The following is a 57,671-nucleotide window of genomic DNA, read 5'->3' on the forward strand; positions in this document are numbered from 1 at the left end:
CTGAACAGGCTGGCCGAGCAGCTCTCCGTCCTCCCGCCGGGCGAACTGCCCGAGCGGATCTTCGAATTGCGCAAGCGGGCGTTCCACCATGAGGGTCCGGAACCGCACTGGGCGGCGGAGCTGTCCTTCGTCTGGGACGATCCGCGCTGGTTCCCGGATGTCGCCCGGCTGAGCCGGTCGCCGGTGAGCTGAGCCGAGCCGCCAACCCTAACAGGGCCCTTGACACCCGCCGCCGCCCGCGAACGCAGACCTGGAGAATCCGAATGTCCCTGTGGCCGGTCTACACCGGAGCCGAGGAACCCCACGACGGTGTGGCCGAGTTGCCCGAGCCGCCGCCCTGGCGCGCGTTCAACGGCGGGCCCGTCGTCGAGCCGCCCCAGGACGACACCGCGCCCTCGCCGGACCGGGTGCACCGGGCGCGGGCGTACCGCGCGACGGACGAGAGCGTGCAACTCGTCAACGCCGCCCTGTACTTGCGTCGGCCTCTGCTCGTGACCGGTCCGCCGGGCAGCGGGAAGTCGAGCCTGGCGTATGCCGTGGCAAGGGAGTTGCGGCTCGGGCCCGTGCTGCGCTGGAACATCACCAGCCGGAGTGCCCTGGGCGACGGCCTCTACCAGTACGATCCGCTCTCCCGCCTCTACGCCGCCGGGCAGGGGCCCGACGGCGGCGGTACTGGCAGCAGCGGCAGCAATAGCGGCAGTGGCAGCGGTACCGGCGGCGGCAGTACCGGCAGCGGCGGTATCGAGGATCATCTGCGGCTGGGCCCGCTGGGCACGGCGCTGCTGCCGTACGAACGGCCGCGGGCGCTGCTGATCGACGAGATCGACAAGAGCGATCTGGACCTCCCCAACGATCTGCTGAATGTCCTGGAGGAGGGGCAGTACGAGATCCCCGAACTGGTCCGTGCCGCACGGACACGCCCGCTCGCCGAGGTACTGACGGCGGACTCCGACCGGCTGGTGCCGCTGGAGCGCGGACGGGTGCGCTGCCGTGCCTTCCCGTTTGTGGTGCTGACCAGCAACGGCGAGCGGGAGTTCCCGCCGGCCTTCCTCCGGCGGTGTGTGACGCTGGAGCTGAAGCAGCCGGTGGCGGAGCATCTGGAGTCCATCGTCCGGGCGCACCTCGGTGAACTGGACGAGCAGGCACATGCGTTGGTACGCCAGTTCCTGGACCGTGGCAGAGCGGGCGAGCTGGCCACGGACCAGTTGCTCAACGCGATTTATCTGACCAGGACTTCGGGGCTGGACGCGGCGTCGCGCGACGAGCTGGCGGACCGGCTGATGCGCCATCTCAGCCGGGCGCCGGAAGCCGATGACTTCTGAGGCCCCGCGTCCTGCTCGGGATCAGCCCTCCGCTGAACTGGCCGCGCTCCGGGAGGTGTTGACGGCGGCCGGTGGTGAGCCGCCGACCGGGCGGGAGCTGGCGGAGGCGCTGTGGCTTGCGGCACGGATGCGGCCAGGACCGGGGCCAGGGATAGGGCTGGAGCCCGAGGTCGTGGCACCAGTTGAGGCGCCGTCAGAGGCCGTGCCGCACAAGCCGCCTCCTTCGGAGTCCAACCGGCCGGAGCCCCCGACCGCTCGGGTCCCCGCCACCGCACCACCACCACCGCCGGACCGGGTGGAACTGCGCAGACCAACCCGGTTCCCGCCGCCCTGGGCGCCGCCACCCGCGCCCCTCGGCGGCGAGTCGACCGTACTCGCCCCCGCTCCCCCGATGATCTCCCGGCCGCTGGCGCTCCAGCGCGCGCTGCGCCCCCTGCGCAGGACCGTGCCCTCGCCGCGCGAGCGGGAGCTGGACGAGGCGGCCACCGCCCACCGCATCGCCGCGCTCGGTGTCCCGCGCGGCCGGTGGCTGCCGGTGCTCAGGCCCGCGCCCGAGCGCTGGCTCCATCTGCGGCTGGTGCTGGACGACGGCCCGACCATGGCGATGTGGCGCCCTCTGGCGCGCGATCTGTTCACGGCGTTCGGGCAGACGGGCGCCTTCCGTACGGTCGAGTGGGTACGGCTCGGCGCGGACGGCACCGTACCGCCCGGGCAGTGGTCGGCGGGGCGCACGGCCGTGCTGGTCATCAGTGACGCGATGGGGCCGCAGTGGCGCGAGGGGCCCGCGGGACGCAGGTGGTATCGGACGCTGCGGAACTGGGCGCGCAGGCTGCCCGTCGCCCTGGTCCAGCCGCTGCCGGAACGGATGTGGCAGCACACCGCCCCGGCGCCGGTGCCGGGTCTGTTCAGTACGCCGGGTCCCGGGGCACCCAACAGCGCGCTGCGCTTCCGGCCGTACGACGGGGAGGCGCGGGGCGTGCCCGTACCGGTGCTCGAACCGGCGCCCGAGTGGCTCGCGCACTGGGCCGGGCTGGTGGCCTCGCCGGGCGGCGGCGAATTCCCGGGAGCGGCGGCCCTGTTGCCGTCTGGCCCCCGGCCCGAGCCGCCCGGCGGCGGGGAGGGTCTGGTGCCCGGGGACGCACCGGCCGAGGAACTGGTGCTGCGCTTCCGCTCGGTCGCCTCGCCGCAGGCGGTACGGCTGGCGTCGCATCTCGCCGTGGGCACACCGCACTTGCCGGTGATGCGGCTCGTACAGGCGGCCGTCGAGGCGCGTCCGCAGCCGCAGCATCTCGCGGAGGTGGTGCTGAGCGGGATGCTGACGGCGGTGCCGGGCCCGGCCGGTTCGTACGCCTTCCGCCCCGGCGTCCGCGACCTGCTGCTGAGCGCGCTGCCCCGTACCGGACTGGCTCGTACGGTGGGGCTGCTGGAGCGGGTCGGTGCGGAGATCGAGGTACGCGCGGGCACGGCGCCGGGCGAGTTCCGCGCACTGCTGGGCGGCGGCAGCGGGAACGGTACGGGGGACGCTTTCGCGCTGGTGAGCCGGGAGAGCGTACGGCTGCTGCGGGGGCCGGAGCCGGAGAACGCACGGGAGCCCGAGAGCGAGTCCGCCCACGACGACTCGCTGATCGCCGGGCGGTACCGGCTGCTGGAGATCCTGGGCCGCGGCGAGCAGAGCGTGGTGTGGCGGGCGTACGACCAGCGGGACAACCGCCCGGTCGCGGTAAAGCTCCTGCACCCGGGCGGACCACAGGTCAAGGCGGTGTCGACCCGAGCACAGACCCTCCACCTCCGCGAGATCCGGGCCGCCGCCGCACTGCGTCACCCCGGCATCACCGCCATCGATGACTTCGGGGTCGCCGACGACACCACGCTCTACCTGGTGATGGAACTACTGAACGGCAGCAGCCTCGACGAGCTGATGGCAGAGTCGGGGCACCGCCCGCTGCCCGTGCCCGACATCGCCGATATCGGGCACCAGGTGCTCAACGCCCTCTCCCACGCCCATCGCCAGGGCATCTGGCACCGCTATCTGACCCCGGCGAACATCGTCCGGCTCGCGGACGGCACGGTGAAGATCCGCGGCTTCGGCATCGCCCGCACCGGCCTCGACAGCACCCGTACCTCGCAGGTGTCCCGCATGACCGCGGCCAGAGGCGCGCCGAAGTACATGTCGCCCGAGCAGATCGGCGGCGACGGCGTCGACCAGCGCAGCGATCTCTACTCGCTCGGCTGTGTCCTGTACGAACTCGCCACCGGGGCACCGCCCTTCGACCACGACGACACCTGGCGCACGCTCGTCGCCCACCGCGATTCGGCGCCCGTACCGCTTCGGCAGTTGAGACCCGGGCTGCCGGCCGCGCTGGAGACGGCGATTCTGGCGCTGCTGGCGAAGAATCCCGAGGACCGGCGGCGCGGCGCGGAAGCGCTGCTGGCGGGGATTCCGACGGACACGTGGGAGTACGGGGTGTTGGGCCCGCTCAAGGCCCTGCACGGTGGGCAGGACCGGCTCCCCGCGACACCCGAGGCACGGATTGCCCTCAGCAGACTGCTGCTGGACGGCGCACGGGGGAAAAGTGTGGCCGCGCTGAGCGAGGCACTGGGGGGTGCGTCGATATCACAGGTGATCGAGGCGGTCGACAGCCTGATCGCGGACGGGCATGCCGTCGAAGAGGTCGAAGGGCGCTACTGGCTGCGGCTCGAAAGCGAATTGGATCTCGACGCCACCGATCGGCTGGCCTACAAGGCCGAGTACGCGGTGAGAGCGGGCAATCCTTCCCGGGCCGCCGAATTGTACGAAGAAGCCCTGAACCACTGGTACGGCCATCCGTTGGCCGACGTCGAGGGTGTCTGGGCGCGCCAGCAGCGCGAATATCTGCGGGCGTGGCGGCGGTCGCTGAAGGCTGCCCGCGACAGAGTGCGGAACACGGCAAAAGCCCAGCGCCCCGTCCCGAGCACCGCCGTCCGCCTCGTCATCCGCAGCGGCCTGGCCCGGGACCAGGAGCAGGCCCAGCAGGGTGTCCTCGCCGCGCTGCGCGACGCCTGTCTGGAGACCCTCGGTGCGACCGACGGCTTCGACCGGGACCTGGCCCTCCGGATCGGGGCCCGGCCCGGAGACACCGTCCCCGATGTCCTACGCCGGCTTGAGGGCCCGTTCATCGAGGTCCTGATGGACGGGCTGTCCTCGCTCTCCTTCTCGCAGGCGGTCCCGATGTCCGTCCTGCTGCACACCGGCCCCGCCGACGCGGGCACCGTCGCGCTGGGGGCCGCGCTGCCCCTCACCCGCTCCGCCGGCAGCGGTGAGTTCACCCTGCTGATCGGCCTGCCCGACGCCCTCGGCCAAGGGTCCGGCTATGAGCCCTACGAGGCGGACGGCGCCGACGGCACGACGTACCTCGGCCGGTACCGGGTCATTCGCCGCCCGTACGCCGGACCGGCGCCGCGCCCCTCCTGGCTGCGCCGGTTCCTGGACGGCCTCCGGACCGGCGACGGCTGAGGGCTGCCCGTACCACCCCGTCCGCCAACCCCCCACCCCTCACAGCGTCTTGTCGCGATCCCGGTCCCGATCTCGATCCCGGTCCCTGTTCTCCCGTACCCCCTGCAACCGCGCCTTCACCCGCGCCTTCACGTCGTCCGGCGGCAGGAACCTCGACCATCTCTCCGGGAACTCGGACGGCATCCCCGGATCCGACCCGTCGTCGTCCTCGGCCGTGCCCCGGGCATCCGCCGCCGCCGCGAGGGCCACCAGTTCCGCCGCCTGGGCCGCGCGCAGCCGTTCGTTGGACGCGCGGGCCGCCGCCGTGGCGACCGACGGCCAGACCCGGTCGATCGCCGAGTTGACCGCCGCGCCCACCAGGACCGCGAACGCGGAGACGCCGATCCAGAGCAGCACGGCGATCGGCGCGGCCAGCGAACCGTAGATGGTCGGGCCCTCGACCGTGCTGGTCAGATAGATCCGGAGCAGGAAGCTGCCCAGCACCCACATCGCCAGCGCCACCAGCGCGCCCGGCACATCCTCTATCCACCGGCGGGACCTGGCCGGGACCGAGACATGGTAGAGCGTGGTCAGAAAGACGACGGAGAGCGATATCACCACCGGCCAGTAGAGAACGCTCACGACCTCCGTGCCCCACGGGACGATCTCGACGACCCGGTCGGGGCCGACCACCGCCAGCGGCAGCACCACCGCGCCGATCAGCAGCGCCACCAGGAAGAGCAGAAAGGCGAGCAGCCGGGTCGCGACGATGCCGCGCCGGCCGTCGAGTCCGTACATCACCGTGATGGTGTCGACAAAGACATTGACCGCCCGGGAGCCCGACCAGAGGGCGATGGCGAAGCCGAGGGAGATCACATCGGGCCGGCCGCCGTGGGTGATGTCCTTCAGCAGCGGCTTGGCGATCTGGTTGACCCCCCGGTCCGACAGCACCGTGCTGGCCGCCCCGAGGATGTTCTTCTCGATCGAGGCGACGGTGGCGGTGCTGGTCCAGTCGTCCACGTAACCGAGCAGCCCGATCAGACCCAGCAGCAGGGGCGGCAGCGAGAGCAGCGTGAAGAACGCCGCCTCGGCCGCCAGACCCAGGACCCGGTATTCGATGCACGAGTTGACCGTGTCCTTCAGCAGCAGCCAGGCCATGCGACGCTTCGAGACATTGCGGTAGAGGACGCGGGCCCGGTGGAGCCGACCCGCTGGCCGCTCGGGTGTTTCTTTTGCTGCCTGCACCTCCTTACCGTATCGGCATGGCAGCGAGCACCCACACAGTGACCAACCAGGTTCCGCCCCTGGTGGGGTACGACGTCTTCAGTGCCGACCGGGCCCTTGCGGAGGGGGTGGAGCGGCACGCCGCGCCCGCGCTCCTGGACGGGATCCGTACGGAGCTGACGGCCCTCGGCCGCACCGCCGGATCCGCCGAGGCCCAGGAGTGGGGGGCGCAGGCCAATGAGTACCCGCCGAAGCTCCGCACCCATGACCGGTACGGCAACCGGATCGACGAGGTCGACTTCCATCCGGCCTGGCACCAGGTGCTGGGTCGGGCGGTGGAGGCGGGGCTGACCGACGCCTGGGGCCGGCCCGGGGGCCATCTGCGCCGTGCGGCCGGCTTCTTCGTCTGGACGCAGGTGGAGGCCGGGAACGGCTGTCCCGTGTCGATGACGCACGCCGCGGTGCCCGCGCTGCGCGCCGAGCCCTCGCTCGCGGCCGAGTGGGAGCCGAGGCTGACCTCCCACCGGTACGAGCCGGGGCTGCGGCCGGCCGCGGAGAAGGCCGGGGCGCTGTTCGGGATGGGCATGACGGAGAAGCAGGGCGGCAGTGACGTACGCGCCAACACGACGGGCGCGCGGCCGCTGGACGCGGAGGGCGAGTATCTGCTCACCGGGCACAAGTGGTTCTGTTCGGCGCCGATGTGTGACGGTTTTCTGGTGCTGGCACAGGCGCCGGGCGGGCTGACCTGTTTCCTCGTACCGCGGGTCCTGCCCGACGGGACGCGCAATGTGTTCCTGATCCAGCGGCTCAAGGACAAGCTGGGGAACCGGTCCAACGCGTCGGCCGAGGTCGAGTTCGACGGGACCTGGGCGCGCCGGGTCGGCGAGGAGGGCCGCGGGGTGCGCACCATCATCGAGATGGTGGCGGCGACCCGGCTCGACTGTGTGCTGGGATCGGCGGCGCTGATGCGGCAGTCGGTGGCGCAGGCGGTGCATCACGCCACGTACCGCTCGGCGTTCGGCGGTGAGCTGATCGGCAAGCCGCTGATGCGGAACGTACTGGCCGATCTGGCGCTGGAGTCGGAGGCGGCGACGACGCTGGCGCTGCGGCTGGCGGCGGCGTACGACACGGTCCAGGACGGCGCCGCCGGGGCGGGCGGCGCAGACGAGGAAAGGGCGTTCCTGCGGCTCGCGGTGCCCGCCGCCAAGTACTGGGTGACGAAGCGGTGTACGCCGGTGGCGGGTGAGGCCCTGGAGTGCCTGGGCGGCAACGGTTATGTGGAGGAGTCGGGAATGCCCCGGCTGCTGCGCGAATCCCCGTTGAACTCCATCTGGGAGGGTTCGGGGAATGTGCAGGCGCTGGATGTGCTGCGGGCCCTCCAGCGCGAGCCCGAGGCGCTGAACGCGTTTCTCCAGGAGGTGGGCAAGGCGCGTGGCGCCGACCACCGGCTCGACGGCGCGATCAAGGATCTGCTGACCGAGCTGGCGGATCTGACCGGGATCGAGGCGCGCGCCCGGCGGCTGGTGGAGCGGCTGGCGCTGGTGCTCCAGGGTTCGCTGCTGGTGCGCTGGGCACCGTCGGAGGTGGCGGACGCGTTCTGTGCCTCGCGGCTCGGCGGGGACTGGGGTACGGCTTTCGGCACCCTGCCCCACACCCTTGACCTGGCCTCGGTGGTGAACCGGGCGCGGCCCGTCGACTGAGCGGGCGGGGCGCGCGGGCGAGCCAGAGGTGGTGCTGCGCCGACACGGCACCACCTCTGACTCGTACTCACTTTCTTGTACCGCGTCTGGCACTCGCCAGAGTTGCAAGCCGTTGCAGAAGAACCGATTTGGCGCCACCGGTGGCCGGGGAGCCCGATGAAGTGGCTGGGGAGCCCGATGAGAAACATTCAGCTCAGTGACTCACTCAGTGACGCACCGCCGAGGAACGGGCCGCTCGATCTGGCCAGGCTCAGCGCCATGGACAGCGCCCAGGCCACCCGGCTGCTCCATGAGATCCGGGACGCGGTCCTCGCGGGCGAACGGCCGCCGGTGGCGCCGCGGCCGGTGATCGACGCGTCCTGGCGGCGGATGTTCAAGCTGGGGGCCGATCCGGATCGTCACGACTGTGGCGCGCTGCTGGAGCAGGACGAGCTGGAGCACCGCAGACGCGCCTCGGCGCTGGGCCAGGTGCTCCGTACGCTCGTCGGTTCCCTCAGCGAGATCATCGAGCCCTCGCTCCAGATCATGGTGGTCACCGACGAGGAGGGGCGGGTGCTGTGGCGGCGGGGCGGCCTGGGCGGGCTGCGCCAGTCGAACGGGATCCGCCTCGAAGAGGGCGCAGCCTGGTCCGAGCACTCCACGGGCACCAACGCCATCGGCACGGCACTGGCGGTGCGACGGCCGGTGCGGGTCCACTCGGCCGAGCATTTCGCGCACACGCTGCACACCTGGACCTGCGCCGCCTCGCCCGTGCACGATCCGCGGGACGGGCGGCTGCTGGGCGTGGTGGATGTGAGCGGCCCGGCGGCCGGCTTCCATCCGACGACGCTGGCGCTGGTCACGTCGATCGCCCGGCTCGCGGAGAGCGAGCTGCGGGAGCGGCACGGCCGGGCCATCGAGCGGCTGCGGTCGGTGGCGGCGCCGATCCTGTGCCGGCTGGGCAGGGCGCGTGCCCTGGTGGTGGACACGCACGGCTGGACGGCGGCGGTCACCGGTATGGCGCCGGTGGACCGGCTGCCGCTGCCGAAGTCCTTCGGGGCGGGCCCGGTGCTGCTGCCCTCGCTGGGGCTGTGCACGGTGGAGCCGCTGCCCGGCGGCTGGCTGGTACGGGTGGCCGAGGAGCGCCGGCCGGCCTCGGACGCGCCGAGCCGGGTCGTGCTGGATCTGAGCGGCCCCCGGCGCCGGTCGATCGCGGTCTCCGGATCGGCGGGAAGCTGGACCCAGGAGCTGACCCCGCGCCATGCCGAGCTGCTCTATCTGCTGGCGGTGCACAGGAACGGCCGGAGCGCCGCGGAGCTGGCCGCCGATGTCTTCGGCGACCCCACGCGTACGGTGACGGTACGAGCCGAGATGTCCCGGGTGCGGCGCCATCTCTCGGGCGTGCTGGCGCACCGGCCGTACCGCTTCAGCGAGGGAGTGGAGGTGGCGGTGGTCGGCCCGGAGGATCCCGCGGACCTGCTGCCGCGGTCGACGGCCCCGGCGATCCTGAGCGCGCGGTGCCCGCCGCGCACGTGAGGCGCGGTGGCGAGGGGGCGGCTTCCCGCGTTCCGGGGGCGCGTGATTCGCTGGCCGGATGAGCGTCACCGTGACCACCTGGTCCCTGGAGCAGACCTCCCCCGCCGACCTGCGGCCCGCCGCGGAGCCGCCGGGCGAGGTGCGGATCGTACGGGCGGAGGTGCCCTCGCCGGAGTTCAGCCGGTTCCTGTACACGGCCGTCGGCGGGGACGTCCACTGGACCGACCGGCTGCCGCTCTCGTATACGCAGTGGTACGAGCTGCTCTCCCGGCCGGGCACCGAGACCTGGGTCGCGTACGAGCGCGGCACCCCGGCCGGCTTCATCGAACTGGCGGCCCAGCCGGAGGCCACGGTCGAGATCGCGTACTTCGGCCTGCTGCCGGCCTTCCGCGGCCGCCGGATCGGCGGCCATCTCCTCTCGTACGGCACGGCACGCGCCTGGGACCTGTCCGGACGGTGGCCCGACCGCGAGCCGACCAAACGGGTCTGGCTCCACACCTGCTCCAAGGACGGCCCGCACGCCCTGGCCAACTACCGGCGCCGGGGCTTCACCCTCTTCGACACCAGGCTCACCCAGGAACCGGAGTCCACTCCCCCGGGCCCCTGGCCCGGCGCCCGCGCGTAACCGCCGGCGGATCCTCGTACGCCAAACCCGCCCGGTCCGTGACAGGAGACACATCGTCTCGGGAAGTGGGACTGTGGCGTCCAGGATGTGGAAGGTGGTGGACTGGCCGGAGATGTGCGTGACACGCTTCCGTCATGTCGAGAGCTGGAATTGCCTTGGTGAGTCGGCGGCACGTCGATCTCGGCCGCGTGTCCAGCGCCATCTGTCCGGCGGGCTGAGAGTCCCAGCGCCGCCGTTTTCCGCTTGTCTTCGTACCCTGCCGTAGGCCCGCCTGCCCCGCCGCGCACCGACGCGCCCACCGCGTGAGTGTGCGGCTCAGAGCCGCCCTCCTGCATGTCTCGAATGGACGTACCCGCCATGGCCGCCACCCCGGAAAAGCCGTCCCCCGCCACGCCCCGCCGCAAGGTGAGCCGTCACCGCGGTGAGGGCCAGTGGGCCGTCGGGCACTTCACTCCGCTCAACGGCAACGAGCAGTTCAAGAAGGACGACGACGGTCTCAATGTGCGGACACGCATTGAGACGATCTACTCCAAGGCCGGTTTCCACTCGATCGACCCCAATGATCTGCGCGGACGGATGCGCTGGTGGGGGCTGTACACCCAGCGCAGGCCCGGGATCGACGGCGGCAAGACCGCGATCCTGGAGCCGGAGGAGCTGGACGACGAGTACTTCATGATGCGGGTACGGATCGACGGCGGGCGGCTGACCACCGAGCAGCTCCGGGTGATCGGGCAGATCTCGGAGGAGTTCGCGCGCGGGACGGCCGACATCACCGACCGGCAGAACGTGCAGTACCACTGGATCAGGATCGAGGACGTGCCGGAGATCTGGCGGCGCCTCGAAGCGGTCGGGCTCTCCACGACCGAGGCCTGCGGGGACACGCCCCGGGTCATCCTCGGTTCACCGGTCGCCGGGATCGCCGAGGACGAGATCATCGACGGCACCCCGGCGATCGACGAGATCCACCGCCGGATCATCGGGAACCCCGACTTCTCGAATCTGCCGCGCAAGTTCAAGTCGGCGGTCTCCGGATCGCCGCTGCTCGATGTGGCGCACGAGATCAACGACATCGCGTTCGTCGGGGTGAACCACCCCGAGCACGGCCCGGGATTCGATCTGTGGGTGGGCGGCGGGCTCTCCACCAACCCCAAGATCGGGCAGCGGCTCGGGGCCTGGGTGCCGATCGACGAGGTCCCCGATGTCTACACCGGGGTCATCTCGGTCTTCCGCGACTACGGCTACCGCAGGCTGCGCACCCGCGCCCGGCTGAAGTTCCTGGTCGCCGACTGGGGTACGGAGAAGTTCCGCCGGATCCTGGAGGACGAGTACCTCAAGCGGAAGCTGACCGACGGGCCCGCGCCCGAGCAGCCCGTACAGCAGTGGCGCGACCATGTCGGGGTGCACCGCCAGCGGGACGGCCGCTTCTACGTCGGCTTCGCGCCCCGCGTCGGCCGGATCGACGGCGCCACGCTGACCAGGATCGCCGAGCTGGCCGAGGCGCACGGCTCGGGCCGGCTCCGTACGACCGTCGAGCAGAAGATGATCGTCCTCGATGTGGCCGAGGACCGGATCGACTCACTGGTGGCCGGACTCGAAGCGCTGGACCTGCGGGTCAAGCCGTCGCCGTTCCGGCGCGGCACGATGGCGTGCACGGGCATCGAGTTCTGCAAGCTGGCGATCGTCGAGACCAAGCTGCGCGGCGCGACGCTGATCGACGAACTGGAGCGCCGTATCCCGGACTTCGACCAGCCGATCACCATCAATGTGAACGGCTGCCCGAACGCCTGCGCCCGGATCCAGGTCGCCGACATCGGACTCAAGGGCCAGCTCGTCCTGGACAAGGACGGCAACCAGGTCGAGGGCTTCCAGGTGCACCTGGGCGGCGCGCTGGGCCTGGAGCCGGGCTTCGGCCGCAAGGTGCGCGGGCTGAAGGTCACCTCGGACGAGCTGCCGGACTACATCGAGCGGGTGCTCGGCCGCTTCCAGAAGGAGCGCGAGGAGGGCGAGCGCTTCGCCACCTGGGCGGCCCGCGCCAGCGAGGAGGCGCTGTCATGAGCGCACGCACGGGCGGTCACGGCCTGCGGACGGAGGCGCCATGAGCGAGCGCGCCGCTCCCTTCTACTGCCCCTACTGCGGCGACGAGGATCTGCGTCCCAGCGAGCAGGGCCATGGCGCCTGGGAATGCGCGGCATGCAACCGGGCCTTCCAGTTGAAGTTCCTCGGGCTGCTCGCCCGGGGGCTCCGGCGCGCTGACGGAGGGGAAGAGACATGACGACAGCATCGGCACCGACGGAGACGGACGGCTCCCGGGCGCTGGCCGCGCTCGCCGAGCGGGCGGGCCGTGAGCTGGAGGACGCCCCGGCCCTGGAGATCCTCCAGTGGGCTGCGGAGACCTTCGGGAAACGTTTCTGTGTCACCTCCTCCATGGAGGACGCGGTGGTCGCGCATCTCGCCTCGCGCGCGCGGCCCGGTGTCGATGTGGTGTTCCTCGACACCGGCTACCACTTCCCCGAGACCATCGGCACCCGTGACGCGGTGGCCGCCGTGATGGACGTACGGGTGATCACGCTCACCCCCCGGCAGAGCGTCGCCGAGCAGGACGCCGAGTACGGGCCGCGGCTGCACGACCGGGACCCCGACCTGTGCTGCGCCCTGCGCAAGGTCAAGCCCCTCGAAGAGGGCCTGGCCGGATACGACGCGTGGGCCACCGGGCTGCGCCGCGACGAGTCCCCGACCCGGGCGAACACCCCGGTCGTCGGCTGGGACGCGAGGCGCGGCAAGGTCAAGGTCTCCCCGATCGCCCGCTGGACCCAGGACGACGTGGACGCGTACGTCACCGAGCACGGCGTCCTCACCAACCCGCTGCTGACGGACGGCTACGCGTCGGTGGGCTGCGCCCCCTGCACCCGCCGGGTGCTGGAGGGCGAGGACGCGCGCGCCGGCCGCTGGGCCGGGCTCGGCAAGACCGAATGCGGACTGCACGGATGACGGGCCATCAGGACGACCAGGAGGGGCATGTGAGCGCGACGGAGCGGGGCGCCACGGTCTGGCTCACCGGACTGCCGAGCGCGGGCAAGACGACCATCGCGTACGAACTGGCCGGCCGGCTGCGCGGCGAGGGCCACCGGGTCGAGGTGCTCGACGGCGACGAGATCCGGGAGTTCCTGTCCGCGGGCCTCGGTTTCAGCCGCGAGGACCGGCACACCAATGTGCGGCGCATCGGCTTTGTCGCCGAACTGCTCGCGTCGAACGGCGTCAAGGCGCTGGTGCCGGTGATCGCGCCGTACGCCGACAGCCGCGAGGCGGTGCGCAAGCGCCACCAGGCCGGCGACACCCGCTATCTGGAGGTGCATGTGGCGGCTCCGGTCGAGGTGTGCTCCGTACGGGATGTGAAGGGGCTGTACGCCAAGCAGGCGGCGGGCGAGATCTCCGGGCTCACCGGGGTCGACGACCCGTACGAGGCCCCGGAGTCGCCGGATCTGCGGATCGACTCGCACGCCCAGTCCGTGGCGGAGTCCGCCGCCGCGCTGCACGCGCTGCTCACCGAGAGGGGTCTGGCGTGACCACAGTCGCGGCCGTCAGCGAGGGCACGGACGCCCCGTACGCGCTGAGCCATCTGGACGCGCTGGAGTCCGAGGCGGTCCATATCTTCCGCGAGGTCGCGGGAGAGTTCGAGCGGCCGGTGATCCTGTTCTCCGGCGGTAAGGACTCGATCGTGATGCTGCGTCTGGCGCTGAAGGCGTTCGCGCCGGCTCCGGTGCCGTTCTCGCTGCTGCATGTGGACACAGGACACAACTTCCCCGAGGTACTGGAGTACCGGGACCGTGTGGTGGCCGCACATGGGCTGCGGCTCCATGTGGCCTCCGTACAGGACTACATCGACCGGGGTGTGCTGCGGGAACGTCCCGACGGGACGCGCAATCCACTCCAGACCGTCCCGCTCACCGAGAAGATCCAGGACGAGAAGTTCGACGCGGTCTTCGGCGGCGGGCGGCGCGACGAGGAGAAGGCGCGCGCGAAGGAGCGGATCTTCTCGCTGCGCGACGAGTTCTCGCAGTGGGACCCGCGCCGCCAGCGGCCCGAGCTGTGGCAGCTCTACAACGGGCGGCACGCCCCCGGCGAGCATGTCCGGGTCTTCCCGCTCTCCAACTGGACCGAGCTGGACGTCTGGCAGTACATCGCCCGCGAGGGCATCGAGCTGCCGCAGATCTACTTCGCGCACGAGCGCGACGTCTTCCTGCGCTCCGGGATGTGGCTGACCGCAGGCGAGTGGGGCGGGCCCAAGGGGGCCGAGACCGTGGAGCGGCGCCAGGTGCGCTACCGCACGGTCGGTGACATGTCCTGCACCGGCGCCGTCGACTCGGACGCCACCACGCTGGACGCGGTGATCGCCGAGATCGCGGCCTCGCGGCTGACCGAGCGGGGCGCGACCCGCGCCGACGACAAGCTGTCCGAGGCCGCGATGGAAGACCGCAAGCGGGAGGGGTACTTCTAACCATGACGAGTGCCACCGGGCCCACCCGGCCGCCCGCCGGAGCCGCCGAGGCCGCCGCCGCGCGCAACGGATCCGCCGAGCCGTACGGTGCCGCCGCACCGGCCGCCGGAGCCGCCGCGCAGAACGGTTTCGCCGAGCGGCTCTCCGCGACCACGCTCCTGCGCTTCGCCACCGCCGGTTCCGTCGACGACGGCAAGTCCACCCTGGTCGGCCGTCTGCTCCACGACTCCAAGTCCGTGCTGGCGGACCAGTTGGAGGCCGTCGAGCACGCCTCCCGCAACCGCGGCCAGGACACCCCCGACCTGGCACTCCTCACCGACGGGCTGCGCGCCGAGCGCGAGCAGGGCATCACCATCGATGTCGCCTACCGCTACTTCGCCACGCCCCGGCGCCGGTTCATCCTCGCCGACACCCCCGGCCATGTGCAGTACACCCGGAACATGGTCACCGGCGCCTCCACCGCCGAACTCGCCGTCGTCCTCGTCGACGCCCGCAACGGTGTGGTCGAACAGACCCGCCGCCACGCCGCCGTGGCCGCGCTGCTGCGTGTCCCTCATGTCGTCCTCGCGGTCAACAAGATGGATCTGGCCGCGTACGCGGAGCCCGTGTTCGCCGCCATCGCCGAGGAGTTCACGGCGTACGCCACCGACCTCGGCATCCCGGAGATCACCGCCATCCCCATCTCCGCGCTCGCCGGTGACAACGTGGTGGAGCCGTCCGCGCACATGGACTGGTACGGCGGCCCGACCGTACTGGAGCATCTGGAGACCGTCCCGGTCGGCCAGGACCAGGCGAACCGCCCGGCGCGCTTCCCGGTGCAGTACGTCATCCGCCCGCAGACCGCCGCGTACCCGGACTACCGCGGCTACGCGGGCCAGATCGCCTCCGGCGTGCTCCGTGTCGGCGACCCGGTGACCGTGCTGCCGTCCGGCCGTACGAGCACCATCGCGGCCATCGACGCGCTGGGCACCGGCAGCGGCCCCGGCACCGCCGTGGACATCGCCTGGGCGCCGCAGTCCGTGACCCTCCGGCTCGCCGACGACCTCGACATCTCGCGCGGCGATCTGATCGCCCCCAGCGCGACCGCGCCCGCCACGACCCGCGAGGTGGAGGCGACCGTCTGCCATGTCGCCGACGAGCCGCTGACCGTGGGCCGGCGGGTGCTGCTCAAGCACACCACCCGTACGGTCAAGGCGATCGTCCAGGACATCCCCTCGCGGCTGACGCTGGACGATCTCTCGCAGCACCCGTCCCCCGGGAAGCTGGTCGCCAACGACATCGGCCGGGTCCGGGTCCGTACGGCGGAGCCGCTCGCGCTCGACGCCTACGCGGACTCCCGCCGTACCGGATCCTTCCTGCTGATCGACCCCGCGGACGGTACGACGCTGAGCGCCGGCATGGCGGGCGACGCGTTCGCCCACGCGGCCCCGGCGCCGGCCGCCGCCGGAACCGCCGACGACGAGGGCTGGGACTTCTGATGGTGATGGATGTGTTCGCGACCTTCGCGAAGGAGGGCGGCCGCGTCGGCAGCGGCGCCCTCGGCGCGGGAACGGGCGGGGTGGCGCGATGTGCGTGAAGACGTACGCGCACCGCTCGCGCGCCCGCACCCCCCACCCGCCGTACCCGTACCTCTGCCGTCTCCCGCACCGCCCGAACCCCCCGCACCGCCGAAGACCTGCCGACTTCCCGGCCGCGCCCCCGTATTCCGGAAGGGTGTGAGCGCCGGGCCAACGAGAGGAAACCCTCCCGTGCCAGCCTCCCGCACCACCGCGCGCCGCCGTCTCGCCGCCGTCGCGACCGCACTGCCGTTGCTCACCGTCGCGCTCACCTCCTGCGGCTACGGTTCGGAAGCCGCCTCCGACAAGTCCTCCGAAGAGGCCGCCCCCGCCGCCTCGGGCAAGGCGCTCTCGGCCGACACGGTGAAGATCGGCTACTTCCCGAACCTGACCCATGCCACGGCTCTGGTCGGTATCCAGGAGGGCATCTTCCAGAAGGAGCTGGGCGGTACGAAGGTGGCGCCCGCGACCTTCAACGCCGGCCCCTCCGAGATCGAGGCCCTCAACGCGGGCAGCATCGACATCGGCTTCATCGGCCCCTCCCCCGCCATCAACGGCTACACCCAGACCGGCGGCAAGAGCCTCCGTATCATCGGCGGTTCGGCCTCCGGCGGTGTGAAGCTGGTGGTCAACCCGGCCAAGATCAAGACCCTGGACGACGTCAAGGGCAAGAAGATCGCCACCCCGCAGCTCGGCAACACCCAGGACGTGGCGTTCCTCAACTGGATCTCCGAGAAGGGCTGGAAGGTCGACGCGCAGTCCGGCAAGGGCGATGTGTCGGTCGTCCGTACGGACAACAAGATCACCCCGGACGCCTACAAGGCAGGCTCCATCGACGGCGCGTGGGTGCCGGAGCCGACCGCGTCCAAGCTGGTCGCCGAAGGTGCCAAGGAACTGCTGAACGAGTCCGACCTGTGGCCGGACAAGAAGTTCGTGATCACGAACATCATCGTGTCGCAGAAGTTCCTCGCCGAGCACCCGGATGTGGTCGAGGCCGTGCTGCGCGGCTCGGTGAAGACCAACGAGTGGATCAACGCCAATGAGGCGCAGGCGAAGGCCTCCGCCAACGAGGCGCTGAAAACGCTCTCGGGGAAGGCGCTGCCGCCCGAGGTCCTCGACCCGGCGTGGGAGTCGATCCAGATCATCAATGACCCGCTGGCCGCCACGCTCCAGGCGGAGGCCGACCACGCGGTGAAGGCCGGTCTGCTGGAGAAGCCCGATCTGAACGGCATCTACGACCTGGGGCCGCTGAACAAGGTGCTCAAGGCCGCCGGTCAGCCCGAGGTCGCCGACGCCGGTCTCGGCGTCGGATAACCGCGACCGCGTACGGCTTCGTACCCGGTCGAGCATCCGATCCCGGTCCCGTATCAGATCCCGACTCCGATCCCGCACCGTTCCCAGGAGGTGACGACCATGGTGACGACCCTCACCAAGGCCGCCGAGAGCACCCCGGCGGTGGACCACGCCGCCCGTATCGAGCATGTCTCGAAGTCCTTCGTGACACCGGCCAGGCAGCAGCTCGTCCTCGACGACATCACGCTGGATGTCGCCCCCGGCGAGTTCGTCACCCTTCTGGGAGCGTCGGGGTGCGGGAAGTCCACCCTGCTCAATCTGGTCGCGGGGCTCGACCGTCCGTCCGCCGGGTCCATCGCGACACCCGGCGGGCGGCCGGCCCTGATGTTCCAGGAGCACGCGCTGTTCCCGTGGCTGACCGCCGGCAAGAACATCGAGCTGGCGCTGCGGCTGCGCGGGGTGCCCAAGCAGGACCGGCGCGCCGAGACGGAGCGGCTGCTCGGTCTCGTCCGTCTCGACGGCTCGTACGGCAAGCGGGTGCACGAGCTGTCCGGCGGGATGCGGCAGCGGGTGGCACTGGCCAGGGCGCTGGCCCAGGACAGCCAACTGCTGCTGATGGATGAGCCGTTCGCGGCACTCGACGCCATCACCCGGGATGTGCTGCACGACGAGCTGACCCGGATCTGGCGCGAGACGGAGCTGTCGGTGCTCTTTGTCACGCACAACGTACGGGAGGCGGTACGGCTCGCCGAGCGCGTCGTCCTGATGTCGTCGCGGCCCGGCCGGGTGGCCCGCGAGTGGCGCGTGGACATCCCGCAGCCGCGCCGTATCGAGGACCCCGCGGTCGCGGAGCTGTCCGTCGAGATCACCGAAGAACTGCGTGGGGAGATCCGCCGCCATGGCCGGAACTGAGACGACGACATCGAAGGGCGCGGCACCCGACGGGAGCACGGCCGGCCCGGCACCGGAGGACGGGACGCCCGGGGCATCCGTGGCGCACCACGATCTGGCGGGCCTGGAGGCCGGGCTCGACGCGCTGGACACCGTGCAGACGCGGCGTACTCCGCTGCGCACGACCCTGGTCCAGAAGGCCCTCCCGCCCTTCGTCGCCGTCGCGCTGGTGCTGGTGGTGTGGCAGGTCCTGGTCTGGGCGAAGATCACCGACGACTACAAGCTGCCGTCGCCCACGGCGGTGTGGGACGAGGTGGCCGACGCCTGGGCGCAGGGCACCCTGCTCGGCTATATCTGGACGAGCGTCTCGCGCGGTCTGCTGGGCTTCCTGATGGCGCTGGCGATCGGCACCCCGCTCGGGCTGCTGGTCGCCCGGGTACGGTTCGTCCGCGCGGCCATCGGGCCGATCCTGTCCGGGCTCCAGTCGCTGCCCTCGGTGGCCTGGGTGCCGCCGGCGGTGATCTGGCTGGGGCTGAACGACTCGATGATGTACGCGGTGATCCTGCTCGGCGCGGTCCCCTCCATCGCCAACGGGCTGGTCTCCGGGGTCGATCAGGTGCCGCCGCTGTTCCTGCGGGCCGGGCGCACGCTCGGCGCGACCGGGCTGCGGGGCACCTGGCACATCGTGATGCCCGCCGCGCTGCCCGGCTATCTGGCGGGGCTGAAGCAGGGCTGGGCGTTCTCGTGGCGATCGCTGATGGCCGCGGAGATCATCGCGTCCTCGCCCGATCTGGGCGTGGGGCTGGGGCAGTTGCTGGAGAACGGCCGTACGGTCGGCAGCATGCCCATGGTGTTCCTCGCCATCTTCCTCATCCTGATCGTCGGTATCGCGATCGATCTGCTGATCTTCAGCCCGCTGGAGCGGCGGGTGCTGCGCGGCCGCGGTCTCCTGGTGAGGAGCTGATCGCCGTGGTGAAGAGCTGATTCCCATGCGCCACCTGTCCGTTCAGCACGCCGCTCGGCGGTCCGTTCCGGGGCCGGTCCTGCTGGTCGTCGCGCACGGCAGCCGCGATCCGCGGCATGCCGCGACCGTGCACGCCCTGGCCGGGCGGCTGCGCGTACTGCGCCCGGAACTGCGGGTGGAGACCGGCTTTCTGGACTTCGACTCCCCCGCTGTGCCCGGGCTGTTGGACCGGCTGGCGCTGGAGGGCGTACGGGAGGTGGTGGCCCTGCCGCTGCTGCTGACCCGCGCCTTCCACGCCAAGGCCGACATCCCGGCGGTGCTGCGCGAGGCACGGGCGCGCCATCCGTACCTGCTGATCCGGCAGGCCGAGGTGCTCGGCCCCTCACCCCTGCTCGTGGAGGCGCTGGAGCGGCGGCTGTACGAGGCGGGGCTCAGGGCTGCCGACCGCGCCTCGACCGGGATCGTCCTGGCCTCCGCGGGCTCCTCGGACCCCGAGGCGGCCGCGGTGATCGCCGGTGTCGCACGGGAGTGGCGGCGTACCGGCGGCTGGCGCGCGGTGCGGCCCGCGTTCGCCTCGGCCACCCTGCCGCGCACCGAGGACGCGGTGCGGGCGCTGCGCGCCGAGGGCGTGCGCCGGATCGCGGTGGCACCGTATGTGATCGCCCCCGGCTTTCTGCCCGACCGGATCGCGAACGGCGCGCGCGAGGGCGGCGCGGATGTCCTGGCGCCGGTCCTGGGCGCGGCTCCCGAGCTGGCGCGGCTGCTGCTGCGCCGGTACGACGAGCGGGTGACGGTGGCGGGGCCGGTGCCGGTCTCGGCCTGAGGCCGGGCCTGATGCCTGGGCCCGGGCCCGGGCCCGCGACCTGGGCCCGGTCCCAGGTGTCGGCGTCAGCATCGGCATCGGCACGGCATCGGCCTCAGTCGAACGGGGTGCCCTGGTGGAAGTAGAGCAGCCAGCCCTTCTCGGTCTGCCGCCACAGTGAACTGCGGTGCGCCCGGCGCCCGTTGGACTCCGTGTCGAAGGTCAGCAGCACCACATCGGGGCCGAGCTGGACCCCCCGCATCTTGGAGGTGGTGATCGGCCGGGGCCCGGCCGCGCCCTTGGCTGTCAGCTCGGCGACGATCGAGGCACGGTCCCATTCGCGGCCGGAGGAGCCGAATTCCCTGAAGTCCGGGTGGAGCAGCTCCGCGAACAGCGCGGCCGAGGAGCGGACCGCCGGGTCGAGCAGGCGCAGCTCCGCCTCGATGGCCGCGGAGATCGCGGACGTACGGTGGTCAGCCACGAGTCAGCTCCACCAGCTTGAGGACGGTGTTCCAGTTGCGGCTGGTGGCGGTGATGCCCTTGAACAGCGCCGGTCTGGCCAGCGCCTCGGCGAGCTTGGAGCGGCCGACCCCGTTCGGCGCGTACAGATACAGCACCCGGTCGCCCAGCCGGAACTCCTCGGGGAGGTATACGGCGGGGTCGAGCGAGGCGAGGCGCTCGGGGTCCACCGGCTCGGAGAAGTAGGTGGCGTGGAGCTGCCTGCCCTCCAGGGTGGCGGCGGGGAAGGGGCACTCCTCGGCCACGGCCCGCAGATAGGCGGCGCCCCGTACGAGACAGTCGACGCGGAACCCGAAGCGCTCCTCGACGGCCCGCTCCAGACCGGCGGCGAGAGCGCTCTCATCGGCGGCGCCGCCGGAGCCTGCGGAGCCGCCTGAGCCCCCTGGGCCGCTGGCGCCGGTGGAGTCTGTGTCGGCGGTGAAGACCGCGTTGCCGCTCTGGAGGTAGGTACGGACATCGCGGTGGCCGAGTCCGGCGAGCACATCACGCAGCTCGGCCATCGGGACCCGCTTGTGGCCGCTGACATTGATTCCGCGCAGGAGTGCCGCGTACGTCGTCGTCATGAGCACACGATAGGAGATCCGGCGGGGACCGCGCCCGAGGCGGGGACCCTCGCCCGAGCGGCCGCCGCGCCCCGTGGGGGGAGAGCGCGACGGCCGCCGGTACAGCCGGGTGGTGCGGTGGAGCATTCGGTGCGGTGCGGTGCGGTGGAGTGTCCGGCTACTCGACGATCTTGAGCAGCTTGTTCGCGGTGTCCGGCGACGCGTTGCTGATCGCGTCGGGGGTGGCACCGTCGGTCAGGGCCGTGGCGACCTGGTCGGGGGTGGCGTCCGGGTGGGCGCCGAGGTAGAGGGCGGCCGCGCCGACGACATGGGGCGTCGCCATCGAGGTGCCCGAGATGGTGCTGGTGGCGGTGTCGCTGTTGTTCCAGTCCGAGGTGATGCCGGACCCCGGTGCGTAGAGGTCCACGAGCGGGCCGAAGTTGGAGAAGTACGACTGCGTGTCGTCCACGGCGGACGAGGCGACCGTGATGGCCTCCTCGACCCGCGCCGGAGAGATCTGGCTCGCGTCGAAGGAGTTGTTGCCGGCCGCGACACCGAAGGTGACCCCGGTGGCGATGGCGTTCCGTACGGCTTCGTCGAGGGCCGGGTCGGCGCCGCCGCCGAGGCTCATATTGGCGACGGACGGGCCCTGGTGGTTCGCGGCGACCCAGTCGATCCCCGCGATGACCTGCTCCGTGGTGCCGAAGCCGCTGTCGTCGAGGACCCGTACGGAGACGATCTTCGCCTTCTTGGCGACACCGTGCGCGGCACCGGCGATGGTCCCGGCGACATGCGTGCCGTGGCCGTAGCCGTCGTCGGCGGAGTCGTCGCCGTCGATGGCGTCGTAGCCGTAGCTGGCGCGGCCCTCGAAGTCGGCGTGGGTGATCCGGACACCGGTGTCGATGACATACGCCGTGACACCCTCACCGGCGCTGTCCGGATAGGTGTACGCGTTGTCCCCGGTGGTGGCGGTCTGGTCGACCCGGTCCAGGCCCCAGGAAGGCGGGTTGTCCTGGGTGGCGTTGATGGTGAAGGTCTTGTTCCTGACGACCTTGGCGACGGCCGGGTCGGCCGCGAGCCGCCCGGCCTCCGTCTCGGTGAGGCCGCTCGCCGAGAAGCCGTGGAGGGCCGTGCCGTAGTTCCGCTTGAGCACGCCTCCGTACTCCTTGGCCAGTTCCTGCTTCGCGCTCCTGCTGTCGGCGGTCGTGCCGCCGGCCCGGAGACCGGCCTGCTGACCGGCCTGCGCACCGGTCTTGAGCAGCACGATGTAGCTGCCGGGCACCGCGCCCTCGGCGTCGTTTCCGTAGACCACGCCCTGTGCCGGAGCCGCGCCCGCTGTGGGGGAGGTGAGCGCGGTGATTCCGGCCGCCGCCGCGAGGGCGGTGAGGGCGGCGGTGAGTTTGATCCTGCTCGCACGCTGTTGAGTTGCCATGAAGAGGGAGCTCCTCGTCATTTTCTGTGGGGGGACGCCCGGCGGACGGAAGTCTCCGGCGGGCTGGCTCGAAACCCTGACCGATTGACGAGTTCAGATCAAGAGTCCATGGCGGGGGTGACCTGGTAAACCTCAATCCCCATAAGGAATCGGCCAGTCCGTAATGCGCCGAGCCCGCCCGTCAGCCTCCGGCGGTGCCACGAGGCTTCGCTCCCCATGTCCGGGATACGACCGGAACCGGGAGGAACGGGCCTCTCTCCCCGCGCACGGGCGACGACGAGGAATTGGCCCGATCCCAACCCCACCTTTCATGGACGACGGCACTGCGGGCCGCCGCTCCCGTCCCGTACGGGCGCTCGGACGCGTCAGGACGCCGCCGGGAGCGCCGCTTCGATCAGGTCGGCCGCCCTCGGCGTACCGCCCTCCGCCGCCATCTCGCGCTTGATCCCGGCCAGCCTCCTGGCCACCTCCGGATCCGAGGCCACCTCCAGCACCGCCTTCCGCAGCGCCTCCGGTGTCGCCTCCATCGTGTCGAGGCGCCGGGCCACGCCCAGCGAGACCAGCATGTCGGCGTTGCCGAACTGGTCGACCGCCTGCGGCACGGCGACCATCGGCGTGCCCGTCGCGAGGCCCTCCTGGCTGCCGCCCGCTCCCGCGTGGGTGATGAAGGCGTCGGCCTGCCGGAGCACGGCGAGCTGCGGCACCCAGTGACACACCTCGACGTTGTCCGGCACGTCACCCAGTTCGGACTCGTCCACATGGGGCCCGATCTGGAGCACCACATGCCAGCCGGGCAGACCGCCGAAGGCCTCGGCACACGCGCGGTAGAACGCGGGCTGCTTGGTGAAGGCCGAGCCGAGCGAGACCAGCAGCACCTTCTCCGCCCCGGCCGGCCGCCGCCACTCGCCCTGATCGGCGCGGTCACCCTGGCAGGCGCCGACAAAGGTGAACACGGACTCGTCCACACGATCCGCGTGCGGCTGCAGCGCCTTGGGGATCAGCACCAGGGAGCGGCCGGGCCTGGCGACCAGCCGGTCCAGGTCGGTGTGGTCCATGTGCTGCTCCTCAAGCCAGTCCGCGAAGCGCGCGCGGTAGGCACGGCCCCGCTCGGAAGCCCGCAGCTCCGCGAGCATCGGCTCGCCGATCTCCTCCTCGTACCCCTCCCAGGCGACCAGATTCGGCGAGAGCTGGAGGTACGGGACACCCCAGCGGTGCGCGAGGACCGGAGCCGGATAGGACGTGATGTCGCTGAGGACCAGATCGGGCAGGTCGTCCTCGAACGCAACGGCGAGCTGCGGCAGCGCCTGGATCGCGTCGTCGAGGAACGGTTCGAGGTTGTCGACCAGTTCCGTGCCCCAGGCTTCCGGATCGTCGTCGGGCCCGGGCAGTACGGAGGTGTAGATCACCGGCTCGGCGCCGGTCGCCGCGACCTTCTCGGCGAAGAGGGCGGGGATCGCGTAACTGACCCGGTGCCCTCGGGCGACCAGCTCCCGGATGATGTCGAGGCTCGGGTTCACATGCCCGTGAGCGGCGATGGAGAACATGGCGATATGGGCGGCGCGGGAGAAGGCCATTCCCTCACCGTAGAAATGACGAGGCGTCCGGTGCAATCCGATATCCGCCCCCGGCGGCCCGGACGGCCGACCGGCCGGTGGTCAGCGCTGGTAGCGGGCCAGCACCCGGTTGCCGTCCTCGACGAGGCGCTTCTCCAGTTCGGAACGGCCGATCGCGCCGCTGTAGTACTCCTGGAGCGCCGGGGTCGCCACCTTGTCCTTCCATTCGGGGTAGCCGCGCACCGACTGCGCCGGGGCAGGCCGCAGTTCCCGCGCGAGCGCCGCCCCCGTCGCCCAGCCGTCGCGCGCCGCCCTCAGCGACGGGTCCTTGAGCGCCTCCGTACCGGTCGGCAGCATCCAGTCGCCGTGCGCGAGCCGCACCATGTTCGGCGGCCGGAGCAGGAAGTCGATGAACCGCGCGGCCTCCTTCTTGTACGGGCTGTCCGCCGCGATCGACAGGGTCTGCGGGCTCACGCCCTGGGCCAGGCCCTCCACCGCCCCGGCCGGGGCGGGCAGTACGGTCCACTCGAATCCCTCAGGCGCCTGCTGGATGATCTGCTGGCGGTACGAGAAGCCCAGCGGGACCATCGCGTACTTGCCGCCGAACAGGCCGGGCAGTGTGTCGGAGCCGCCCATCCCCAGAGTCGCCCCGGACGCGCTGCCGTCCGTGTTGACCTGGTCGTGGATGGTGCCGGGCACCACCGCGTCCCCGTCCGTGAAACGGATCGTCACCTTGCCGTCCGCGCCCCGGTGGAAGAGCCGCCCGCCCGCCGAGAGCCCCAGATTGAGGGTGGCGGAGACCGGGTCCTTCAGCGGCCAGGCGACGGCGTACCTGCCGGGGCCCATCCGCTCGGTCAGCTCCGCGCTGATCCGCCGGAACTCGGGCCAGGTCCAGGGTTCTTCGGGGGTCGGGATCCGGACTCCGGATCCTTCGAGGAGCTTCTTGTTCGCGATCAGGACCCGCGGCTCCTGGAGGAACGGCACGCCGTACACACCGCCGCCGAAGGTGGCCGTGTCCCAGCTCCGCCGGGGGATGTCCCGCTTGAGGCGCTCGGGCAGCAGGGGGCCGAGGTCGGCGAGATAGCCGCCGTACGCGAAGTCGGCGAGGTCGTCGGAGGCGTCGTGGATGATGTCCGGTGCCTCGTCGCCCTCGAAGGACGTGAGGAGCTGGTCGTGGACGCTGTCCCAGCTCCCCTGGACGTACTCGACCCGGATGTCCGGATGGGCCGCGTTCCACTCGTCGACCAGTTCCTTGTTGGCGCGGACCGACTCGTCCTGCCAGGCCAGGGACTGGAAGCGCAGAGTGATCCGGCCGCCGCGCGCCTCTCCGTCCGTACCGCCGTCCCCGGAACAGCCGCCGAGCAGCACGACGAGTACGGCCGCCGCTGCTGACGCCTTCCGTATCCGGGACCACCTGGATGTCCGGGACCACCTGTTCGAAAGCCTCATCAGCTCTTCACCGCCCCGGCGAGCATTCCGCCCGTGATCCGCCGCTGGATGAGCGCGAAGACGAGGAGCGAGGGCAGCGTCGCCAGAAACGCGGCGGCGGCGAGCGGTCCCAGATCGGCGACGCCCTCCGCGCCGAGGAAGTGGGTGAGGACGACCGGCAGGGTCTGTTTCTCGGGGGACTTGAGGAGGACGAGCGCGAAGAAGAACTCGTTCCAGGCGGTGACGAAGGCGAAGAGCGCCGTGGCGACGATGCCGGGGGCCAGCAGCGGCGCGGTCACCGAGACGAGCGTACGGATCCGGCCCGCGCCGTCCACGGCCGCCGCCTCCTCCAGCTCGGCCGGCAGCGCACGGACATAGCCGCTCAGCATCCAGAGCGCGAACGGCAGCGCCCACACCACGTACACCATGACCAGCCCGGCCAGGGAGTTGATGAGATGGAGGTTCTTGAGGACCAGGAAGAGCGGGATGATCACCAGGACGAACGGGAACGCCTGGCTGATCACCACCCAGCCGGTCGCCGCCGCCGCGAGTCCGCCGCGTCTGCGGGCCATCACATAGGCCATCGGGGTCGCGATGAGGACGGCGATCAGGGCGGCGGCGAGGGCGGCGGTCAGGCTGTTGCCCGCGGCCCGCAGCAGCGGCTGCTCGTCGAAGGCCTGTCGGAAGTTGTCGAGGGTCGGCTGCCGCGGGATCCAGGTGGGGTGGAGACTGCCCAGCTCCCTGGCGGGTTTGAAGGCGGTGGAGAGCAGCCAGAGGAACGGCACCGCGAGAAAGACGAGATAGCACAGCAGCGCGAGGTACTGTCCGGCGCGCGCGGACCCGCTGGTACGAAGGCTCATCGTCCTTCCTCCCCCTGCCTGAGCCGTCCGACGAGCTGGAACGAGAGCAGCACCGCGATCACGGCCACCATGACGCATCCCATCGCGGCGGCGTAGCCGAACTGGCCGTAGCGGAAGGCCTCTTCGTACGCGAAGAGCATGGGCAGCCGGGTGCGGCCGCCGGGGCCGCCGTTGGTCAGGACATAGACCAGGGCGAAGGAGTTGAGGCTCCAGATGAAGTTGAGCGCCGTGATGGCCAGCGCGACCGGCCGGAGCGCGGGCCAGGTGACCGTACGGAACCGGCGCCAAGCGCCCGCGCCGTCGAGCGCGGCGGCCTCGTGCAGCTCCTGCGGGGTGTTCTGGAGGCCGGCCAGCAGGGCGACGGTCGTCTGCGGCATGCCGGCCCAGATGCCGACGACGATCACCGCGGGCAGGGCGGTGGCCAGCCCGCTCAGCCAGTCCCGTCCCTCGCCGAGGCCCAGATCGCGCAGGGTCTCGTTGAGGACTCCGGCGTCGGGGCTGTAGACCAGCCGCCACATGATGCCGACGACGACCTCGGGCATCGCCCAGGGGATGATCGCGAGCGCGCGGGCGAGCCAGCGGAAGCGCAGGTTCTGGTTGAGCAGCAGGGCCAGACCGAGGGCGAGGACGAACTGCGGGACGGTCACGCCGACCGCCCAGAGCAGGCCGATCCCGAACGAGTCCCAGAAGAGGGTGTCGTGCGCCAGGTCCCGGAAGTTGAGCGCGCCGATCCACTCGGTGGGTTCGGTACGGCCGGACTGCGCGTCGGTGAAGGCGAGCGCGATCCCGTACAGCAGCGGGCCGGCACTCAGCACCAGGATCGGGATCAGCGCGGGCAGTACGAGGAACCAGGCGCCATGGTCCAGGGGCCTGCCGGCCCTGCCGCTTCCCGCCCGGCCGTGCCGCGACCGCTCCTTGCCGGATCTCTCCACCGCGGTCGCCGATGTCACCGATTCGACTCCTTCGGGCGGCTTGTGACGCCTGATGACGTTCGGCCGTCCCGGCGGCCCTTGTCATCGTCTTGAGCGGGGGCCCGGCCCGTCAAGACGGTCCGCGTGGATGCGAGACTTGCGTGGACAGATCGGCCGGAAGTGTGAGCGAGCGGGCGGACCATGGACGAGGTACGGGCGCGGGAGATCCTGGCCGCGACGGGGCTCGCGCGGGGCGCGGAGCTGCTCGCCCTCGGCGAGAACGCGGTGTTCGGGACCGGTGAGCTGATCGTCAAGGTCGGGCGGAGCGCCGAGGACCACCCGGAGCTGCTGGACCGCGCACGGCGCGAAACCGCCGTCGCCGCCTGGCTCGCCGAGTGCGGTGTCCCTGCCGTACGGGCGGCGGAGCCGGAGCCCCGGTCGGTGGACGGCCATCCGGTGACCCTCTGGCACCGGCTGCCCGATGCCGTACGGCCCGCCGGCCCCGCCGATCTCGCGGCCCTGCTCCGGCTGGTCCACTCCCTGCCCGCGCCCGGTTTCGCCCTCCCCCGCCGCGAGCTGCTGGGCGGTGTCGAACGCTGGCTGCGGATCGCGGGCGAGGCGATCGACCCGGCCGACGCGGAGTATCTGCGCAGCCGCCGGGACGGCTTCGCCGAGGCGGCGGCCGCGCTCACCCCGCATCTGCCGCCGGGGCCGATCCATGGCGACGCGCTGCCGCGCAATGTCCATGTCGCTCCCGACGGGCCGGTCCTGATGGACCTGGAGACCTTCTCGCTGGACTTCCGCGAGCACGATCTGGTGGTGATGGCCCTCACCCGCGACCGCTACGGTCTGCCGACCGAGGAGTACGACAGGTTCACCGAGGCCTACGGCTGGGACGTACGCGCCTGGCCGGGCTGCCCGGTCCTGCGCGGCGCCCGCGAGACCGCGAGCTGCGCCTGGGTGGCCCAGCACGCCCCGGTCAACTTGCGGGCCCTGACCGAATTCCGCCGCAGGGTCGCCTCCCTGCGTGACAACGACCCCGAGGTCCGCTGGCACACGTTCTGACGGCCCTGACAGGTCTGACGGGCCGCCGCCCTCAGGACCCCGCCGGCACCAGCTCCCGCAGCGGCCAGGCCGCGTCCACCACCGTGTCCTCGTTGCCCTTCTTCCGCAGGAAGCGCTGGAAGTCCTCCGCCCACTCGGCGTACCAGCCGATCTGACGCTCATGCAGCTCCGCCGGGGTCAGTGCCGCCACCGAGGCGTGGCGGGCGGCTATCGCCAGGGCCACCCGGACCGCCGCCAGGGCATCCGCGTACGCCTCGTGCGCCGCGTCCAGCACCACGCCGTACTCCGCGCAGACCGCCTCCAGGTTGCGCTTGCCGCGCCGGTAGCGGTCGACGGCGCGGTCGATCGTGTACGGGTCGATCACCGGGCCGACCGTCGCCACGGACTCCAGCCCGTACCGCCGCAGTTCGGCGGAGAGCAGCGTCAGGTCGAACGGCGCGTTGTACGCCACCACCGGCACCCCGCGCGCCCAGTACTCCCCCAGCTCCTCCGCGATCTCCCGCGCCACCTCGGCCGGCGGACGCCCCTCCGCCGCCGCCCGTTCGCTGCTGATGCCGTGGACCGCCGACGCCTGCGCGGGGATACGGATGCCCGGGTCGGCGAGCCAGGTCTGCCGCCGTATCACCTCGCCGCCCCGGACCTCGACCACCGCCGCGGTCACGATCCGCGCCTCCAGCGGCTCCGTACCGGTCGTCTCCAGATCAAAACCGACCAGCGTTTCCCCATACCAAGGCATCATGCCCCTCCCTCATGGTGCGGTGGCGCTTCCCCCGTTCCGGAGCCCCCCGTCGTTCATTCACCCTGCCACGCGCCACTGACAACGCAGGGGACAGCCGGGCGGCGCAGCCGCGGCGGGCCGGCTCAGGAGACCGGACGGGAGTCCGCCCAAAGCAGTTCGAACTCCTCGCGATAGGTCTGGAAGAGACCGATTTCCGTCTCCTGGCCCGAGCGCACGACCTCGCGCCCCGCGGCGCCCCGCAGCACCAGTACCGGCGACTCCATCCCGCGCGCCCGCCGCAGATACGGCTGCACCACCGCGAGCCCGTCGGCGCCGTCGCCGTCGACCAGATACGCCGTGAACCGCGGGGTCTCGTCGAAGACATGGATCTCGAACGCGCCCGGGTCGCGCAGCTTGGACCGTACCCGGCGCATATGAAGGATGTTCATCTCCACCGAACGGCTCAGCTCGCCCTTCTTGAGCCCCAGCTCCCGTTCGCGCCGTTTGACCGCGCTGCTCGCCGGGTTGAGGAACACCAGTCGTATCCGGCACCCCGACTCGGCGAGCCTGATCAGCCGACGCCCCGAGAAGTTCTGGACGAGAAGGTTCAGCCCGATGCCGATGGCGTCGACACGCCGGGCGCCGCCGAACAGATCCTCGGCCGGGATCTGCCGTTGCAGCCTGACCCGGTCGGGATGGACGGAGACCACGTCCGCGTACCGGTCGCCGACCAGATCCTCCATCGCGTCGACCCGCAGTCGCGCCGCCGACGGCACCCCGCTGCCGCCGCCCAGGATCTCCAGCAGCCGGGCCGAGGCGCGCTCCGCCTGGGCGAGGACCGTCTCGGAGAGCGCGCGATTGCGCGACACGACGTTCCGCGCGACCTCCAGCTCGTCCAGCGCCAGCTCCACATCGCGCCGGTCGTCGAAGTACGGTTCGAAGCCAGGCCAGTGCTGGACCATCAGCTCGCGGAGCTGAGGCAGCGTGAGGAAGCTCAGGACATTGTCGTCGGCCGGGTCGAGCAGATAGCCCTTGCGCCGGGACACCTCCCGTACCGCCACGGCGCGCTGCACCCACTCCTGCCCGGCGGGCCCGGCGGCGGCGACCACCCACTCCTCGCCGTGGACGGGCTCGTAGATGGGCCGCAGCACCGCCGCCACGACCGCGCGCAGCCGCTGCTCCACCAGATTCAGCCAGATATAGGCACGTCCGGCCCGTTGGGCACGCGTACGGACTTCGCTCCAGGCGTCCGCGCCCCAGTCCAGTTCCGCCCCGATCTCCATCGGTCGCGCCAGGGAGACCGCTCCAGGCGGGATGTCGCCGGAGTCCCCCGCGTGACCTGCGTCACCAGGGGGCAGCTCCAGCCCTCCCGAGCTCACCCGCGCACCGCCTTTTCTTCCCCTTCAACGATCAAGGAAGGGTACTCCGAGGACCGGAGGCGATGCAGCCCGATGCACAGGCTCCTTTCTCAACTCCCTTATTCGTGCGGCTCGTTCTCGGCGCCGGCTTGTGCCGGAGTGAGCTGATTCACCATGGTTGCGCCCGTTCCGCGCCTGCGTCCGATGGGGCGCGACGGCGCTTGAGGGACCGGTGGGGAGGGGCCGCGGACCGGGCGACGGCGGAACACACGAAGTTGACCCGGCCCGCCCAGCGCCCGCCCCGGCCCCGGCCCGGTGCGCCGCCCGACGCCCGCCGGCGCTCGCCCCGACGCGGACCCCGCGCCCTGACCCCGCGCCAAGAACGCACCGGGTTCCTAGGTCGAGGGGCCTCTTTCGGGGAAGATCTGGCTCTAGGGCGTGTCCGTAAAGTCTCGCCCGGCCCGCGGGCGACAGGCCCTGGGCCCCGCAGCACCCGGATCAGAAGTGGAAGAGTCGTAGCTATGCAGGTCTGGCCGGGACAGACGTATCCCCTCGGCGCCACGTACGACGGCGCCGGCACCAACTTCGCGGTCTACTCAGAGGTCGCGCACCGGATCGAGTTGTGCCTGCTGCACGACGACGGTTCAGAGACGGCGGTGGAGCTGCGCGAGACGGACGCCTTTGTGCGGCATGCCTATCTGCCGGGCATCATGCCAGGTCAGCGCTATGGCTTCCGGGTCCACGGGCCGTACGAACCGGAGCGCGGACACCGCTGCAACGCCGCCAAACTGCTTCTCGATCCGTACGCGCGTGCGATCAGCGGCAGTATCGAGTGGGGCGAGTCGGTGTACGGCTACCACTTCGGCAAGCCGGACTCCCGCAATGACATGGACTCGGCACCGCACACGATGACCTCGGTGGTCGTCAATCCGTACTTCGACTGGGGCGACGACCGGCTGCCGCGTACGGACTACCACCGTACGGTGCTGTACGAGGCCCATGTGAAGGGCCTGACCATGCTCCATCCGGAGCTGCCGGACGAGCTGCGCGGCACCTACGCGGGGCTGGCCCATCCAGCGGTGATCGAACATCTCACCGAACTGGGGGTCACCGCGCTGGAGCTGATGCCGGTGCACCAGTTCGTCAACGACCACCGGCTGGTCGACTCGGGCCTCAGCAATTACTGGGGTTACAACACGATCGGGTACTTCGCCCCGCACAACGCCTATGCCTCGTGGGGCGACCGGGGCGAGCAGGTCCTGGAGTTCAAGCAGGCCGTACGGGCGCTCCACCGGGCCGGGATCGAGGTCATCCTCGACGTGGTCTACAACCACACGGCGGAGGGCAGCCATCTCGGTCCGACGCTCTCCTTCCGCGGCCTGGACAACGCGCAGTACTACCGGCTCGGCGAGAACGCCCGCTACTACACGGACACCACCGGCACCGGGAACTCCCTGCTGATGCGCAGCCCGCATGTCCTCCAGCTCATCATGGACTCGCTGCGCTACTGGGTGACCGAGATGCATGTGGACGGCTTCCGCTTCGATCTCGCGGCGACCCTGGCCCGCCAGTTCCACGAGGTGGACCGGCTGTCGTCGTTCTTCGACCTGGTGCAGCAGGACCCGGTGGTCAGCCAGGTGAAGCTGATCGCCGAACCCTGGGACGTGGGCGAGGGCGGCTATCAGGTCGGGAACTTCCCGCCGCTGTGGACCGAGTGGAACGGCAAGTACCGCGACACCGTACGGGACCTGTGGCGGGGCGAGCCCAGGACCCTGGCGGAGTTCGCGTCCCGGCTGACCGGCTCGTCGGACCTGTACCAGGACGACGGGCGCCGGCCGCTGGCCTCCATCAACTTCACCACCTGCCACGACGGCTTCACGCTGCGCGATCTCGTCTCGTACAACGAGAAGCACAACGAGGCCAACGGGGAGTCGAACCGGGACGGCGAGAGCCACAACCGGTCCTGGAACTGCGGGGTGGAGGGCGAGACCGACGATCCCGCGATCAACGAGCTGCGCGACCGTCAGATGCGCAACTTCATCGCGACGCTGATGCTCTCGCAGGGCGTGCCGATGCTCAGTCACGGCGACGAGTTCGCCCGTACGCAGGGCGGCAACAACAACGCGTACTGCCAGGACAACGAGGTCTCCTGGGTCCGCTGGCCCGAGCCGGGCGAGAAGGACGGCACGGGGATGCTGGAGTTCACCCGGGCGATGGTGTGGCTGCGGCGCGACCATCCGGTGTTCCGGCGGCGGCGCTTCTTCCACGGCCGGCCGGTGGAGGGCACGCACGACGATCTGTCGGACATCTCGTGGTTCACGCCGGAGGGCGAGGAGATGAAGCAGCAGGACTGGCAGGCGGCGCACGCGCAGGCGATGACGGTCTTCCTGAACGGCAACGCCATCTCGGAGCCGGGTCCGCGCGGCGAGCGGATCTCGGACGACTCGTTCCTGCTGATGTTCAACGCGAGCGCCGAGAAGCTGGAGTTCGTGGTGCCGCTCAACCACGGCAGGCACTGGCGGATCATGGTGGACACGGCCCGCCCCGAGGGGGTGGCTCCGGGCCAGGGCGAGAAGGTCGACGGCGGCGACCGGATCACCATGCCGGGCCGGAGCATGACGGTACTGATGCGTCCGGCGTAGTGCGTGTCCTTACGGATCGGGCCCCAGGTCCTGTCCGGCACGGGGGCCTTCCGGCGAGTGCCCCGGCGCGCCGCCTCGTACCCGGGCGGGACCGTACGCCGGGTGGCGGATGACACAGAAGCCGTCCGGCTGGGTACGTACGATCGTATGACTCCCACCGCTACCTACCGGCTCCAGCTCCAGCCGGACTTCCCCTTCTCGGCGGCAGAGAGCGCGGTGCCGTATCTCGCCGCGCTCGGGGTCTCGCATCTGCATCTCTCGCCGGTCCTGGAGGCCGTACCGGGGTCGGCCCATGGCTATGACGTCGTCGACCACTCAGCCGTACGGGCCGAGCTGGGCGGCGAGGAGGGGCTGCGGCGGCTGGCAGCCACCGCCGGGGAGCACGGCCTCGGGCTCGTCCTGGACATCGTGCCGAACCACATGGCCGCCGCGCCGGTCCACAACCGGGCCCTGTGGGAGGTGCTGCGCGAGGGGCGCGACTCGCCGTACGCCCGCTGGTTCGACATCGACTGGGACGCGGGCGGCGGCAAGCTGCTGCTGCCGGTGCTGCCGGCACCGGTCGGGGACGAGCTGGGCGCGCTGCGCGTCGAGGGCGGGGTGCTCGGGCACGGCGACGCCCGCTATCCGCTCGCGCCCGGCACCGAGCACCTGCCGCTGCCGGAGCTGCTGGACGCGCAGCACTACCGGCTGGCCTGGTGGCGGCTGGCCCGTACCGAACTCAACTACCGCCGCTTCTTCAGCATCTCCGAGCTGATCGGCCTGCGGGTCGAGGACCCCGTGGTCTTCGCCGCCACCCACACCAAGATCCTTGAGCTGGTACGGGACGGGGTCGTCAAGGGGCTGCGGATCGACCACCCGGACGGGCTCGCCGACCCGGAGGAGTATCTGCGCCGGCTGAACGAGGCGACGGCCGCGACGGGCCGGAGCTGCTGGACGGTGGTGGAGAAGATCCTCGCCGACGACGAACGGCTGCCCGCCGGCTGGCCGGTCGCCGGCACCACCGGCTACGACGCGCTGCGCCATGTCGACGGGGTCTTCACGGACCCGGCGGGCGCGGCGGCGCTGGAGCGGCACTACCGCCAGGTGGCGGGTCCCATCGGCGACCGCGGCGGCTACTGGGAGGGGACGGTCCGCAGGGCCGCCTACAAGGTCGTCCTCCATGAGCTGGCGGCCGAGGTCTCCCATCTGCTCCGCACGGCGCGCCGGATCTGCGCCGCGGATCCGGCGCTGCGCGACCACGCGCCCTGGGCGCTGCGTACGGCGATCCAGGAGCTGCTCGTACGGGTGCCCGTCTACCGGCCCTATACGACGGCCGGCGGGCCGTGCCCCGAGGCGGCGGAGGCGGCGCTCCCGGCGGAGGCGGTCCGGCAGGCGAAGGCCGCGTTCGCGGTGGAGCGGGAGGCGGCGGCCGTGGACACGGTGCGGGAGCTGGCGCTCGGCAGGCTCGGCGGCGGCCCGGACCACGCCGCGTTCTGCGCGCGCTTCGCCCAGACGGCGTCCGCGCTGCGCGCCAAGTCCGTGGAGGACACGGCGTTCTACCGCTATGTGCCGCTGATCTCGGCGAACGAGGTGGGCGGTGATCCCGGCAGGCCGGCGGTGAGCCCGGAGCGCTTTCACACGTACTGCGAGCGGCTGGCGCGCGACTGGCCCGCCACCGGTACGGTCCTGACCACGCACGACACCAAGCGCAGCGCGGATGTACGGGCCGGGATCGCGGTGCTGTCCCAGTGCCCGCGGCGCTGGGCCGCGCTGCTGGAGCGGGTCGCGGGGGCGACCGGGGCGGCGGCGCCGGATCCGCAGCTCGCGTGGCAGGCGTGGCAGACGGCGGTGGGCTTCACGCCTCCGGAGGACGGCGGCCTTCCGGAGGGTTCGCGGATGGTGCCCGCGCTGCTCAAGTCCGTACGGGAAGCGGGCCTGCACACAAGCTGGACCGACCCCGATCCGCTGTACGAACAGGCGGTGGCGGCCTTCACCGAGGCGGGTCCGGCCGGGCCCGCGCGCAAGGCGGTCGCGGAGTTCCGCGGCGCGCTCGACCCGTACGTACGGGCGGGGGCGCTGGGCGCGGCGCTGGTGCATCTGACCATGCCGGGGGTGCCCGACCTCTACCAGGGCACGGAACGCTCGTACTTCGCGCTGGTGGACCCGGACAACCGGCGGCCCTTCAGCGCCGGGCCGCCCGACGAGAAGACCGCGGTGACGGTGGCGGCGCTGCGGCTGCGGCGGGAGCGGCCGGAGGTGTTCGGCGAGTCGGGAACGTACACGCCCCTGCACGCGACCGGCCCGGCCGCCGCCCACTGTCTGGCCTTCTGCCGCTCGGGCGAGGTGGTCACGGCCGTCACCCGGCTCCCACTGCGGCTGACCGAGTCGGGCGGCTGGGCGGGTACGGAACTGACACTGCCGGAGGGCCACTGGACGGACCTACTGGCCTCCCCCACAAGAGAGTTCGAGGGCGGCACCCCGGTCGCCCTGACGGCACTCTTCACAAACCACCCGGTGGCCCTGCTGAGCCGCCGCACCTGACGGCTGAGGCAGGCCCGGCCGGTCACACGTCACACGGCCCGGCCCGCGCACGAGCCGGGCGGCGCGAGTACGAGGCGCTCGGCACCGGCGTACGGTCGGCACGAGGCCGCGGCAGGCACAGGTGACGGGGGCGGCCGTGTGGTCAGCTTGTGGCGAGGCGGAAGCTCATCTGGCCGAAGCTCACCAGGTCCCCGTCGTGCACCACCGCCGTCGCGGTCACCCGCCGTCCGTTCACGGTCGTGCCATTGGTCGAGCCCAGGTCGCGCAGCACCCACACCCCGCCCTGCATGCTCAGTTCGGCGTGCAGCCGCGAGACCGTGTCATGGCTGAGCCGCAGCCCGTTCATCGGATCGCGTCCGATGCGGAGGGGGTACGGGCCCGGCTGGGGCAGCAGCAGCTTGGGCAGCCGTTCCGCCTGCCAGGCCCTGCGCAGCCGTACGGAGAACGCGGACACCCGGCTCACCGTGCCGAACAGCCGCCGTGACCAGGGTCCTTCGGCGGCCGGCTCCAAGTCCGCGGTGAGCGGCCGGAGTTCCTCGGCCCTGCGGGCCGCCAGCGCGAGATCCATCCGGCGCAGGAAGGTGTCGTGCGACAGCATCCCCTGCGCCACGCCCTCCCGCAGCACCGCGAGGACACGGTCACGCTCGGCGTCGGAGAGCCGCGCGGGATACGTGTGGAACTCGAAGGAGGACGTCACGCAGGTGATTGTCCGTCGGACGGCCCTGGAGTGTCCAGACACTACGGACGCACCGGGACCGGCCGTTACGACCGTTACGGACGGCGGACAGAAGGCCGTTGGCGCCCTGCCCCGTCCGTCCTCGCGTCCACGGTTCGGGGCGGCTCCGGGAATTTCCGGGCGCAAGCCGTTTACAGCGCGGCCCACCGGCGCTACGTTCCGAATTGGGAGCGCTCCCAATCATTCATCCACTTGTCATGATCACGCCGAAGGGACTCGCGCGATGACTCACCCACCCACGTGGTTGTTACATCCCCGCAGAGCCGTACTCCTCGCCCTGCTCGCCGTTCTGCCCGCCCTTCTGCTGGTCGTCGGCAGCGGCGGTACGTCCACCGCCCATGGCACGCCCATGAAGCCGGCCAGCCGTACGTTCATGTGCTGGCGGGACGGCCTGACCAGCACCGGTGAGATCAAGCCCGTCAACCCGGCCTGCAAGGCGGCCGTGGCCGAGAGCGGTACGACCCCGCTCTACAACTGGTTCTCGGTGCTGCGCTCCGACGGCGCCGGGCGCACCAAAGGCTTCATCCCGGACGGACAGCTCTGCAGCGGCGGCAACACGACCTTCTCCGGCTTCAACAAGCCGCGGAACGACTGGCCGCTCACGCACCTGACCTCCGGCGCCTCGCTCGACTTCTCGTACAACGCGTGGGCGGCGCACCCCGGTTGGTTCTACGTGTACGTCACCAAGGACGGCTTCGACCCCACCAAGACCTTCACCTGGGACGACCTGGAGTCGACGCCCTTCCTGACGGTCGACCATCCGCAGGTGACCGGTTCCGTCGGCACGGTCGAGGGCGCGTACAAGTGGCGGGGCACCCTGCCCAGCGGCAAGTCCGGCCGCCACATCATCTACATGGTGTGGCAGCGCTCCGACAGCCAGGAGACCTTCTACAGCTGCTCGGACGTGGTCTTCGACGGCGGCAACGGCGAGGTGACCGGTGTCGGCGACCCCGGCACCACGGACCCGACCGACCCGACCGACCCGACGGACCCGCCCACCGACCCGCCGACTGACCCCACCGCCACCTGCACCGCGACCCGGACCACCACCGGTTCCTGGGCCGGCGGCTACCAGGCCGAGGTCACGGTGAAGAACACCAGCACCCATCCGATCCTGGGCTGGATGGTCAAGTTCGCCCTGCCGTCCGGACAGAAGGTCGACAACCTGTGGAACGGCAGTGCCACGTACGGAGGACAGGAGGTCATGGTCCACAACACCGACTGGAACGGCTCGCTCGCGGCCGGTGCCTCCACGACCTTCGGCTATGTCGCCTCGGGAGGATCGCCGGACACGGCCACCACGCCACCCTGCTCGGTCCACTGACCCGGCCGCTGTCCGGTCCCCGCGAAGCGCACGACATGTACGACAGGTGCGACGGGTGCGACGAGTGCGGGACGCACGGTTGACTCGTACGCGCTGACCCCGTCCGTACACCCGCACGGCCCACGCTCCGGCCCGGCTCGCCGCTCTCACCCCACCCCGTGCGGCGGGCCGGGTCCCTTGCGACCATGGGGTGACGGCCGAGCAGCACAGGGCCGGCGTCCGCCGAACGACCGCCGCAGACAAGGGGAAACCGCTCGTGCGCTTCGAAGTGTGGGCACCGGAGGCCAGGGACCGGGTCACCCTCCATCTGGGGGACATGGGGCGGAACCACATGGGGTCCGACGACATGTCGCCGGCACACATGGGGCGAGGGGACATGGCGCGAGAGCACATGTCGCCGGACCACATGGATCCGGACCACATGGGGCGGGGAGACACCGGGCGAGGAGACACGGGGCCTGCAAACGTGAGCCCCGCGGACACGGAGCCCGCAGACATGGGGCCCGCGGACATGGGGCGGGCAGACATGGCGCCCGACCACATGTCGCCCGACGACATGGCGTCGGAATACACCCGGCTGCCCATGGATCGTGTCCCCGGCCGGGACGGCTGGTGGACCGTCGAGGCGCCCGCCGCCGACGGCACCCGCTACGGCTTCGCCCTCGACAGCGGCCCCGTACTCCCCGATCCCCGCTCCCGCCGCCAGCCGGACGGACCGGACGGCCCCAGCGCCGTCGTCAACCAGGCGGCATACCGGTGGCACACCGCCTGGCAGGGCCGCGATCTGCCCGGCGCGGTCCTGTACGAGCTGCACATCGGCACCTTCACCCGCGAGGGCACCTTCGACGCGGCGGCGGAGCTGCTGGCGCCGCTGGCCGAGCTGGGGATCACCCATGTCGAGGTGATGCCGGTGTGCCCGTTCCCGGGCACCCATGGGTGGGGGTACGAAGGGGTCTCGCCCTGGGCGGTGCACGAACCATACGGCGGGCCCGAGGCGTTCAAGCGCTTTGTCGACACCGCGCACGGCCTGGGGCTCGGTGTCGTCCTCGATGTGGTCCACAACCACCTCGGCCCGTCCTGCAACCATCTCCCGAGCTTCGGCCCGTACTTCACCGACACCCACCGCACGCCCTGGGGCGCCGCCGTCAATCTCGACGCCCCCGGCTCCGACGAGGTACGGGCGTATCTCCTCGGCAGTGCCCTGGCGTGGCTGCGGGACTTCCGGCTGGACGGGCTGCGGCTGGACGCCGTGCACGCCCTCGCCGACCGGCGCGCGCTGACCTTCCTCGAAGAGCTGTCGGCGGCGGTCGACGCGCTCTCCGCCGAGCTGGGCAGGCCGCTGTTCCTGATCGCCGAGTCAGACCTCGGCGATCCCCGTACCACCACGCCCCGCGCGGACGGCGGCCTCGGGCTGCACGCCCAGTGGAACGACGACTTCCACCATGCCCTGCACACCGCGCTCACCGGTGAATCCCAGGGCTACTACGCCGACTTCGCCCGCGAGCCGCTCGCCGCGCTCGCCAAGACCCTCACCCGGGTCTTCTTCCACGACGGCACATATTCGAGCTTCCGCGGCCGTACCCACGGCCGCCCCCTCGACCGTACGAGAACGCCCGCGCACCGCTTCCTCTGTTACGCCCAGACCCATGACCAGATCGGCAACCGCGCGCTCGGCGACCGGCTCTCCGCCACCCTCTCCCCCGGGCTGCTGGCCTGTGCCGCGCTGCTCGTGCTGACCGCACCCTGCACCCCGATGCTCTTCATGGGCGAGGAGTGGGGCGCCGCCACACCCTGGCAGTTCTTCACGGACCACTCGGACCCGGTGCTCGCCGAGGCGGTACGGACGGGCCGCCGCCGGGAGTTCGCGGCGCACGGCTGGGCAGCGGAGGAGATCCCGGACCCGCAGGACCCGGCGACCCGGGAGCGGTCCTGTCTGGACCGCTCGGAGACCGGCAAGGAGCCGCACGCGCGGCTGCTGGCCTGGTACCGCGAGCTGATCGCGCTGCGCCGCGGCCAGCCGGACCTCTCCGACCCGGATCTCGCGGCGGCGAAGGTGGCGTACGACGAGGAGGCGCGCTGGCTCGCGTATCGCAGAGGCGATCTGCGGATCGCGGTCAACCTCTCCGGCGAGCCCGCGCTGATCCCGCTGGGCAGCGGCAGGAACCGGGGCGGCGGCCGGGTGCTCGCCGCCTGGGAGCCGGTCGCGCCGCCGGACGCGGACGGGATGCTGCGCCTGCCGCCGGAGTCGGGCGTGGTGCTGGCCGACGACTGAGGGCGGCCGGGCGGGGCCGCGGGCCGAGGCGGGGCCGGGAGCCGCGGGCCGGGGCTCTCAGGCCGTGTCGGGAGGGCCCGGCCTTCAGGTCACATCCGGAGGGCCCGGCCCCGGTCCGTACCCGGTGGGTCCCGGCCCTCAAGCCGTATCGGGAGGGTCCCGGCCCTCAAACCGTGTCCGGAGGCCTGGCCCTCAGGCCGTGTCCGGAGGATCCCGGCCCTCAGGCCGTACCCAGTGGGTCCCGGCCCTCAGTCCGTATCCCGTGGGTCCCGTTCCAGCAGACGTTCCAGCAGCGCCTGGAAGTCCTCGCCCACCACGATCCGCAGCCCCTCGCCGTCCTCGTCCTCGTCGCTGAGCTGAGTGAGCGTGCCGCCGCGCCACCAGTAGACGTACGGGCTGATGGCGCCCGGCGTGTCCTCGTACCCCGAGGCGGCGAAGGACGCCATCGCGTTCAGGGACGGGATCATGGTGCGGTCGCGGATGACATGGAAGGCGAGCTGGTGCCGGAAGGGCATCGCGACCAGCGCGCCCTCCGGCGGGATCAGCCGGCCCGTGACCTGCGGGACCACCGTCTCCAGGGCCAGCACCCTGCTCGCGGTGTAGAAGGAGTCGCCGAGGACCACTTCGAATCGGGTGCCGTCCGAGTCCTTGATGGTCTCGCGGCCCTCGACCGGCAGTTCACGCAGATTGCGCAGGGCCCGCTCGCGCAGGTGCCGGGTCTCGCCCAGCGGTTCCAGCGCCTCGTCGGTGAGCATCATGACGCTCTCGGGCAGGTCGAGCGCGAGCACTTCGTACAGCCCGGGGGCGACCGAGCGGGCATAGCCGAAGGTCTGCGGATCGAGGCCGTCCTCGCTGATCACCCGGGGGTAGAGCTGCGAGCGGATCTGCTCAGGTGCCAGGGTGTCCAGGGCGGAGGGGGAGTCCATGGTGCGCAGCACCATGCCGACATGACGGCGCACCAGCTCGCCCCAGACGCGCGGGCCGCGGTCGTCGTTGTGACAGACGGCCGCGAGATTGCCGAGACCGAACTGCCGGCCGGCGCTGTCGGTCACCATGTCCGGGTAGAGCGTGACCTCCAGACCGCGTTCCGCGAAGGCCTCCCGGACCTGGCTGCGGAACCGCGCGGCCTCGTCCACCGAGAAGAAGGAGAAGGCGGGGTCCCGAGGCGTCGTGTCGCGACCGTCACGCTTCGGCCCTCGTCGGAACAGCCCCACGCCATCGCCTCCGCTCATCCCGGGCCGGCCGCCGCTCGCCGCGCCGGTGCCATCGAGTCCGTCCCGGCCGCCATGCGTCCGTGTCCATTCCATTGATCACCGCGGCACCAAGCCACACCGGGCCGTACCGGGCCACCGGTGATCCGTTACCTCCGATGCTAATGCGGTGAGGGTGCGGGTTCGCCGGGTCCCTGCGGCTGCCGGGCCGACTGCGCCGTATCCCGCGAAGCGCCGGACGGGCCGGCCCGGCCGGAAGCGACCGGGCCGGAGCACCGTGCGCCCTACCCGGCCAGGGCCACCACGAAATCCGCGCGGGACCGGCCGCGGTCCACCAGGCGGGCGTTGGGCTCGTCGGAGTCGGTGACCCAGCGCTCGGCGTACGCGCGGTCCTTGCCGTGGAGTACGTGCCGGTCCACCAGCCGGGCGACCCGGACCGCCGGGTCGAGGTCCAGGTACCAGACCTCGTCCAGAAGGGTACGGACCGGGGCCCAGGGGCCTTCGTCGTGCAGCAGATAGTTGCCCTCCGTGATCACGAGCGGGATCTCGGGCGGTACGGCGATGCTGCCCGCCACCGGTTCCTCCAGCGAGCGGTCGAAGGCGGGCGCGTACACGACGGTGCCGGGCTCGGGGGCGCGCAGCCGGCCGAGCAGGGCGGTGTAGCCGGCCGCGTCGAAGGTGTCGGGCGCGCCCTTGCGGTTCTCCCGGCCGAGGCGGCGCAGCTCGGTCTGGGCGAGATGGAAGCCGTCCATGGGGACGAGTACGGCGAGCCCGTCGAGGCGTTCGACCAACCGGGCGGCGAGGGTGGACTTGCCCGCACCGGGCGGCCCCGCGATACCGAGAATGCGACGGCGGCCCGGACCCGACCGGCCGCGGGGGCGCGGCTCCCCACCGAAGCCCGATCCGCCGCCGGAGCCCGGGGCACCGCCGGAGTCCGGGTCCCCGCCGAAGCCCGACCCGCCACCGGAACCCGGATCCCCACCAGAGCCCGAGCCACCACCGGAACCTGGATCCCCACCAAAGCCCGAGCCACCGCCGGAGCCCGAGCCACCGTCCGAGTCCGGGTCCCCGCCGAAGCCGGACCCGCCGCCCGGGCCCGGGTCCCCGCCGGAGCCCGATCCGGCGCCGGACTCCGCTCCGCCGTCCGGGTCCGCGAGGCGGCGGGCGCGGGCGGTCAGCTCGGCGATCTGCTGCGCATCCATGGACCGCATTGTTCCATCTTGCCGGGCCGCCGGTCATACGTATAACTTCACCCGCATGTCCTTCATCGCCCTGATCACCCTCGTCGTGGACGACTACGACAAGGCCATCGCCTTCTACACCGGATCCCTCGGCTTCGAGCTCGTCGAGGACACCGACCGCGGCGACGGCTCCCGCTGGGTCGTGGTCAGGCCGCCCGGCTCCACCGGCACCGGCCTGCTCCTGGGCCGCGCCAAGGACGCCGCGCAGCGCGCGAGCGTCGGCGCGCAGACCGGCGGCCGAGTCGGTTTCTTCCTGTACACCGAGGACTTCGCGCGCGATCACGCGCGTATGCGGGCGGCGGGGGTCCGCTTCGTCAGGGAGCCCCGCGACGAGCCGTACGGCACGGTCGCGGTCTTCGAGGACCTGTACGGAAACCTCTGGGACCTGCTTCAGCCCGCGTAGGGCACAACGCGAGCACGGCGGGCGGATTCCGGGGCCCGAACGAATACGTTCCGGGGCCGAGTGGTGCCGGGCGGTGTCGCGCCGGTACGGTCGGGCGCGAGGTCGGGACGGGCTGCTGCCCGGTCCGCACGCCCGCGTGGCCGTCCACGGCCGCCGGGCCGCCTTCGCGCGTCTCGACGAACGCTCCCCCGCTACACCTGGTGGTTCGCTGACATGACGACCGTCGTCCGCCCCCGCTGTACCGGCCGCACCCCGGCGGCGCCGCTGCCCCCGCCGGCCGAACGGGCCGCACCGGGCGCGCCGGGACCGAAAGGGGCCGGCGCATGAGCCTGGCGCAGCTTCTCTTCACGTCCGCCGTCCCGGGCGCGGACGGCCCGCCGGCCCTCGGCGGACCGGGCTTCCGCATCACGGCGGTCACGCCCGGCGTCCCCGACTCGTTCCTCAAGGAGGCCGAGCAGCTCCTCGGGTACGAGCCGCCGCCCGGCGCGCCGCTGCGTCCGGCCACCGCCGAACTCGCCGCTTTCCCGCAGTCGTTGAGCCTCAGCATGCTCGCCGACGGCAGTCGGCTGCTGGCCAGGACGGTCTACGCGGGAGCCGACCACACCGGTGTCTGGGGCACGTTCCACGCCCATGCCGTACAGCTCCCGGGAGAGGCCACGCTCTCCGTCGGCGCGCCGCCCATCAGCACCTGGGGCTCGCCGCAGTGGGTGGCCGGGGCACCGGAGGGCGGCGTGCTCACGCCGCTGGACCGGCCGCCCTCGTCGCGTGGCTTCGACCGGCGTGAGCTGGTGTCGTTCGCGGCCTCCCGCGCTCCGTGGCTCGCCGGGTTCTTCGCCGCCGTACGCGGGCTCGCCGAGGGGGAGTCCGCGCCTCAGCTCGTGCTCGTGGAGCGGCACAGCGCCGATGTGGCCCGGTGGATCGCGCTGGCCTGCGCGGTGCTGCCGGGCCCCGACGCGCACCGGCTGACCTTCACCACGTACACCCGGCGCCCCCAGCGGGCCGGGCAGCAGATCATCGGCGTACTGCCGGAGGACACCGCGGAGCTGGCCGGGATCGGTCACCGCTACTTCGTGCTCGACTGCACGGCGCCACGGCCGGCCGGAGCGGCGGCGCCCGCCGTGGACGCCTGGGACGAGACGGCCGCGCAGATCTGGCAGGCCAGGGCCCCCGAGCTGTTCGAGGAGGCGGCGGCGCTGCCGGGCGGCCGGTTCGACCCGGGCCCGCTCGCGGTCGCCGCGCTGTGCGCGGGCATATCCCCGGGCACGAACGGCCGTACGGCGGCGGCCACTTGGGTGTACGAGCACCCGAACGCACTGGACGGGCAGCGGCTTGAGCGGCTCGTCGAGGCCCTGGCCGCGCCCGCCGCGGACCGCGGCCCGGCCGAAGCGACCGCGCTGGCACGGCTGTTCACGGTGCTCGGCGGCCGGGCTCCGGCCCGTACGACCGCGCCGCTCGCGGCGCTCGTCCTGGCCGAGGCCGTGCGTACCCCGGCCGCCGGGCTCGATCTGCCGGCTCTGCACATCGTGTCGCTCCCCGAGGACCTCAAGGCGCGTCTCGCCGGTCAGTTGGAGCCGGAACTCCGCGCGGGCATAGGCGACGGCGAGGGACCCGACGCGACCTCCCCGGCGGGCACCTCACGGGCGGCGGAGCTGCTGCGCGTCGCCGAACTGCTCGGTGTGGACTGCGCGGACCTGCTGCCCGGCCTCGCACGCCGCCTCTCCCGCGCGCTGATCGCCGATCCGGTGGCCGCGTACACCCCGGCCGTACGGACGGCGCTGGAGGAGTACTTCGATCTGCGTACCACGCTGCTGAGCGAACTCGACGCGCTCGCCGCGGCGGAACCGGCCGCCGCCGCCCGGCTGTTCGCCCGTATCGCCCTTCCTCTCACGGAAGTTCAGGCGATACCGCATCTGCGGATGTGCGCGGAGGTGGCGGGCTCGGAGGGCCTGGCCGGTACGGTCGGCCCGGCTGTCACGGCGCAGGAGGTCCGGGACCGTATCACCGTCCTGCGCTCCGTGCTGCGGGCCTGCGGGGTCTCGCCGTTCGCCGACCCGTTCGTCCTGCGCACCGCCGTACAACTGGTCTGGGACGGCGGTGCCCCGGCGCCCGGCGAGGCCCGACTGATCCTCGCGGAGACCGGCTCGGACGCGCACCGGACCGCCGGGACCTGGCGGGTGCTCGTCCGGGCCGCGCTCGAAGATCCCGGCGACAGCCCCGACTCCCCCGGCCTCGCCCACGATCTGCTGCGCTGCTTCCCCGAGGAGCTGGAACCGCGGGTACGGGGAGCCCTCCAGCTCCTCGAATTCGCGGGGGACCTCACGGCGGGCCGGGCCAAGCCCGGCTGGACCGACCGGGCACTGGCCCTGCGTGCGACGGCGGAACCGGTCGAACTGGGCGTCCTTGAGCAGGTGTTCGGCGCTCTCTCGCGTCAACTGCTGTCCGAGAAGCGGCCGGAGGGGGAGCTGTACGCGCTCGTCCACTGCGGCGACCCGGACCTCACCGCCGCGTACCGCAGGGCCGCGCAGGACGACCGGGTGCGCGAACGGCTGCGTACCGTACCGGAGTTCGTGGCCCACTGCTTCACCACCTGGACCGCGCTCCCCGGCGCCAACGCGACCTGGGACCAGACCAGGTCGGCCCTGCTCGACAAGGTGCTGCGTCCGTCCGTACGGGGACTCTCCGCGAAGGACATCGCCTCGGTCGAACGGAGTCTGGAGCGTACGGGCGACCGCAAGGCGGAGGAGTTCAAGGCCTGGAACCGTCCGGGTGCCCTGTCCCGGCTGGGCATCCGCTTCCCCGCCCGCACCCGCGAGACTCCCCGCGGAGACGGCGGGAAGAAGGGCGACACCGGCAAGAAGCAATAGCCGCGCGGCAGAAGGCATCGGCCGCCGCGGGAAACACCGAGGGCGGCCGATGCGATCGCTCGGCCCAACTACGCCACTCGGTTCGCGAGATCGCGGCGGTGGGCCTCCGCGGCGGCGCGTTCCCCGGGATCGGCCTCCGGGTTCCGGGCGAGCCAGGCGTCCAGGTGCCGAATGGCGCGCTCGGCCCGCGCCGAACCGGGCGTGCCCGGACCGTAGGCCGTTCCGGCGCTCTGTCTCAGCCGGTGCGCCACCTGCTGCAGAAGCGTGAAGGCACCTCTGTCGTTCGGCCAGGCGTCGAGCCAGTCCAGTGCGACGCTCAGGACACGGTCCACCGCCGGCACACCTGGCGGTTCGCCGTCCGGTACGACATCGGGGCCGCCCAGCCGCAACAGCGCGACCAGCAGCTTGCCGCTGTTCTGGGTGCGTGCGGTGCTGGGACCGAGCAGCCCGTGGCCGACGGCCAGGGCTCTGGGCCGTACGGCCGCCGACAGCGCGCGGCTGCCGAGGACCGGGGAGAGGAGTTCGAAGGTACGGGGGGTGCGCGGATGGACCTCGCACCAGGTGACGCAGGTCAGGTGGAGGCTCTCCAGCGTCCGGGCGTCGAGCCGGTCGGCGCCCTTCAGCATGGAGCGCAGCACTGTCATGGTGCTGCTGGGCAGCCCGGCGTCGGCGAGCACGCGGCAGGCGCGAGCGACGAAGCGGTTCCACTCGGGGCCGATCTCGTCGCGGTATCTCAGCAGATCCCGGGTGAGATGGTGCTGCCGATCGGTGACCAGCAGGCCGACGGAGAGAATCTTCACCACGCGGCCGGCCAGCCTGCCACGGTCGGGCGGGGCTGCCTGGGGGCTGCGCAACGCGCTGGCCAGCAGGCGAAAGGCGCTCTCTTCCGAGGGGTGGGCGTCCACCCAGCGCAGTGTCGCGGTCACTACGTCCCGGAACTGCCCGTCGGTGAGGTTCCGGTTCAGCAGCGCGGTGAGCGGGTAGCTGCTGTGCTCGCTCACCGGGTGGCGGCGCAGATAGCCGAACGTCAGGTCCAGCAGCCGGTTCCTGGTGCCGTCGTCCAGTGACGTCTTGGCCAGGAGGGGCGGGAGAAGGGTGCGCGCCACGGTGGGGCCCGACGAGTCGTCGAACAGCTCCAGGGCCGCCTGAGCGTGGCGTTGCAGCTCCTCGTGATCGTCGTCGAGGAGCTTGGTGCGGAGCAGCGCGCCGAGAACACTGGCCCGCTGGCGGCGTTCGGAGTCGGGCCCGGACAGCCAGCGCGCGGTGAGGCGCGCCAGTTCGGCGCACTCGTCGGGGGTGAGCATGGCCTCCGCGCGGGCGGCCCGCTGACGGGCCTTGGTGAGCAGCGGATCGAGTACCAGGCCGGCCTGCGGCGTATCGACGTGCCGGTCCAGCCAGCGCCAGGCACACTCCACGGCGCGGGGGGTGTCGTCGCGACCCGGGAGGCCGCGGCACAGCAGTTCACCGAGCACGTATCCGGCCTCGGCGAGCAGCCCGTAGCCGTCCTCCGCCTCCAGCCAGGCCAGTGAGTCCTTCACGGCCTGCTTGAAGACCGCCTCGGGCAGATCCTTGCGGAGGCGGTGCCGCCTGAGCACCGGTTCGAGCGCGAAACTGGCCTCACGTGGCTCGCGGGTGGCCACGGTGTCCAGCAGATAGCGGGCGGTGGCACCGAGTTCGGGGCCGGTGACCTCGGGGCGCAGCACGAGCGGCGGGGCGACGAAGGCCGCCTCGGGCCTGGTGGCGTGGCGGCTGAGCCAGCCCAGCGCCCAGGTGACCACCTGTGCGGCGCGCGGGTCACGCGGTGGCATGCCGCCCTTGGAGGTGTCCAGCAGTCGCACGAAGACCCGCGAGGCCTGGAGACGTTGCGGGTTGTGGGTGACGTACTCGTACGCGTAGTTCACCGTCCACTCACCAAACGCCGGGTCGTCTCCCTCGGCGGGCAGCGCCTTCTGGAAGGCGAACGCGGCCTGTGGGAGGACGGCGTTCTTGTCGATCCAGCCCATCAGATACGACTGTCCGTGGGAGGCGTCCAGATACGATGCCGCGGCGAGCAGGGCGTGACGGGCTTGCGGATCGAGGAAGTTGCGCCGCTGCCAGGGCTCGACGATCGCGGCCGGGGACCGCTGTACGAGGGACCGCCACGCGCCTCCGCGCAGCAGGGCCAGCAAGGCGCGGCCCTGGGGGTCCTCGGCGATCAACTGCCCCAGGTCGTTGATCCGTTGGGTGAACCACTGTTCGACGGTGTCGGCGAGCTGCCCGCCCGACGTCTCGCCGAGCGCGTCGTGGAGCCGGTTCATCGCCCTGATGACATTGCCCAGGGCCCGGGGACCGCTGAGACCGGTCTCCAGTACGGCCTCCAGGCAGGCGGTGCGGACGGTGGCCAGGTCGCCCTTCAGCAGAACGCGTGAGAGCAACTGATCGGTGTAGAGGTCGTGCACCATGTGCACGACCCCACCGCGCTCCTCCAGCAGTCCGACCCCGCTCAGGACGCCCGTCAGCCCGTCGAGGTCCGCGTCGAGCCCCTCCCGGGGGCGCGGCGCCGAGGCGGCGATCTTCGCGGCGTCGACCAGCCGTGCGTGCGGCTCGGGCTCGCCGTCCCAGGCGTACCGGTCCTCGGCCGGCCGCGGGAGGGAGAGCCGCTCCGTGTCCAGTACATGGCGGAGCCACCCGGTGATGTCTCCCGCGTCGAGGGGAACGACCCGGCTGAGGTCGTGCCCGCGGACGGCCTCGTTGTGGAAGTACTGGGCCAGCAGCAGGGCGATGGCCGGCGGGCCCGCGCACAGTCTCACGACACGGCGTTCCCCGATCTGCCGCACGGCCGCGCCGGCATGGGTCTCCACAGCCGTCCGGCAGACGGCGGCTTGATGGCCCGGGTCCGTGGGCACCTCGATGTCGTCGAAGGTGTGCTGCGGGCGCAACGGGCTGTACCAGGCGTTCTTCAGGGCCGTGGTCCGGGCGCCGACCAGCACCGCGAGTTCGCTGCCCGCCGCGACCGCGGCCGACCGCAGTCCGTTGACGGTCATCTCGCTGTCGGTGAGCGACTCGATGTCGTCGGCGACGAGCAGTATTCGCCGCGAGTACGGACGGACGCTCGCCCAGGCGGCTTCCAGGGACACCTGTTCGTCCAGATGGATGACGAGCCAGCCCTCCTGGTCGGCGAGCACGGCGGTCTCCAGACGCAGCCGTTCCTTGCCCGTCCCGGAGGGTCCGCTGAGCACCACGCCGATACGGGTCCGGGCCTCGGCGGCCAGCCCGGTCAGTCTGTCCAGAACGTTGCGAGGTGACGCGGGGTGGCGAGGGCCGGGGTCCACGAACCGTAATCGATGCGACGTCAGCTCCGGGCCTCTGGCCGCCACCTGGTCCACGTACTCGTGATGGAACGTCAGATGGCCTCCGGCGCGCCAGCCGTCGGGCAGTGCCGGGCGCAAGTCGGGGGAGACGCCCTCGGCGAGCAGCAACTCGCGCCACCGCGGGTCGTCGATGGTGTCCAGCGCGGACACCTCGTGGGCGCTGACTCCGGTCGAGGGGGCATGGCCGCGGAACACCGCGACCAGCAGCCCCGAGTCCCGGGCGATCACCGCCGCGCCGGACATGCCTTTCCAGGGACTGTCGCTGGGCGCGGCCGGGGCCGGTGTGCTGTCGAGCTGGAAGCGCAGTGTCCCCGGTGAACCCGTGTCGGCGTTCGCGATCCGGCCGGAGACATGGTGTCTGCCGCGCCGGCGTTCGCCGGCGTGGCTGTCGGTGATGTCGGTGTGAGCCGGATACCCGAGCGCGTCGGCCGTGACCGTCGCCGCCCGCGCACGGTCCACCCGGCCCAGCCGTACGGGTTTCACCGTGGTCGGCGGCGCCTCGGCGAACCTCAGCAGTGCGACGTCCGTACGGCCGTCCTGCCAGGCGCGCTCCGCGGGCCGGTAGTCGCCGTCGCCGTCCAGGTCCACCGAGACCGCGCCGGTCCCGCCGACTTGATGGGCGGCGGTGAGCACCAGCCGGTCGGAGATCCGGTACCCACTGCAGAACGCGATGTCCGTGGAGCCCTCGACGGAGACCAGGACACGTGCGACACGGCCGGGCTCCGGGACAGGTTGCCGAGACGATGAGCTCATCTCTCCCCCCGTCACCGCGGCGGCGCGCTCAACCGGTCATTCGTCTGCACCAGCTCGCCCGCGATCGTGCGGGCATCGAGCTGGATGCGCAGGGTCTGCACCTCGCTGTCGCTCTGCGAGCGCTTGAGCCCGGCGGAGATGACATGGACCTTGATGCCGCCGTTCACATCTCCGCTGCGGGTGAGCGTGGTCTGCAATTCCAGTTCGAGCGAGGTCACACCCAGGCGCAGCGGCCCGCCCTCGGCCTCGGCTTCGGCCATTGCCGTGGCCAGTTCACGGCGGATGGCACCCAGCGCGGACGCCAAGCCGATTCCCTCGTCCTGCCCCGATGAACTCACTGATTCCCCCGGCTCCTGTGGTCACAACAGGCTGACGACCCAGGCTACTTGGAGTGCGGGGGCACTGCCATGCGCGCGGTGGCGCCGTAGCGGCGCGACTCCACGGCGCCACGGCCCCACGCGGTTCTCGTCCGGGCCCGGCTCTCGTCCGGGCTCGGTTCTCGTCCGTTCAGCTCTCGTCCGGGCTCAGGTCCCGTCCGTTCAGCTCTCGTCCGGGCTCAGCCGCAGCGAGATGCTGTTGATGCAGTACCGCTGGTCCGTCGGGGTCGGGTAGCCCTCGCCCTCGAAGACATGCCCCAGGTGCGAGCCGCAGCGGGCGCAGCGGACCTCCACGCGGACCATGCCGTGCGAGCGGTCCTCGATCAGCTCGACCGCGTCCGAGTCCTTCGGGTCGTAGAAGGACGGCCAGCCGCAGTGCGATTCGAATTTGGTGTCGGAGCGGAACAGCTCCGCGCCGCAGGCCCGGCAGGAGTAGACGCCGGGCGTCTTCGTGTCCGTGTACTCGCCGGTGAAGGCGGGCTCGGTGCCGGCCTTGCGGAGCACCTGGTACTCCGCGGGCGTCAGCTCCGCGCGCCACTGCTCGTCCGGCTTGTCGATGTCGTACGGCATGCGCTCTCCTCAGTCGGTCAGGCGGGCCAGGATGTCCGGGCCGAGGTCCGTGACATCGCCCGCGCCCATGGTGAGAACGAGATCACCGGGCCCGGCCATTCCCGCCGCCGCGTCCACGGCCGCGCCCTTGTCGTGCACCGCCGTCACGGTGGCGCCCGCCGCCGCCGCCGCGTCGGTGATCAGGGCGCTGGTGACCCCCGGGATCGGGTCCTCGCGGGCCGGATAGATGTCCAGGACCAGTGAGGCGTCGGCGAGGGCGAGGGCCTGGCCCATCTCGGTGGCCAGCTCCTGCGTACGGGAGAAGAGGTGCGGCTGGAAGACCACCAGCAGCCGGGAGCCGGGGGCCGCGGCGGCGCGCATCGCCTCCAGGTCGGCGGTCATCTCGGTGGGATGGTGCGCGTACGAGTCGATCACCTGGACACCCGCGGCCTCGCCCTTGAGCTGGAGGCGGCGCTTGACGCCGGTGTACGCGCCGAGGGCGGAGGCCAGATTGTGCGCGGGCAGGCCCAGCGCGACCCCGGCGGCCAGGGCGGCGACCGCGTTGAGGGCGTAGTGGCGTCCGGGGACCGAGACCGCGAAGGTCAGCAGCCGCCCGTCGAGCAGGACGGTGACCTCGCTGGTCAGCCCGCGCGCGGTGATCTTGTGGACCCGTACGTCCGCGGCCGGGTCCTCGCCATAGGTGACGACCTTGACCGCCGACCGGGCGCGGACCCGCGAGGCCAGTTCGACCGCGCCCGGCTGGTCCGCGCAGATCACCAGGGTGCCGCCCGGGACGATCTTGTCGGCGAACGCCTCGAAGGACTCGTAGATCTCCTCCATGGAGGCGTAATTGGCATGGTGGTCCAGCTCGACATTGAGGACGATCGCGACCTCGGGGTCGTACTTCTGGAAGCTGCGGTCGCTCTCGTCCGCCTCGGCGACGAAGATTTCCCCTTCGCCGTACCGCGCGTTCGTACCGGGCCCCGCGAGATCGCCGCCGATCGCGTACGACGGGTCGAGGCCCAGCTCGGTGAGGGCGACGGCCAGCATAGAGGTGGTGGTCGTCTTGCCGTGGGTGCCCGCGACGGCGATCGCGCGCAGGCCCGTCATCAGCGAGGCCAGCGCGTCCGCGCGGTGCACCACCGGTACGGACAGCTCCGCGGCCCGCGCCAGCTCCGGGTTGTCGGCCCTGATCGCGCTGGACACGACCACACAGGACGCGTCCTCCGCGAGGTGCGCGGCGGCGTGGCCGATGTGCACGGTGACGCCCAGCGCACGCAGGGCCTCCGCCGTCGCCGAGTCCTTGGCGTCGCTGCCCGCGACCTTGGCGCCGCGCTGGGCGAGGATCTTGGCGATGCCCGACATCCCGGCGCCGCCGATGCCGATGAAGTGCGGTCGTTCCATCACGGCGGGGACAGCGGGTGCCGGTGCCATACGTGTTTCTCCCAGGTGCGCGCGAGCGACAGGTTTTATGTGCCGCCTCATCTGTCGTCCCAGCCTATTCGCTGTGGGCGAAGAGTTTGAGTACCGGTACGCCGACCTTGTGACGTGCCCGGGACGCCCAGTCCCGGTGGAAGAACTCCTCCACGTAGTGCGGCTCGGTCAGCACGATCACCTCGTCGGCGCCGGACTCCTCCACGACGCCCTTGAGGTGGTCCAGCGGATGTTCCTCGATGACCTGGCCGCTGGCCTGGGAGCCCTGGGCCCGCAGGGCTTCGAGGGAGGCCTGGAGGGCCAGTTCCGCGGGCTGTCTGGCCAGGGCGCCCTCGGGCGTACCGCCCTCCCTGGCGGCGTCCCTCAGCTCGCCGAGCGCGACATCGTCGATGGCGCGCAGCAGGACGTCCGCCTGGTCGCCGCGGGGCTGCATCAGCACAACGAAGGACACCGGTTCGTCGCCGTGGAGGGTGGTGACGAATTCCACGTCCCCGGGCGTCAGGGGCTTCTCGATCATCAATACGCTTCTGAACACGACAGGCGCCCTTCGTCTTCATGTTCATGGGCCGTTCCGGCCCACTGCTGAAACCATCCTTCCCCGTGCTCGCACGGGGTCTGCGAGAGTAAGTCTGCCCACAGGAAGCTAACCGGAACGGGGAATTCCGCTGATTGTCAGACGCGTCGGCAGACGTGTCAGCCGGGGGTCGAGACGCCCGCCAGGGGTCAGGCGCGCCGGTACCGGGCGAAAAGGAACCCGTCCTGCTCCAGGAGCGATACGAGCACGAACCGCTCGGGTACGGCCGGACCCAGGCCGGCCGCGATGCGCTGCGCGGGCCCGGCGGTGAGGGCCGGAGACAGCGTCAGACACAGCTCGTCCAGGACGCCCGCCGCCACGAACTGCCCGAGCAGCCGGGGCCCGCCCTCGGTGAGCAGCCGTACGAATCCCCGCTCGGCCAGGACGCGTACGGTACGAGCCGGGTCCGCCCCGGGGCCCTCGCCGGCGATCAGCACCTCCACGCCCGCCTTCTCGGCGGCCCGGATCCGGTCGGCGGGCGCCTCGGCACCGGTCACCAGAAGGGTCGGGACGAGCGGTTCGCTGAACAGGGGCAGCGAGAAGTCGAGGTTCAGACCGGCGCTGACCACGGCGATGGCGGGCGCGGGCGCCTGGCCGGCGGCGGCCCGGCGCGCGGCGAAGGCCTGCCGGGGCCTGGCGGGCCGGTACTGCTCCAGCCGAACCGTTTCCGCGCCCACCACCACCACATCGGCGAGCCCGCGCAGGGTGCCGAAGATCCGCATGTCGGCGGCGGAGGAGATGGGCTGGGAGAGGCCGTCGTACTGGGCGGCGCCGTCGAGGGTGGACACCATGTTGGCGCGGAGCCAGGGCCGCCCGCCCGCCGCCGGCTCCACGACCGCGCCCGAATCCACCGCCGTACCCGCGCCCGACCCCACAGCCGTACCCGCGCCCGCCGCGCCCCGGACCGATGCCGGATAGGCGTACGCGTCCGCCAGCTCGTCGAACGTCCACTCGCGGTCCACGGCCGGGCCCGGGCCCGGGACCTCGGCGGACGGTGTCTGATCGGTCACAGGGAACAGGCGTCGCATGCGAAGCAGTCTGGCACGGCGCATAGAGTGAAGAGTTGTGTCGCACTCCACCGCCGCCTCCGGCCACCGGCCGGCCACCGAAGCGGCTCCGGTCGCGCTCCGCGCCCGTGAGCCATACGTTCCCGTCGACCGTCTGGTCGCGGACATGGTGCCGCCGCCGCGCTTTGACTCCGTACGTTTCGACACATACGTCCCGGACCCCGGCCGGCCGAGCCAGTCCCAGGCGGTCACCGTTCTGGGTGCCTTCGCCGCGGGCCTCGGCGGAGCCCGGGGGACGAACGGATCCGGGTCCGGAGGCCTGCGGCGCTGGTTCGCCAGGAAGCCCGCCGAGCCCACCGGGCCGCGCGGGGTCTATCTGGACGGCGGTTACGGCGTCGGCAAGACACACCTGCTGGCATCCCTCTGGCACGCGGCCCCGGCGCCGGCCTCAGAGAAAGCTTTCGGCACCTTTGTCGAGCTGACCAACCTGGTCGGGGCGCTGGGCTTCCAGCAGACCGTACAGACCCTCGGCGGCCATCGCCTTCTCTGCATCGACGAATTCGAACTGGACGACCCCGGCGACACCGTCCTGATCTCCAGCCTGCTCCGCAAGTTGGTCGACTCGGGCGTGGCGCTGGCCGCGACCTCCAACACCCTGCCCGGCAGGCTCGGCGAGGGCCGGTTCGCCGCCGCCGACTTCCTGCGGGAGATCCAGGGCCTGGCCGCGCGGTTCCGCCCGCTGCGCATCGACGGCGAGGACTACCGGCACCGCGGTCTGCCCGAGGCGCCCGCGCCGTACTCCGACGAGCAGGTGACCAGGGCCGCGTACACGACCGAGGGCGCCAGCCTGGACGACTTCCCGGGGCTCCTTGGCCATCTCGCCACGGTCCATCCGAGCCGGTACGGAGCGCTCACGGACGGGGTACGGGCCGTCTGCCTCACCGATGTCGGCCCGGTGCCCGACCAGTCGACGGCGCTGCGGCTCGTGGTCCTCGCCGACCGGCTGTACGACCGGGAGATCCCGGTGCTCGCCTCCGGTCTCCCCTTCGACCGGCTGTTCGGCGAAGAGATGCTGAACGGCGGCTACCGGAAGAAATATTTCCGGGCGATCTCCCGGTTGACCGCACTGGCACGGGACGCCAAGGGGCTCGTGGCCCAGTAGGTTCGGTGCCGCGGCTGGCCCGGTGGGTCCGGCGGGTCCTGTGACCCGACGGGTTCCGTGGGTCCGCCGTGCCCGGAAGCCGCGGCACGCAGGCAGCGCGCCGCGGTGACTCGTGTCGTCACCCAGTACCACCACGCAACCCTGTACCACCACGTACCAAGCAGAAGGGTTCCACCATGGCCACCACTCGCCAGGCGCACACCGTCTGGGAGGGCAACCTCCTCCAGGGCACCGGCACCGTCTCGTTCGACTCCTCCGGCATCGCCGACCAGGCGGTCTCCTGGCCTTCCCGCGCGGAGCAGGCGAACGGCAAGACCAGCCCGGAGGAGCTGATCGCGGCCGCCCATTCGAGCTGCTTCTCGATGGCGCTCTCGCACGGTCTCGCCAACGCCGGCACCCCGCCGACCAGGCTGACCACCCAGGCCGACGTCACCTTCCAGCCCGGCACCGGCATCACCGGCATCCACCTCAGTGTCGAGGGTGTCGTCCCGGGCCTGGACGAGGCGGGCTTCGTGAAGGCCGCCGAGGACGCCAAGGCGAACTGCCCGGTGAGCCAGGCGCTTTCGGGCACCACCATCACGCTCAGCGCCTCGCTCGCTTCCTGACCGACCCGGACCCGCCCGGATCACCCCGCGCCGGCCGTGCCCCCGGTCCACCGGACCGTGCGGCACGGCCGGCGCACGCGTCACCGGCGTCATCCTCGTCCCGTACGCCCAGCCCCCGGTGTACCGACCAGCGGTCGCGGACCGTACGGATCCGGCGCACGCTCTAGGGAAACCGACCTGAGCGGAAGGGGTGCGTGGTGGCCAAGAAGGTGGCGAAGACAGCGGCGAAGAAGGAGAAGAAGAAGCGGCCGGACCAGCCGCAGGCCGCGCTCCGCGAGCTGCTGCGCGTCCCCGAGGGCGAGGCCGTCGACCTCTGCTCGTACGACTCCCGCGCCGTCCCCGCCGGACCGGAGAACAAGGCGGCGGCCCTCGACGACCTCACCCGCCTGGCGGAACGTCTCGCCGGGCTTCAGGACCGGCTGTACGCGGCCAGCACGGCGGGCGATCCGCGCCGGCTGCTGCTGGTCCTCCAGGGCATGGACACCAGCGGCAAGGGCGGCACGGTCAAGCATGTGATCGGGCACTTCAATCCCGCGGGCTGCCGGGTCAGAGGGTTCAAGACGCCGACCGCCGAGGAGCGGAGCCACCCCTTCCTCTGGCGGATCAAGCACGCGCTCCCCCAGCCCGGCGAGATCGGGATCTTCGACCGCTCGCACTACGAGGACGTCCTGATCGCGCGCGTCCGCGAGCTGGTACCCCGCCGGGATCTCAGCCGCCGCTACGGCCAGATCAACCGCTTCGAACAGGGCCTCGCCGACCGGGGCACGACCGTCGTGAAGGTCTTCCTGCACATCGGTTACGAGGAGCAGCGCGCCCGGCTGCTGGCCCGGCTGGACAACCCGGACAAGCACTGGAAGTTCGACCCCGCCGACATCGACGACCGCGCCCTGTGGCCCGCGTACCAGGAGGCGTACGAACTGGCCCTGGAACGCTGCTCCACCGACGCGGCCCCCTGGTACGTGGTCCCCTCGGACCGCAAGTGGTATCGCAACTGGGCGATCAGCACCCTGCTGCTGGAACACCTGGAGGCGATGGACCCGGCGTACCCGAAGGGCGAGTTCGATGTCGGGGAGGCGCGCGAGAGGCTGCTGGCGATGCCCTGACGGACAGCGGAGCGCCGAGGGTGTGCCGTGCACCACTTACGGACAGATCATCATATATTTTCCGTGAGTGACCACATATGTACGCATGCTCACGCCCGTCGTCGGCCTCGGTCTCGTCCTCACCCTCGCTCTCGCCGGATGCGGTTCCGACACCGGTTCCCGCTCGTCCACCGCCCGCCCCCACTCCGCCGGGGCGCCCGGACACGGGAGCAAGGTTCCGACCCTGGCACCGGGTCCCGGAGGTCTGACGCCGGTCTTCACCCGCGGCACCTCGGCCGCGGGCAAGACCGTCGCGCTCACCTTCGACGCCGATATGACGGCCGACCAGGGCGACCGGGCGGCGGACGGCGAGGAGTTCGACAACCCGTCCCTGATCGCGCTGCTGCGGCGGCTCAGCGTGCCGTCGACGGTCTTCATGACGGGCCGGTGGGCCGAGCAGTACCCGAGCCAGGCCAAGGCGATCGGCGCCGACCCGCTCTTCGAGGTCGCCAACCACTCGTACAGCCACCACGCCTTCACCGGCGACTGCTACGGGCTGCCGACGATCGACGGGAAGGAGATGGCCTCGGACGTGCAGCGCGCATTCAGCGCGTTCCATGCCGCGGGGGTGCGGAACGTGGTGCCGTACTTCCGCTTCCCGGGCGGCTGTTACGACGACGCCGCGCTGCGGACGCTGGCCCCCACCAAGGTGACCGCGGTCCAGTGGGACGTCGTCAGCGGGGACGCCTTCGCCACGGACGCGGACGCGGTGGCCGAGCAGGTGCTGAAGGATGTGAAGCCGGGCTCACTGGTGGTGATGCACTGCACGCGCAGCGCGGCACCCACGACGGAGGAGGCGGTCGCGAAGATCGTCCCAGAGCTGCGGAAGCAGGGCTACCGCTTCGTCAAGGTCTCGGAGCTGATGCGGCGCTGAGCGCGGGTACGAAGGCGCGCGCGGGACGGGCCGAGGCGGGTGCGGCGCCGCGCGCGAGCGGGCCGGTGGTACACGGGTTCAGCCCGAGCAGGCCGTCCGCTGGGCCTCGTGCCACTCGCAGACGGGGCAGCGCGTCGCACCCCTGACCGACTCCGGGTACTCGGTCGGCTCCCCGCACTCCACGCAGTCCGCGTACCCGGTCTCCGCCGCCGTCTCCTCCGAGGCACCCATGCCGTCGAGCGTACCCACCGGCGCCCCGGTCAGTGCGCGGTGGGCTTGGTCGGGGTGGTCTCGCTCGGCCGTACGATCACGAAGCCCTCGCCCTGGAGCATGAGCTGGACGGCCTCGCCCGAGCCGCCGCGGATCATGGAACCGACGGACTGCGA

49 protein-coding genes (2 of these 49 only partly in view) are annotated in these 57,671 nt (G+C 71.8%); 28 read left to right on the forward strand and 21 right to left on the reverse strand.

All coding sequences use genetic code 11. The annotated features are described in order from the left end of the window. The 3 genes from KQY30_RS07255 to KQY30_RS07265 form a co-directional block, all read left to right on the forward strand. Positions 1-192, forward strand: the 3' portion of a protein-coding gene (locus KQY30_RS07255) for a trypsin-like peptidase domain-containing protein (protein ID WP_217306128.1). The gene continues 1,740 nt to the left of window position 1, outside the view; the window shows 192 of its 1,932 coding nt (coding positions 1,741-1,932); the start codon falls outside the window, past its left edge; the stop codon is at positions 190-192. A 71-nt stretch (positions 193-263) separates the two neighbouring features. Next, complete coding sequence (locus KQY30_RS07260; RefSeq protein ID WP_217306129.1) at positions 264-1,322, forward strand: MoxR family ATPase; 1,059 nt, start codon at positions 264-266, stop codon at positions 1,320-1,322. After that, complete coding sequence (locus tag KQY30_RS07265) at positions 1,312-4,815, forward strand: SAV_2336 N-terminal domain-related protein (protein ID WP_302185304.1); 3,504 nt, start codon at positions 1,312-1,314, stop codon at positions 4,813-4,815. The genes KQY30_RS07260 and KQY30_RS07265 overlap by 11 nt, the downstream gene beginning before the upstream one ends. A gap of 39 nt (positions 4,816-4,854) precedes the next feature. Here the strand turns inward: KQY30_RS07265 and KQY30_RS07270 are convergent, their stop codons facing one another. After that, on the reverse strand, positions 4,855-6,039 hold the full coding sequence (locus tag KQY30_RS07270) for a YihY/virulence factor BrkB family protein (RefSeq protein WP_217306131.1): 1,185 nt from the start codon (positions 6,037-6,039) through the stop codon (positions 4,855-4,857). Between the two features lie 17 nt (positions 6,040-6,056). Here KQY30_RS07270 and KQY30_RS07275 point away from each other — a divergent pair, with 17 nt between their 5' ends. From KQY30_RS07275 to KQY30_RS07335, 14 genes are all read left to right on the forward strand, one after another. After that, positions 6,057-7,718, forward strand: a complete 1,662-nt coding sequence (locus tag KQY30_RS07275) for an acyl-CoA dehydrogenase family protein (protein ID WP_217306132.1) — start codon at positions 6,057-6,059, stop codon at positions 7,716-7,718. A 258-nt stretch (positions 7,719-7,976) separates the two neighbouring features. Beyond that, the gene (locus KQY30_RS07280) at positions 7,977-9,233 is read left to right on the forward strand and encodes a helix-turn-helix domain-containing protein (RefSeq protein WP_254407547.1); all 1,257 of its coding nucleotides are present in this window, start codon (positions 7,977-7,979) and stop codon (positions 9,231-9,233) included. Positions 9,234-9,291: 58 nt separating this feature from the next. After that, complete coding sequence (locus KQY30_RS07285; RefSeq protein WP_217306134.1) at positions 9,292-9,858, forward strand: GNAT family N-acetyltransferase; 567 nt, start codon at positions 9,292-9,294, stop codon at positions 9,856-9,858. Positions 9,859-9,992: 134 nt separating this feature from the next. Continuing rightward, complete coding sequence (locus KQY30_RS37370) at positions 9,993-10,076, forward strand: putative leader peptide (RefSeq protein WP_332836347.1); 84 nt, start codon at positions 9,993-9,995, stop codon at positions 10,074-10,076. 139 nt (positions 10,077-10,215) lie between these two features. Then, positions 10,216-11,913, forward strand: coding sequence for a nitrite/sulfite reductase (locus tag KQY30_RS07290; RefSeq protein WP_217310825.1), 1,698 nt, complete (start codon positions 10,216-10,218; stop codon positions 11,911-11,913). A 40-nt stretch (positions 11,914-11,953) separates the two neighbouring features. Further along, on the forward strand, positions 11,954-12,130 hold the full coding sequence (locus tag KQY30_RS07295) for a hypothetical protein (protein ID WP_217306135.1): 177 nt from the start codon (positions 11,954-11,956) through the stop codon (positions 12,128-12,130). Then, positions 12,127-12,846 carry a phosphoadenylyl-sulfate reductase gene (locus KQY30_RS07300; RefSeq protein WP_217306136.1) on the forward strand — a complete coding sequence of 240 codons (720 nt, stop codon included), beginning with the start codon at positions 12,127-12,129 and terminating at the stop codon, positions 12,844-12,846. The genes KQY30_RS07295 and KQY30_RS07300 overlap by 4 nt, the downstream gene beginning before the upstream one ends. Before the next feature lie 29 nt (positions 12,847-12,875). Continuing rightward, positions 12,876-13,421: an adenylyl-sulfate kinase gene (cysC, locus tag KQY30_RS07305; protein WP_217310826.1), complete on the forward strand. Its 546-nt coding sequence runs from the start codon at positions 12,876-12,878 to the stop codon at positions 13,419-13,421. Next, positions 13,418-14,353 (forward strand): sulfate adenylyltransferase subunit CysD, encoded by a 936-nt coding sequence (gene cysD / locus KQY30_RS07310; RefSeq protein WP_217306137.1) that lies wholly within the window; start codon positions 13,418-13,420, stop codon positions 14,351-14,353. The genes cysC and cysD overlap by 4 nt, the downstream gene beginning before the upstream one ends. A gap of 2 nt (positions 14,354-14,355) precedes the next feature. After that, positions 14,356-15,831 (forward strand): sulfate adenylyltransferase subunit 1, encoded by a 1,476-nt coding sequence (locus KQY30_RS07315; protein ID WP_254407000.1) that lies wholly within the window; start codon positions 14,356-14,358, stop codon positions 15,829-15,831. Between the two features lie 270 nt (positions 15,832-16,101). Further along, the gene (locus tag KQY30_RS07320) at positions 16,102-17,223 is read left to right on the forward strand and encodes an aliphatic sulfonate ABC transporter substrate-binding protein (RefSeq protein WP_217306138.1); all 1,122 of its coding nucleotides are present in this window, start codon (positions 16,102-16,104) and stop codon (positions 17,221-17,223) included. A 99-nt stretch (positions 17,224-17,322) separates the two neighbouring features. After that, the gene (locus KQY30_RS07325; protein WP_217306139.1) at positions 17,323-18,114 is read left to right on the forward strand and encodes an ABC transporter ATP-binding protein; all 792 of its coding nucleotides are present in this window, start codon (positions 17,323-17,325) and stop codon (positions 18,112-18,114) included. Next, positions 18,101-19,057, forward strand: a complete 957-nt coding sequence (locus KQY30_RS07330; RefSeq protein ID WP_217306140.1) for an ABC transporter permease — start codon at positions 18,101-18,103, stop codon at positions 19,055-19,057. Before KQY30_RS07325 ends, KQY30_RS07330 begins: the two co-directional genes overlap by 14 nt. 25 nt (positions 19,058-19,082) lie before the next feature. After that, on the forward strand, positions 19,083-19,880 hold the full coding sequence (locus KQY30_RS07335; RefSeq protein WP_217306141.1) for a sirohydrochlorin chelatase: 798 nt from the start codon (positions 19,083-19,085) through the stop codon (positions 19,878-19,880). Between the two features lie 94 nt (positions 19,881-19,974). Here KQY30_RS07335 and KQY30_RS07340 read toward each other — a convergent pair whose 3' ends face one another. The 7 genes from KQY30_RS07340 to KQY30_RS07370 all read right to left on the reverse strand — a co-directional run bounded on the left by KQY30_RS07340 (position 19,975) and on the right by KQY30_RS07370 (position 27,143). Continuing rightward, complete coding sequence (locus tag KQY30_RS07340; protein WP_217306142.1) at positions 19,975-20,340, reverse strand: DUF4440 domain-containing protein; 366 nt, start codon at positions 20,338-20,340, stop codon at positions 19,975-19,977. After that, the gene (locus KQY30_RS07345) at positions 20,333-20,941 is read right to left on the reverse strand and encodes a DUF1697 domain-containing protein (RefSeq protein ID WP_217306143.1); all 609 of its coding nucleotides are present in this window, start codon (positions 20,939-20,941) and stop codon (positions 20,333-20,335) included. Before KQY30_RS07345 ends, KQY30_RS07340 begins: the two co-directional genes overlap by 8 nt. A 157-nt stretch (positions 20,942-21,098) precedes the next feature. Beyond that, positions 21,099-22,352 (reverse strand): S8 family peptidase, encoded by a 1,254-nt coding sequence (locus KQY30_RS07350; RefSeq protein ID WP_217306144.1) that lies wholly within the window; start codon positions 22,350-22,352, stop codon positions 21,099-21,101. Between the two features lie 365 nt (positions 22,353-22,717). Further along, positions 22,718-23,926, reverse strand: coding sequence for a macrolide-inactivating glycosyltransferase (mgt, locus tag KQY30_RS07355; protein WP_254407001.1), 1,209 nt, complete (start codon positions 23,924-23,926; stop codon positions 22,718-22,720). 81 nt (positions 23,927-24,007) lie between these two features. Continuing rightward, positions 24,008-25,354 (reverse strand): ABC transporter substrate-binding protein, encoded by a 1,347-nt coding sequence (locus tag KQY30_RS07360; RefSeq protein ID WP_217306145.1) that lies wholly within the window; start codon positions 25,352-25,354, stop codon positions 24,008-24,010. Next, a complete protein-coding gene (locus KQY30_RS07365) occupies positions 25,354-26,193 on the reverse strand; it encodes a carbohydrate ABC transporter permease (protein WP_217306146.1) in 840 nt (279 codons plus the stop codon). The genes KQY30_RS07360 and KQY30_RS07365 overlap by 1 nt, the downstream gene beginning before the upstream one ends. Continuing rightward, positions 26,190-27,143 carry a carbohydrate ABC transporter permease gene (locus KQY30_RS07370; protein ID WP_217306147.1) on the reverse strand — a complete coding sequence of 318 codons (954 nt, stop codon included), beginning with the start codon at positions 27,141-27,143 and terminating at the stop codon, positions 26,190-26,192. Before KQY30_RS07370 ends, KQY30_RS07365 begins: the two co-directional genes overlap by 4 nt. 162 nt (positions 27,144-27,305) lie before the next feature. Here KQY30_RS07370 and KQY30_RS07375 point away from each other — a divergent pair, with 162 nt between their 5' ends. Then, positions 27,306-28,169, forward strand: coding sequence for a phosphotransferase enzyme family protein (locus tag KQY30_RS07375; protein ID WP_217306148.1), 864 nt, complete (start codon positions 27,306-27,308; stop codon positions 28,167-28,169). Positions 28,170-28,200: 31 nt separating this feature from the next. Here KQY30_RS07375 and KQY30_RS07380 read toward each other — a convergent pair whose 3' ends face one another. Both KQY30_RS07380 and KQY30_RS07385 read right to left on the reverse strand, forming a co-directional pair. After that, on the reverse strand, positions 28,201-28,905 hold the full coding sequence (locus KQY30_RS07380) for a 3'-5' exonuclease (RefSeq protein ID WP_217310830.1): 705 nt from the start codon (positions 28,903-28,905) through the stop codon (positions 28,201-28,203). Positions 28,906-29,030: 125 nt separating this feature from the next. After that, positions 29,031-30,266 (reverse strand): SAV2148 family HEPN domain-containing protein, encoded by a 1,236-nt coding sequence (locus KQY30_RS07385; RefSeq protein WP_217306149.1) that lies wholly within the window; start codon positions 30,264-30,266, stop codon positions 29,031-29,033. A gap of 500 nt (positions 30,267-30,766) precedes the next feature. Here KQY30_RS07385 and glgX point away from each other — a divergent pair, with 500 nt between their 5' ends. Both glgX and treY read left to right on the forward strand, forming a co-directional pair. Next, positions 30,767-32,887, forward strand: coding sequence for a glycogen debranching protein GlgX (gene glgX / locus KQY30_RS07390; RefSeq protein WP_217306150.1), 2,121 nt, complete (start codon positions 30,767-30,769; stop codon positions 32,885-32,887). Positions 32,888-33,034: 147 nt separating this feature from the next. Further along, positions 33,035-35,407 carry a malto-oligosyltrehalose synthase gene (gene treY / locus KQY30_RS07395; protein ID WP_217306151.1) on the forward strand — a complete coding sequence of 791 codons (2,373 nt, stop codon included), beginning with the start codon at positions 33,035-33,037 and terminating at the stop codon, positions 35,405-35,407. A gap of 142 nt (positions 35,408-35,549) precedes the next feature. On the opposite strand, the gene KQY30_RS07400 is transcribed toward treY, so the two are convergent. After that, entirely contained in the window at positions 35,550-36,104 is a 555-nt protein-coding gene (locus tag KQY30_RS07400) for a DUF1707 and FHA domain-containing protein (protein WP_217306152.1), read from the reverse strand. Positions 36,105-36,366: 262 nt separating this feature from the next. Between KQY30_RS07400 and KQY30_RS07405 the strand changes: the two genes are divergently transcribed. After that, positions 36,367-37,467 (forward strand): lytic polysaccharide monooxygenase, encoded by a 1,101-nt coding sequence (locus tag KQY30_RS07405; RefSeq protein WP_217306153.1) that lies wholly within the window; start codon positions 36,367-36,369, stop codon positions 37,465-37,467. A gap of 526 nt (positions 37,468-37,993) precedes the next feature. Beyond that, positions 37,994-39,739: a malto-oligosyltrehalose trehalohydrolase gene (treZ, locus tag KQY30_RS07410; RefSeq protein ID WP_217310832.1), complete on the forward strand. Its 1,746-nt coding sequence runs from the start codon at positions 37,994-37,996 to the stop codon at positions 39,737-39,739. Positions 39,740-39,987: 248 nt separating this feature from the next. Here treZ and KQY30_RS07415 read toward each other — a convergent pair whose 3' ends face one another. Both KQY30_RS07415 and KQY30_RS36265 read right to left on the reverse strand, forming a co-directional pair. Further along, a complete protein-coding gene (locus tag KQY30_RS07415) occupies positions 39,988-40,953 on the reverse strand; it encodes a hypothetical protein (protein WP_217306154.1) in 966 nt (321 codons plus the stop codon). A gap of 281 nt (positions 40,954-41,234) precedes the next feature. Continuing rightward, complete coding sequence (locus tag KQY30_RS36265; RefSeq protein ID WP_254407548.1) at positions 41,235-41,795, reverse strand: nucleoside/nucleotide kinase family protein; 561 nt, start codon at positions 41,793-41,795, stop codon at positions 41,235-41,237. 412 nt (positions 41,796-42,207) lie between these two features. On the opposite strand from KQY30_RS36265, the gene KQY30_RS07425 reads away from it, so the two are divergent. Continuing rightward, positions 42,208-42,594 carry a VOC family protein gene (locus tag KQY30_RS07425; protein WP_217306156.1) on the forward strand — a complete coding sequence of 129 codons (387 nt, stop codon included), beginning with the start codon at positions 42,208-42,210 and terminating at the stop codon, positions 42,592-42,594. Positions 42,595-42,917: 323 nt separating this feature from the next. Further along, positions 42,918-45,458: a GTPase-associated protein 1-related protein gene (locus KQY30_RS07430; protein WP_217306157.1), complete on the forward strand. Its 2,541-nt coding sequence runs from the start codon at positions 42,918-42,920 to the stop codon at positions 45,456-45,458. Positions 45,459-45,526: 68 nt separating this feature from the next. Here the strand turns inward: KQY30_RS07430 and KQY30_RS07435 are convergent, their stop codons facing one another. The 6 genes from KQY30_RS07435 to KQY30_RS07460 form a co-directional block, all read right to left on the reverse strand. Further along, positions 45,527-49,561, reverse strand: coding sequence for a serine protease (locus tag KQY30_RS07435; protein WP_217306158.1), 4,035 nt, complete (start codon positions 49,559-49,561; stop codon positions 45,527-45,529). 11 nt (positions 49,562-49,572) lie between these two features. Then, positions 49,573-49,899 (reverse strand): trypco2 family protein, encoded by a 327-nt coding sequence (locus KQY30_RS07440; RefSeq protein ID WP_254407002.1) that lies wholly within the window; start codon positions 49,897-49,899, stop codon positions 49,573-49,575. A gap of 201 nt (positions 49,900-50,100) precedes the next feature. After that, positions 50,101-50,508 carry a peptide-methionine (R)-S-oxide reductase MsrB gene (gene msrB / locus KQY30_RS07445; protein WP_217306159.1) on the reverse strand — a complete coding sequence of 136 codons (408 nt, stop codon included), beginning with the start codon at positions 50,506-50,508 and terminating at the stop codon, positions 50,101-50,103. A gap of 9 nt (positions 50,509-50,517) precedes the next feature. After that, positions 50,518-51,921 carry a UDP-N-acetylmuramate--L-alanine ligase gene (murC, locus tag KQY30_RS07450; protein ID WP_217306160.1) on the reverse strand — a complete coding sequence of 468 codons (1,404 nt, stop codon included), beginning with the start codon at positions 51,919-51,921 and terminating at the stop codon, positions 50,518-50,520. A gap of 64 nt (positions 51,922-51,985) precedes the next feature. Next, on the reverse strand, positions 51,986-52,438 hold the full coding sequence (locus tag KQY30_RS07455; RefSeq protein ID WP_217306161.1) for an indole-3-glycerol phosphate synthase: 453 nt from the start codon (positions 52,436-52,438) through the stop codon (positions 51,986-51,988). 206 nt (positions 52,439-52,644) lie between these two features. Next, positions 52,645-53,523, reverse strand: a complete 879-nt coding sequence (locus KQY30_RS07460) for a pyrimidine reductase family protein (protein WP_217306162.1) — start codon at positions 53,521-53,523, stop codon at positions 52,645-52,647. A 37-nt stretch (positions 53,524-53,560) separates the two neighbouring features. Here KQY30_RS07460 and zapE point away from each other — a divergent pair, with 37 nt between their 5' ends. The 4 genes from zapE (at position 53,561) to KQY30_RS07480 (ending at position 57,285) form a co-directional block, all read left to right on the forward strand. Then, complete coding sequence (gene zapE / locus KQY30_RS07465) at positions 53,561-54,664, forward strand: cell division protein ZapE (protein WP_217306163.1); 1,104 nt, start codon at positions 53,561-53,563, stop codon at positions 54,662-54,664. A gap of 176 nt (positions 54,665-54,840) precedes the next feature. Continuing rightward, positions 54,841-55,269: an OsmC family protein gene (locus KQY30_RS07470; RefSeq protein WP_217306164.1), complete on the forward strand. Its 429-nt coding sequence runs from the start codon at positions 54,841-54,843 to the stop codon at positions 55,267-55,269. Positions 55,270-55,478: 209 nt separating this feature from the next. Continuing rightward, the gene (locus KQY30_RS07475; protein ID WP_217310838.1) at positions 55,479-56,372 is read left to right on the forward strand and encodes a PPK2 family polyphosphate kinase; all 894 of its coding nucleotides are present in this window, start codon (positions 55,479-55,481) and stop codon (positions 56,370-56,372) included. Positions 56,373-56,457: 85 nt separating this feature from the next. Continuing rightward, positions 56,458-57,285, forward strand: a complete 828-nt coding sequence (locus KQY30_RS07480) for a polysaccharide deacetylase family protein (RefSeq protein ID WP_217310839.1) — start codon at positions 56,458-56,460, stop codon at positions 57,283-57,285. Positions 57,286-57,363: 78 nt separating this feature from the next. Here KQY30_RS07480 and KQY30_RS07485 read toward each other — a convergent pair whose 3' ends face one another. Beyond that, on the reverse strand, positions 57,364-57,516 hold the full coding sequence (locus KQY30_RS07485) for a hypothetical protein (protein WP_217306165.1): 153 nt from the start codon (positions 57,514-57,516) through the stop codon (positions 57,364-57,366). A 29-nt stretch (positions 57,517-57,545) separates the two neighbouring features. Then, positions 57,546-57,671: the 3' portion of an AIM24 family protein gene (locus KQY30_RS07490; RefSeq protein WP_217306166.1), read on the reverse strand. It continues 552 nt past the right edge of the window; only the last 126 of its 678 coding nucleotides appear in the window; its start codon lies off the right edge, out of view — the gene reads right to left on this strand; the stop codon is at positions 57,546-57,548.

Source organism: Streptomyces sp. GMY02 (genome assembly GCF_019056675.1).
GTDB lineage: Bacteria > Actinomycetota > Actinomycetes > Streptomycetales > Streptomycetaceae > Streptomyces > Streptomyces odonnellii.

Bases quoted from the DNA above. Each gene is read 5' to 3' on its own strand.
- KQY30_RS07260 (WP_217306129.1), top strand. From the start codon at position 264: ATGTCCCTGTGGCCGGTCTACACCGGAGCCGAGGAACCCCACGACGGT.
- KQY30_RS07265 (WP_302185304.1), top strand. From the start codon at position 1,312: ATGACTTCTGAGGCCCCGCGTCCTGCTCGGGATCAGCCCTCCGCTGAA.
- KQY30_RS07275 (WP_217306132.1), top strand. From the start codon at position 6,057: ATGGCAGCGAGCACCCACACAGTGACCAACCAGGTTCCGCCCCTGGTG.
- KQY30_RS07280 (WP_254407547.1), top strand. From the start codon at position 7,977: ATGGACAGCGCCCAGGCCACCCGGCTGCTCCATGAGATCCGGGACGCG.
- KQY30_RS07285 (WP_217306134.1), top strand. From the start codon at position 9,292: ATGAGCGTCACCGTGACCACCTGGTCCCTGGAGCAGACCTCCCCCGCC.
- KQY30_RS37370 (WP_332836347.1), top strand. From the start codon at position 9,993: ATGTCGAGAGCTGGAATTGCCTTGGTGAGTCGGCGGCACGTCGATCTC.
- KQY30_RS07290 (WP_217310825.1), top strand. From the start codon at position 10,216: ATGGCCGCCACCCCGGAAAAGCCGTCCCCCGCCACGCCCCGCCGCAAG.
- KQY30_RS07295 (WP_217306135.1), top strand. From the start codon at position 11,954: ATGAGCGAGCGCGCCGCTCCCTTCTACTGCCCCTACTGCGGCGACGAG.
- KQY30_RS07300 (WP_217306136.1), top strand. From the start codon at position 12,127: ATGACGACAGCATCGGCACCGACGGAGACGGACGGCTCCCGGGCGCTG.
- KQY30_RS07315 (WP_254407000.1), top strand. From the start codon at position 14,356: ATGACGAGTGCCACCGGGCCCACCCGGCCGCCCGCCGGAGCCGCCGAG.
- KQY30_RS07325 (WP_217306139.1), top strand. From the start codon at position 17,323: ATGGTGACGACCCTCACCAAGGCCGCCGAGAGCACCCCGGCGGTGGAC.
- KQY30_RS07330 (WP_217306140.1), top strand. From the start codon at position 18,101: ATGGCCGGAACTGAGACGACGACATCGAAGGGCGCGGCACCCGACGGG.
- KQY30_RS07335 (WP_217306141.1), top strand. From the start codon at position 19,083: ATGCGCCACCTGTCCGTTCAGCACGCCGCTCGGCGGTCCGTTCCGGGG.
- KQY30_RS07345 (WP_217306143.1), bottom strand. From the start codon at position 20,941: ATGACGACGACGTACGCGGCACTCCTGCGCGGAATCAATGTCAGCGGC.
- KQY30_RS07350 (WP_217306144.1), bottom strand. From the start codon at position 22,352: ATGGCAACTCAACAGCGTGCGAGCAGGATCAAACTCACCGCCGCCCTC.
- mgt (WP_254407001.1), bottom strand. From the start codon at position 23,926: ATGGCCTTCTCCCGCGCCGCCCATATCGCCATGTTCTCCATCGCCGCT.
- KQY30_RS07360 (WP_217306145.1), bottom strand. From the start codon at position 25,354: ATGAGGCTTTCGAACAGGTGGTCCCGGACATCCAGGTGGTCCCGGATA.
- KQY30_RS07365 (WP_217306146.1), bottom strand. From the start codon at position 26,193: ATGAGCCTTCGTACCAGCGGGTCCGCGCGCGCCGGACAGTACCTCGCG.
- KQY30_RS07375 (WP_217306148.1), top strand. From the start codon at position 27,306: ATGGACGAGGTACGGGCGCGGGAGATCCTGGCCGCGACGGGGCTCGCG.
- KQY30_RS07380 (WP_217310830.1), bottom strand. From the start codon at position 28,905: ATGCCTTGGTATGGGGAAACGCTGGTCGGTTTTGATCTGGAGACGACC.
- glgX (WP_217306150.1), top strand. From the start codon at position 30,767: ATGCAGGTCTGGCCGGGACAGACGTATCCCCTCGGCGCCACGTACGAC.
- treY (WP_217306151.1), top strand. From the start codon at position 33,035: ATGACTCCCACCGCTACCTACCGGCTCCAGCTCCAGCCGGACTTCCCC.
- KQY30_RS07405 (WP_217306153.1), top strand. From the start codon at position 36,367: ATGACTCACCCACCCACGTGGTTGTTACATCCCCGCAGAGCCGTACTC.
- treZ (WP_217310832.1), top strand. From the start codon at position 37,994: ATGGCGCCCGACCACATGTCGCCCGACGACATGGCGTCGGAATACACC.
- KQY30_RS07425 (WP_217306156.1), top strand. From the start codon at position 42,208: ATGTCCTTCATCGCCCTGATCACCCTCGTCGTGGACGACTACGACAAG.
- KQY30_RS07430 (WP_217306157.1), top strand. From the start codon at position 42,918: ATGAGCCTGGCGCAGCTTCTCTTCACGTCCGCCGTCCCGGGCGCGGAC.
- KQY30_RS07435 (WP_217306158.1), bottom strand. From the start codon at position 49,561: ATGAGCTCATCGTCTCGGCAACCTGTCCCGGAGCCCGGCCGTGTCGCA.
- msrB (WP_217306159.1), bottom strand. From the start codon at position 50,508: ATGCCGTACGACATCGACAAGCCGGACGAGCAGTGGCGCGCGGAGCTG.
- murC (WP_217306160.1), bottom strand. From the start codon at position 51,921: ATGGCACCGGCACCCGCTGTCCCCGCCGTGATGGAACGACCGCACTTC.
- KQY30_RS07455 (WP_217306161.1), bottom strand. From the start codon at position 52,438: ATGATCGAGAAGCCCCTGACGCCCGGGGACGTGGAATTCGTCACCACC.
- KQY30_RS07460 (WP_217306162.1), bottom strand. From the start codon at position 53,523: ATGCGACGCCTGTTCCCTGTGACCGATCAGACACCGTCCGCCGAGGTC.
- KQY30_RS07470 (WP_217306164.1), top strand. From the start codon at position 54,841: ATGGCCACCACTCGCCAGGCGCACACCGTCTGGGAGGGCAACCTCCTC.
- KQY30_RS07480 (WP_217310839.1), top strand. From the start codon at position 56,458: ATGCTCACGCCCGTCGTCGGCCTCGGTCTCGTCCTCACCCTCGCTCTC.
- KQY30_RS07485 (WP_217306165.1), bottom strand. From the start codon at position 57,516: ATGGGTGCCTCGGAGGAGACGGCGGCGGAGACCGGGTACGCGGACTGC.